The following is a 47244-nucleotide window of genomic DNA, read 5'->3' as shown; positions in this document are numbered from 1 at the left end:
GAAGAAGGAATAAAGCTGTACTGAGTTTTTTTCAAAAATCAAATATGAGTCCTATTTTATTTTTTATTAATTTCGCTATCAATAAAAAACTTTTTAAAATACAGTGATATAAAATATACTAAGAATAAATACAGAGAACGACCAAGTAATTCTCTGGAAGTACTCATTTTTTCATATTAAGGAGTGCATTATGGAATATCTTGCTTATTCTCAGATGTTTATTGCTCAAGAAGAGGCATCTGGAAACACTAAGTATCATCTTCCTCAACCTCAATTCAATTGGAAAAAACTGCTTAAATCTTCGGCTTGGTTAACTTTTGCTGGTGTCGGTGTATTATTTGCTGTTGTAACTCAAATTCAAGTAAGTTCGGCTGCCTATGTAAAGACTAACGGCAGTTGTTTACGTGTCCGTACCGGCCCAAGCAGCAACTACTCGTATGTGGACTGTGTACCAAATGGTGCAACACTTCCAGCAATTGAACGATATGAAAATGGTTTTGCCAGACTTTCTACAGGTAGATACGTTTTTGCGCGATGGATTGGTAATAGACCTAACAATCCTCCTGTGACTAGACCTGGCGGTGTTGGCGGTTCGGTGATTCTTACTCCTGGTTCAAAAGGTCAGCTCGTCAGAGACGTGCAAACAGCTTTAGGTAATCTTAGAATTGATGGAATTTACGGTCAAGAAACTGTTAGCCGAGTCCGAAGCTTTCAGCAAAGCAAAGGTCTACTTGTAGATGGTGTTGTAGGCCCCGAAACTCGATCGGCTCTGGGTATTTAACCAGAAGCTACCCTTGGAATATCTCGTGGTTCGGTAAATATTGTCAAACTAGTTTTCAGGGTTTGTAGTAAGCACTTTAGTGCTTAGAAAATAAGGACTAAAGTCCTTACTACGAACTTGCTTACCCATGAATGTAATTTTGGACAATCTGCAAAATGCGCTCTGCTGCATGACCATCCCCAAAGGGATTGATTGCGTTTGCCATCGCTTCATAAGCATCTGAGTCACTGAGTAATTCAGCAGCGGCTGCAACAATGTTCTCAGTCGTAGTGCCAACAAGTTTGGCTGTACCGGCTACCACAGCCTCTGGTCTTTCGGTAGTGTCTCTCAAAACTAGTACTGGTTTTCCCAAGCTGGGAGCTTCTTCTTGCAAGCCTCCAGAGTCAGTGAGTAAAAGATGCGATCGCCCAATTGCTCCTACCAATTCCCCATAATCTAGAGGATCTGTCAAGAAAATTCGAGGATGATTCCCTAAAAGTTCCTGCAACGGGACTCGCACTGTCGGATTTCGGTGTAATGGTAAGAGCAAAGCTGTATCAGGAAACTTGTCTAAAATTTGTAAAAAGCTTTGAGCGATCGCTAACAGAGGTTCTCCCCAATTCTCTCGACGATGAACTGTTGCTAATAAAACCCGATGTGATTCCCAGTTTAAGCCTGGGACATCGCAAACTACTTGGGTTGCAGCGACATTTAACAATGCATCAATTACAGTGTTACCTGTCATGTGAATTTCACCCAAAACACCAGAACGGTGCAAATTTTCCACAGCCCAAGGAGTCGGCGCAAAGTGCAACTGAGTAATTTGAGAAATCAATCGGCGATTAGCTTCTTCTGGGTAAGGATTGAAGATATCATCAGTTCTTAACCCTGCTTCTACATGACCAATAGGAATTTTTTGATAAAAAGCTGCCAAAGCTGCGGCAAAAGCAGTGGTAGTATCTCCTTGCACGATTACTAAATCTGGTTTTTCCGCCTTAAATAATGCTTCTAATCCTTGTAAACTACGGCAGGTAATATCATTTAGAGATTGCTGAACCTGCATAATTTCCAAGTTATAATCCGACTTGATATTAAACAGTTGCATAACCTGCTCAACCATCTCCCGATGTTGTCCAGTTAAAATTACTTGCAACTGAAATTCTGAAGACTTCTGGAAAACCTGAATCACTGGAGCGAGTTTAATTGCTTCCGGGCGAGTACCTAAGATAATGCAAACGCGTTTTTGATTAGTCATTAGTTATCTGTAATTTACCATCTATAGTCAATGGTCTATAGTCAATGCTCTATGGTCAATAGTCGGCGGTCAATCCTCACATAAACCATAAATATTAATGGATAAATCACACAAGATATAAAAAAATCGGCTTAACTTGACAAATGCATTATTTGTTTAATTAAGCTGTAATAACTATTTAAAAGTTCACATTATAAAAACCATGAAAAAACCCGGCTTAACCGGGCAGACGCACTGTTTGTCTAATTAACCTGTAATAACTATTTAATTTCACAAGTTAGAGGGCAAGCAGCGTAAACAGTAGCCTGCATTTGGTCTGCCTCTCCATGCAGCCAGCTTAACCATTTAATTTCACTAGGATGAACTCCCTTAACGGTTAGCACACCCGCAGCCAATACAACTGCCATGACATTAAACATTATTAGAGCGCCTGCTACAAGCAAAACCGCACTAACAGGCATCACAGATTGCAAGATAATCGACAACAGACATCCGACCGTAGCCATTAAGACAACTAGTGGAAAACCCACAACCAACAAACATACTGCTAATGTAAAAGTCCATATTAAAAAGCTTTTAATCATCAACAAGGAGTAGGTCTTTCCTTGATTAGAGCTTTGAGCAGAAACCATGACTTTTCCTCCCAAAATACACAACAGATTTTAATTTCAGTAATATCTCACTTTTTTGCGAGTAAACTGAATTGTCTCAGTGAAATTCAGTATATAAAAACTAATTGGGAAAATGAGCATTTATTTACTAAAGTTTACAGTTAATTTTTTGTAATTATGGATATAAAGTCAATTTTATATCTATGAGAAAAAGTTGTTTACTGCATCTACCTTCAGGTATAGAACCTAAAAGGTATGAGCTTTAAACCTCGATCCCCAAGCGATCGCTCCGATTCAACTTAACATTTCTTATAAAAACTAGTAGTCTTTCTCATAATTCCTAGACGGGCTGAATAAATGAACTGCTAGTATTTGTACTGTTAATTGCTAGCAATTCGTGCCCATGCCTGGGATAAATTTCTCATCTAAGTCATGAGAATATTTACTTTAAAAATAAAAGCATTAAATCTTACTTTCTAACCTATGTGTATTTTCTGAGGTCTTTTAAGTACTTGCGTGTGTTAAACCAGTTTAGATAGGTTAAATAATCTATCTAAATATTCTGAGTATTGAAATCTTAGGAAATAAAAGATACCAATTGAGGTGGATGAAATAGATTGACCGTGGTTCTAGAGTTTCAATCACCTTTTATCACCGCTAAGGCTTGCAGACAAGCATTCTCCAAAAGTCATCAAAGCAAGTGACTTTACTTCTCGTGAATTCAACTTTTTAACTGCCAAATGTGAAGATATATGACAGAATCACAGTCTCCATTAAATTCTAACTCTGCTGCCGGACGTAATTTACCACCAATGCCGCCGCCTCCACCGCCAGCCCCAACCTTTAGTACGCAGCGACAGATGACACAAACACTCGATATGTCAATGGATAGGGGCACTAATGCGCCTGTTGCAGGTCATCGTCCAGCTAGTCCACCGCCAATACCTAGTTCAGTTCGCCCTCAAAACAGCAGTCCAGAACTAACTTTAGAAAAGTTAATCAGAGAAGCTTACGATCAGGGATATTCTGACTTGCACTTGGGTGTGGGTGAACCACCCCGCTTCCGCAGCCGAGGAGAAATTCAATCAGGAGATTATCCAGAAACAGATAAAGAAACTTTTATGAGTTGGTTGCGGGAGGTGATGACTGAGGGAGAAATTCAGCGCTTTGAAGAATCCTTAGAATTTGACGGAGCAACTCAATACGAATTTGCTCGCGTGCGGATTAATGTTTTTGGCTCCCTCAAAGGGCCTGCAATGGTGTTGCGGTTGATTCCGCTAAAAATCTTAACTATGGAACAGTTGAGATTACCTCCGATTTTTCGGGATATTTGCCATCACCATAAAGGTTTAATTTTGGTAACAGGGCCCACTGGTTCTGGTAAGTCCACTACAATGGCAGCGATGATTGACTACATCAATAAGGAGATGGCCAAGCATATCATTACCATTGAAGACCCGATAGAATTTGTCCATCAAAGCCGCAAGTCCTTAGTCAAACAGCGGGAAGTGGGAATGCATACCCGGAAATTTGACAACGCTTTGAAAGCAGCTTTGCGGGAAGACCCAGATTTGATTCTGGTAGGGGAAATGCGGGACAAGGAAACCGTTAACACCGCCCTAAAAGCCGCTCAGACTGGTCACTTAGTCATGGGAACTTTGCACACCAATAGCGCGGTCAAAACCATTGAACGGATTCTCAACCTCTATTCTGGTGATGAGCAAGATGCAATGCGGGTGGCGATTTCTGAGTCTTTAGTGGCAGTAATTGCTCAAGGTTTATGTCGCACAACTGACGGTAAGCGGGCTGCTTTCCACGACGTGCTGATCAATACTGAGGCAATTAAAGAATGGATCAAAGACGGTAAGTATGATGAAATTGGCGAGCTGATGAAACAAGCTGGCTTTGACGGCATGATTACGATGAATCAGTCATTGCTGAATCTCTATCAAGATGGTCGCATTACTGAAGAAACTGCTTTGGAAATGTCACCAACTCCTAACGAAATGGCGCAGTTTCTCCGAGGTCGAGTTTAGGATTGGGAATTGGGCATGGGGCATGGGGCATTGGGCATGGAGAAAAGACTTGTTCAATATTCTCCCTCATCTCCCTCATCCCCACTCCCCACTTTCCACTCCCAAATATCTTTGTTATCCTGGTTGCGGTTATAGCTAAGGTAAAAGGTAAAGAGAGAATTTTTTACTTTTAGCTTCCTAACCTCTGTGAATAACTTGACGACAAATAAACTATCTACACCCCAATTGTTTAAAGGCATTGCCCTATTTACACCTGGAGGAGATTTAATTTACTGCATCGACCCTAGCAAGCAAGGTCGATGGCATTTGCATTTATGCTCGGCTTTGCAAGAAATTCTAGATTTACCAGAGCCACCACACTTTTTAGTGCCTTGTTATACTGCAACTATTGACAATTGGTTAGATCCGCGCACTCAACAAGTGCGAACTTTTGCTGAAGCTTATCCGGCTGTAATTAGACATCAAGCTTTGCTTAATGCTGTTTTTGGCACAGGGGAATTAGTATGGCAAGCAGCTCCTTGGCAAGAGGGATTGTGCGATCGCATGGTGTTAACAACCTATCGTTCGTCATTTAGACAGCTTTGGGAGGATCACGATTTAATTGTCCGTCTAGACCTTTCTGAACCTGTGCCAAAATATCACCAACCAGTAATAGTACAAAAAAAAGAAGCCATTACCCAAGGCTATGTTCTCCGCTTATTTGTTGCCGGACATAGCAGTTCTACTGAACGCATTCTGCAAAATTTACACGAATTGTTAGAGCGATCGCTCAAACACCCTTATACTTTGAAGGTGATTGATGTTTTAAGCCATCCAGAACAAGCAGAACTAAATCAGGTTTCTGCAACTCCTACCCTTGTCAAGGTTTGGCCTCATCCAATTCGGCGCATCGTTGGAGAGTTGGATCGTGTAGAAAAGATTTTACAGATGTTAGCTGTTAAGGAAAACTTTTAAGTAATTTAGACTAGTTTTTTTGATAAGTGCGCGAATGGGTAGGTGTTGGTGAAAGGGTTAGTACAAAAATGGCTAGATTGCTTTATCTGCAAGAATTTGAGAGCTTTAGCATCTTAAAACCATCCGCGCACCTCGTATAAACTGACTTTCAGCTATTTACAGTTAGCACAATTCCCAATCCTTATGTTATGATTTTCGCATTCGCGCTGTTGAACCTTGAAAACAAAATAACACAGGGCTTTCAGACGCCTGCATCGCAATCAACTAAAATCCCTATTAGGGATTGAAACAAAATAATTTGGGGTGATTGGAACAAAGGCGATCGAGCGAATCGCAATCAACTAAAATCCCTATTAGGGATTGAAACTAACCCAGAATTTATTCGTGCAATTACCCCTATAATCGCAATCAACTAAAATCCCTATTAGGGATTGAAACATTAGAAGATAAACCATTAATTATTGCATCTCTTATCGCAATCAACTAAAATCCCTATTAGGGATTGAAACCAGTTGTACTACTTTTAGAGTCTATTAATGATAGATCGCAATCAACTAAAATCCCTATTAGGGATTGAAACAGATTTTTTATGCTTAAGATTCTGCTAACAGAAGCATCGCAATCAACTAAAATCCCTATTAGGGATTGAAACTACTGCATCATGTAGAATCATTACAGTTTGAGGATCGCAATCAACTAAAATCCCTATTAGGGATTGAAACAACCTAATAAACCTCAAATACGCTAAAAGTGAGCATCGCAATCAACTAAAATCCCTATTAGGGATTGAAACTAAACAACAACGATTATCCAACAAAAGCAACAAAAATCGCAATCAACTAAAATCCCTATTAGGGATTGAAACGCATAGGCAATGCAGGCGATCGCGCTGACATTGTGAATCGCAATCAACTAAAATCCCTATTAGGGATTGAAACCCTTCTGAAAGTGCTTTGTAATAAATCGTGCCAATCGCAATCAACTAAAATCCCTATTAGGGATTGAAACTTCTTGTGGAACTTGCTAAATCGTCGCAGTGCAATATCGCAATCAACTAAAATCCCTATTAGGGATTGAAACTTTTATGCTGGCTTTGGAAACGAGAAAAGACTAATCGCAATCAACTAAAATCCCTATTAGGGATTGAAACAAACACTAGGAATCAACGCAGCTAGATTAGGAAAATCGCAATCAACTAAAATCCCTATTAGGGATTGAAACTAAACTTCATGTGACTGTATGGCATTCCTGGGAAAATCGCAATCAACTAAAATCCCTATTAGGGATTGAAACATAGGAGAGTGCATACTGGTTTTTTACCATTAGGTAATATCGCAATCAACTAAAATCCCTATTAGGAATTGAAACCTTTAAGTACACGACTTCGGGCGGTATTTTTTAGACTCAAAGAAAGTCAGCTATATTTAAGTTAATAGAGGAGCATTCGACAAATAATTTGTCGCTCTACATCAAAAAATCGGGATGACTGGATTCGAACCAGCGGCCCCTTCGTCCCGAACGAAGTGCGCTACCAAGCTGCGCCACATCCCGCCATAAAAATGGCATTGTAAATTAAGAATATCATAACCTGCACTAAATAGCAGAATTACATCTATATACGATCGCTTCATCAAAGACTTTGCTTGCTAGGATTAAGTTTGTATAACTCTAGTGGTAAAAGCGGATTGTGACTGTAAAACCAGACTGGTTGCGGGTGAAAGCACCTCAGCGTGAACGCATCGGTAACGTTAAAGAAATTTTGCGGGATTTAGCCCTCAATACAGTTTGCGAGGAAGCGTCCTGTCCGAATATTGGTGAATGCTTCAATGCTGGGACTGCCACGTTTTTGATTATGGGCCCCGCTTGTACACGCGCTTGTCCCTACTGCGATATTGATTTTGAGAAAAAACCCAAACCACTAGACCCCACAGAACCTAAACGACTAGCGGAAGCTGTTCGCCGCCTGAACCTTAATCATGTAGTCATCACTTCTGTCAACCGAGATGACTTGCTTGATGGTGGTGCATCTCAGTTTATGGCGTGTATTGATGCAGTTAACTCTGTTTCACCCAACACCACAATTGAGGTGCTAATTCCTGACTTATGCGGTAATTGGAATGCTCTGGAGTTAATTCTACAGGCTGCACCAGAGGTATTAAACCACAATACTGAAACTGTTCCACGCCTATATCGCCGGGTGCGTCCCCAAGGAAACTACGATCGCACATTAGAATTATTGCAACGCACTCGCCAACTTTCTCCTAGCACATACACTAAATCCGGGATCATGGTTGGACTCGGTGAAACTGACACAGAAATTCGCCAAGTTATGCAAGACTTGCGAACTGTCGATTGCGACATTTTGACCATTGGGCAATATCTCCAACCCAGTCAAAAACACTTGCAAGTAAACGAATTTGTCAATCCAGAACAATTTGCTGATTGGAAGGCATTCGGAGAAAAAATCGGATTTTTACAAGTTGTTTCTTCGCCATTGACAAGAAGCTCTTATCATGCAGAACAAGTCAGGGAGTTGATGGAACGCTACCCACGCTCAAAAGTTAGGAGTTAGGAATTAGGAGTTATGAGTGAGCAGATGTACTCCAACACAAAACTTTCCGTTGCAATTCTGGGTGCGGGTGCTTGGGGTGCATCTCTGGCAAATCTTGCTGCTGCAAATGGTCATCAGGTGCGCGTGTGGTCGCGTCAAGGTTCCCAAACTCTTCAAGCAGTTTTAAAAGATGCTCAAATAATCCTGTCCGCTATCTCAATGATTGGTGTGAGAGGTGTTGCTTCTGAAGTTGAGTCTTTCCCCCTTTCTCCAGAGACAATTTTTGTGACGGCGACGAAAGGCTTAGATCCCCAAACCACCTGTACACCTTCACAAATTTGGCAAACAATATTCCCTAACCATCCAGTGGTTGTTTTATCTGGGCCTAATTTATCAAAAGAAATTCAAATGGAATTACCAGCAGCCACGGTGGTAGCCAGTAACATCCCCACGGCTGCGGAAGTAGTGCAGTTAGTATTTTCTTCTCATCGTTTCCGGGTATATACGAATCCCGATCCCTTGGGGGTAGAACTGGGAGGAACACTGAAAAATGTGATTGCGATCGCAGCTGGTGTATGCGATGGTTTACATCTGGGAACCAATGCCAAAGCTGCTTTAGTTACCCGTGGACTTACAGAAATGGTTCGCATCGGCAACAACTGGGGCGCTAAGACGGAAACATTTTATGGTTTATCGGGTCTAGGAGATTTGTTAGCAACGTGCAACAGTCCCTTAAGTCGCAATTACCAAGTCGGCTATCAGCTAGCTGGCGGTAAGTCACTTACAGAAACTCTCGCCAATTTACAAGGAACTGCTGAAGGAGTAAATACTTGCCGAGTTTTGATGCAACGAGCCAACCAACAAAACATCGCAGTCCCAATTACCGAGCAAGTTTATCGATTACTTCAAGGCGAAATCACACCCCGACAAGCACTTGATGAACTGATGTTGCGAGATATCAAGCCAGAGTACAACTACTAGTTAGTGGTCTGTCAAATCAACTTATAGCTAAATAAGTTAGTAGTAAGGACTTTAGTCCTTATATTAAGCACTGAAGTGCTTACTACATAACAAGCTTTCCTTAGCTTGATGGACTACTAGTTAGTAGTCTGTCAATTTGAAATTGGCACTTTCAGACTGACATACAAAACGACGTAGGTACACAAAGAGGGTGTTTGATAATTTATCCGCATCTTCTATCTCCGTGTCGAGAGAATTTTCGCCGTTAATGCTAATCACTTTCCCGATATCTATTAGTTCTACTTATACCTGAATAATCCTGAGAAAAAATTGCTAAATCGTCAGGATATTACTTTTGCACCCATGTAAATGTGACTATGCCAATTATAAAGATGACATTCACTGAAGGATGTTTATACTGTGTTACAAAAGTTACTATCAAAAAACCATCAAGGTTGAAATATTAACTAAGTAGTTCAAATATTGCAAACCTAGCTGTGGATTTAAATAGCTATTGGTTTAATCAAAAGTTTAGCAGCCGATTAAGTTCAGTAATTCTGTATCCAATAAAACCCTTACAGTTAATTTCTAAAAAAAATTGTAAGGGAACGTTCAACCATGTTAGTTCATCGTTAATCGCGGGAACAATAGCAACAGTTGAATAGCTGACCGTAATCTAAGCTGACCGAAATCTATTGTTACCTGGAGCCATTGAGACGATCTTTATGCCAGCAACATCTTTTTATGCAGACGCCCCCTACAACACCAAAAAGTCTAGCCAGGCTTTGGACTCGGATCTCACGGTTGATGACAGTGAGTTATCGGTAGATGACCTACAGGAGCTAGAACTGGCAACTGTAGACAATGCTAACTTTGCTGCTAGCACCAACCGTCGGAGTACAGACCTAGTACGTCTATATCTTCAAGAAATTGGTCGGGTTCGCTTGTTGGGGCGTGATGAAGAGGTTTCAGAAGCTCAAAAAGTCCAACGCTACTTGCGGATGCGGATAGTACTTGCTAACGCCGCAAAGCAAGGGGATGAAGTGATTACACCCTATCTAAGGTTAGTTGAAGTTCAAGAACGTCTAACCTCGGAACTAGGACATCGCCCGTCTTTGGAAAGATGGGCTGCCACTGCTGACATAATTTTATCCGATCTCAGACCGATTTTGGCAAATGGGAAACGTCGCTGGGCTGAAATCGCTAAGTTGACTGTAGAAGAGTTGGAGCAAGTCCAATCCCAAGGACTCCAAGCAAAAGAACACATGATTAAAGCGAATCTTCGCTTAGTTGTGTCTGTTGCTAAGAAGTATCAAAATCGTGGTTTGGAATTGTTAGATTTAGTCCAAGAAGGTACATTAGGTTTGGAGCGGGCTGTAGAAAAATTTGACCCAACTAAGGGTTATCGCTTCAGTACCTATGCTTACTGGTGGATTCGTCAGGGTATTACACGGGCGATCGCTACTTCTAGTCGCACGATCCGCCTTCCTGTCCATATTACCGAAAAGTTAAACAAAATCAAAAAAGCCCAACGCAAAATAGCTCAAGAAAAAGGTCGCACCCCAACTCTAGAAGATTTAGCAACAGAGTTAGAGATGACACCGACCCAAGTCCGAGAAGTTTTGTTGCGGGTTCCTCGCTCCGTTTCTTTGGAAACCAAAGTAGGAAAAGATAAAGACACTGAGTTAGGCGAATTACTCGAAACTGACAGTGTAACTCCAGAAGAGATGTTAATGCGAGAATCTTTACAAAGAGATTTGCATCATCTTCTATCAGATTTGACTAGTCGGGAGCGCGATGTAATTCTGATGCGGTTTGGTTTGGCAGATGGTCATCCTTATTCTTTGGCAGAAATTGGCCGCGCTCTTGACTTATCGCGCGAACGAGTCCGCCAAATTGAATCTAAGGCTTTGCAAAAGCTACGTCAACCCAAGCGCCGCAACCTCATCCGCGACTATTTGGAGTCTCTGAGTTAGTCATTTGTCATTAGTCATTTGTCATTAGAAAATTACACTTGACAAATGACTAGGGACAAAAGGGTGATTTTATTCCCAGGTCAAAAGCCTTTTATTGGCTTACAGCAAATAATTAGCATTAAACTGTATAAAAGTTGTCCCCAATCTTTGCTCAGATATCTTGAAGGTGGGGAGCAACTAAGAATTCAAATTTAACTTATGCAAAATCCAAAGTCAAGGGATGCAATCGTTACAAGTATCCTAACTATTAGCTGTATGCAAATTAAATGCACTACAGCTAATTACTTGAATTTTGCTCAAGATTTGATGAATTGTTCTTAAATATTTAGTAAGAGTTCTCAATAAGCAATGATTGTTGCAAATTGCTCCCAAGATTTGTTATATTCTCAACTAACAAGCTTTGTTGAGAACTATTAGTATGACTGTCTACACAACTACTTCACTCAAGGCAGAACTGAACGAACGAGGCTGGCGTTTAACTCCCCAGCGCGAAACAATTTTACACATTTTTCAAGAACTTCCGCAAGGAGAACATCTGAGTGCGGAGGATCTTTATCATCGGCTCGAAACTGATGGTGAAGGGATCAGTCTGTCAACTATTTATCGGACTTTGAAGTTGATGGCAAGGATGGGAATTTTACGAGAATTAGAATTGGGTGAGGGACATAAGCATTATGAGATCAACCAGCCCTATCCCCACCATCACCATCACTTAATTTGTGTTCGATGCAACTCAACTATTGAGTTTAAAAATGATTCAATTTTAAAAATTGGGTCAAAAACCGCTCAAAAAGAAGGTTTTCACCTCTTAGATTGTCAAATGACCATCCATGCAGTGTGTCCCAAGTGCCAACGGGCGCTGATGCCGCTTTAGCACTTGGGTGGATAAATAAGACGAAACTACTCAAATTAACCAAATAAATGGAATCTGAGCAGTTCGTAATTTGCTGTTACTGGAGGCAAGCAACCAGTTGGGAACTGATACTAAAGACACCAAAGCGGATGTTAAAAGCGTCCGCTCTTAAGATCCTTAAGACTAATCCCGTAGAATTCTTGGGCTTGTTTAATCGCTTTTTTGGTGTCATCTGCCATCACACCATTGAGCTTGCCTTTATAAAAACCCCGTTCCCGGAGTCGGGTTTGAATTTCTAAGGTATTAAATTCGCTTTTGCTAGTAGTATTAACTGAGCTATATAACTTAGCTCGCGTAGTTGGGCCAGCAACACCACTTGCTGCTAAGAAATTAGCCGCCTGAAATCTCTTTACAGCATCAGCAGTGTAAGGGCCATAGTAGCCATTTGGCTCTCCCTCTAAATATCCTGCTTGGATCAATTGTTCTTGAACAATTCTAACTGGCTCACCGCGATCGCCTACACGAAGTTTGTCTCGATTGACTACCTTTTTGGGAGCCTCTTCTCCATCACCAATGCCAGTTTCTGGCAATTTAGCTAATGTTGCTGGGCCAACAACACCGTCAACGCTTAATTTGTAAGAATCTTGGAACCGCTTGACAGATTCTTCGGTAATTGGGCCAAATATGCCTGTGGCGTTTCCGTAATAAAAGCCTGCGATTCTTAACCGTTCCTGTAAAGCTCTGACATCTTCACCTTCATCCCCCTTAGCAAGGTAGTTAGGATTGCGGCGTTTGCTGGTGGCTGAACTAGTAGTGCTGGACTTTTTCGCTTGTGCGCTTACAGCAGTAGTTCTTTGAGCTTGTGTAGCCCTAGTTGTAGGCTTTTTCGCTTGCCAACTTTCTAATTTTTGCAGAGTGCTTGTTCCAACAATGCCGTCAACTGGTAAACCAGCGGCCTTTTGAAAGCGCCGTACAGCTTCTTGGGTGGGTGCGTCATATACTTGGGTAACAGAAGATTGGTAAAAACCTGCTGTTCGCAATTTTTGTTGTAGATTTCTGACAGAAGGGCCTCGATCGCCTTTTTCTAGTGCCATGACGCTGCTGACAGCGCCAAGAATAGATAAAGACAGAGCAAGGGGCAACATATACTTCCAAGCCCTACCTGAAAGCCTTTTCCAGTCTGGTGCAGCTGCGTCCTTAAACAAGGAACTGAGGGAGACCAATTCACTGGGTGTGCTGTCTTCGTAGGCGAAAGCTAGGTGCAAATACGCAAGATTCTCCATATTTGTTTCCTACACCATTGATTTTTCTTCGATAACTGCTTCAGCTTGATGTACTAGGTTCCTCAAAGCTTCTAATGTTCCTATATTTACATCCTCCCATAAATTGCGCTTGTGTGCTTCTAATAATTTTTCAGCAATATCACGCAGTGCGTAAGGGTTATTTTGCTGAATAAATTCTACAACAACTGGATCGAGTAAATAAGCATCTACTATGCCTTGATACATGTAATCTTCAGCACATTTTGCGGTTGCATCGTAGGCGAATAGATAATCTACCGTGGCCGCCATTTCAAAAGCACCTTTGTATCCGTGGCGCATTACTCCTGCAATCCACTTGGGATTAACTACGCGAGAACGATACACTCGTGCAATTTCTGCTTTCAGTTGACGAACGCGTGGTTGGGCGGGTATAGAATTATCTCCAAAGTAAGTTTGGGGATTTTTTCCCTGTAGAGAACGCACAGCTGCTGTTAAGCCACCCTGAAATTGGTAATAATCATCAGAATCGAGTAGATCGTGTTCGCGGTTGTCTTGATTGTGCAGGACTATTTGCATTTGGGACAAGCGTTGTTTGAAGGCTTCGGTATTGGGGACTGGGGACTGGGCATTGGGCATGGGGCATGGGGCATTGGGCATTGGGGACTGGGGATTAGGAATAATTTCTGCTCCTCTGCTCCCCTGCTCCCCTGCTCCTCTGCTCCCCTGCTCCCCTGCTCCCCTGCTCCCTTGCTCCCCTGCTCCCCTGCTCCCCTGCTCCTCTGCCAAGTTTTCCGAAGAGTAGGCGTAAGAACTCCAGTTAATGTAGGCGCGGGCTAAATCTTCGTCATCTGTCCAGTTTTGCGATTCGATTAAACCTTGGAGTCCAGCGCCGTAAGCACCTGGGCGAGAACCAAAAATGCGATAGCGCGATCGCACCACTGCTTCTTCTACAGTTAATCCTTGGTTTGTCCACAATTCAGTTTCTTGGCGAACTGCATCCGCTAGAGGATTTTGTTCTGGCGGTTCATCTAAATCTGCTACTGCTGATACTGCTTGATCGAATAAGTCAATTAAGTTGGGAAAAGCATCGCGGAAGAATCCCGAAATTCGCAAGGTAACATCTACACGGGGACGCCCTAAAATCGCTAGGGGCAAAATTTCAAAATCCACTACTCGCCGCGCTGCACCATCCCATACAGGTTGAACTCCGAGTAAAGCCAAGGCTTCAGCAATATCATCACCGCCTGTTCTCATGGTGGCTGTTCCCCACATTGATAAACCTAGTGTTTTGGGATACTCGCCATGCTCTTGAGTGTAATATTCAACGAGGGTTTCAGCAGCTTTTCTCCCGATATCCCAAGCTGTTTCGGTGGGAATGGCGCGAATATCGACAGAATAAAAGTTTTTCCCTGTTGGTAGAACTTCTGGGCGGCCGCGCGTGGGTGCGCCAGATGAAGCGCTGGGGACATATCCGCCATCGAGTCCGTGTAATAAATGGGTGATTTCTTCGTGGGTTTGTTGTAAAGCTGGGAGGAGGCGATCGCGTATCCAGTTAAGGGTAGTGTTAAGTGGGGAGTTAGGAGTTAGGAGTGAGGAGTTAGGAGTTATGAGTTGTTCTACTAAAAGGGCGGCGTGTTCTTCTAGGACTTCGACGATATCACCGAGGGTACGGCATTCTGTGCCATTGACTATTGAGTATTCACCGCTAGGCATTGACAAATCGGCTGTGAGGGGATCGAAGTCTAGTCCCCAATCTTGAGCGATCGCACGGGTAATACCTGAAGAATGGCGATTGGGGATGCGAGCGATCGCTACTATTAAATCCCTTAATTGCCGTCCTTGGGGACATTGCCCAAAAATATGCAAGCCATCGCGGATTTGGGCTTCTTTCAATTCACAAAGATAGCCACCGATGGAATTCAAAACTAGAGATTCCGAATTAAAAATTTCTGTTTCATTTTGGATTCCTAAATCTAGATGGAGATTTTCTTTGACTACCAGTTCGCGGATGCGATCGCGAATTACTGGCAAACGCGAAGGATCTAAACTGTCGGCTTCATAATACTCATCAATTAAATTTTCTAACTGTTGCAAAGAACCGTAGAGTTCCGCGCGAGTCATTGGCGGCGTGAGGTGATCTATAATCACCGCTTGAGCGCGACGTTTGGCTTGGGAACCTTCACCAGGATCGTTGACAATAAATGGGTACAGGTGGGGAAGTGCGCCGAAAGCTACTTCTGGATAACAATTACTCGATAAAGCCACACTTTTACCCGGTAGCCATTCTAGATTTCCGTGTTTTCCTACATGAACTACAGCATCAGCACCAAAAGTTTCTCTAACCCAATAGTAGAAAGCTAAATAAGCATGGGTTGGTTCTAAATCCGGCGCATGATAATTCAAACTGGGGTCATTATCATAACCCCTTGCAGGCTGAATTCCCACGAAGATGTTGCCGAGTTTAATTCCAGAAATGGGGATTGGGGATTGGTTATTATCTTCATCTCCCTTCTTCCCATGCCCCATGCCCCATGCCCCATGCCCTATTCCCCACCTTTCACTAATACCTTGCTGAACTGCTGGCGGTAATGAAGCGAAATATTCTTGATATTCTTCCCAAGAAACACTTTGGTGTACGGGAAGCCATTCTTTACCTTCTGGATCGTTGGTTACACCATCTGTCAGCCGTTGAATCAACTCGTCTCCTTGAGCAGGTGGATTTTCTACTTCATACCCAGCTTGACGTAAAGCTTGCAAGATTTCTACACAACTAGCTGGGGTGTCGAGTCCCACACCATTGGCGAGGCGGCCATTGCGGTTGGGGTAGTTTGCCAGAATTAGGGCAATTCGACGTTCTTGGGGTGGTTTGGAACGTAGACGCGCCCAATTTGCTGCTAGGTTAGCAACGAACTCGATGCGATCGCTCACTGGTTCATAAATTACCACATCTGTTTCTAAATGGGGATTACGAGTTTGCAATGCTTTAAAAGACACAGCACGAGTAATAATCCGCCCATCTACTTCTGGTAGCGCCACATTCATCCCAATATCGCGGGGAGAAAGCCCTTGAAACTGTGACTCCCACTGCTCAATCGCTCCGCCACTAAGGATCACCTGCAACACAGGCACATCTAATTTTTGCCAAAGTTCGGTTTGGGGTGTTTCGCTTTCCAAGCGTGCTAGAGAAAAACTAGTGGTATTTAGCAGCACAGCAATTGATTCAGCTTCTTTAGGTTGGAAAAATTCACTCAACTCAACTTGCACATCTGGTTCACGCAATGAAGAAACAAATACTGGCACTGGTTGTAAATTTTTCTGTACCAAAGCTTCGCATAAAGCATCAATTACTTTAGTATTCCCCGCTAAATAATGAGCACGGTAGAAAAGGATGCCGACTTTGGGCATGGGGCATGGGGCATCCCTTCGGCTTCGCTCAGGGCAAGTGGGCATTGGGCATTGGAAGCCTTGAGCTTCTGAGGTGGATGAACGAGTATCTGAGGTGGATTCATCCAGTTCAAAGGTGGATGAACGAAGTTCTAACTCTCCCCTGCTCCCCTGCTCCCCTGCCCCCCTGCTCCCCTGCCCCTCCACTCCCCACTCATACAATCCCACGCGCGGAATCGGTTGAGGTGATGGGGGATTATATGCAGTTAATAAGCAACTATCGGAGATAAATTGCAGAGCATTAACGAAATTTTCCACGCCGCCTTCGCTAAAATACTGCCATACCTGGTTAACAATACCCAAAGGCACGGTAGACTGGGAAATTAAATCGGGATCGAAAGCGTCATCCCCTGGCATTACAATGAGGGTTCTACCATTTCGTTGCACAATTTCTTGCACTACTTCTAAGCCATAACCCCAGTAAGAACGTCCTCCTAATAGGCGCAAAATAATTACTTGGGCAAGTTCCAAAACTTGCTCGCCATAAGTATCTATGCTTAATTGTTGCTGCAACTGCAACAGGTTGGCGACTCTTAATGCAGGAAAGCTTGCAGGTAATTTTGTCACCGCAGCTGCCAAGGTTTGAATGTCAGTATCAGCAGCCGTAATCAAGACGAAAGGCGCGGGAGTTTGTTCTAAAAAAGTTATACCTTCTGACTGATTCCATCCACCTGATGTGCTACTTATACGATGCATAATCCTGTGTTACCGTTTTAAGTTATTGGTTAGTACATAATCAAAACAAACTTTTTTCCCTGGATTGTGCCCTCTCTTACCAAAATGATTGAAAATGCTTAGTTCTCCTGATTTGAGCTTTTCTCGAACCTTGCCTATTGTTGTATTTAATCAGCTTGGGGAGTTGTTAGAACAAATGGCTCAAACGGTGGGAAGTGCCGTTTTGATACTGACAGAAGCTACGTTGGCGCGGATTTACATACCTGTGGAGTGGCAAAGGCAAAGGTTTACATTAGTGGTTTCTGAGCAGTTTAGCGCCCTTTTGGTAGGAACATTTGAGCAAGGAAGCAGGGAAATAGAGGGGCAAGGAATTTACTCAGAAATCAATGCTCAGTTGACGTTTAATTTGGAGGCGATCGCTTCTTTTGTCTACGAATTGAAAGACTTGTTTGAGTGCGATTCTTATACTCACCAAAATCTCGAACGCTATCAGCAAATTATTAAACCCAATGACGCCACACTCCAAAGTCAATTCACGCTGTTGTTATTAGAATATCTCCTAACTCAGCCAAACCAAGAAATAATAGCATCTCCAAGCCCAATTGGGCCAGCAGTTTATATCTGTCAGCCAGTGGAAGATGCTTTAAAAAAACAAATTTCCCAAGAGCGGTTGTTAAACCAGGTAACAACGCAGATCCGCAAAAGCCTAGATTTGCCGGTCATTATGGCAACGGCGATTACACAGGTGCGTGAGTTTTTGGAATTAGACAGATTAGTAATTTATAAATTTGCAGCTTCTCAAGTAAATACTCAACCATACCAGTCTGATACTATTCCCTTCAATGAAACGGCACTGACAACAGACATGGAACTATCGGTTAGGGAATCTACCGAAATCTATTTTTCTATACACGAAAACAACGATCGATACTCGCCTTTTATATCAACAAATAATCAACCTCTACTAGGAGACTGCCAAAAGTATGGAGGTTATATTGTCTATGAAGCTCGTGCTACAAATGCTATTACATCGGTGTTGAATTACACGGAAAAAAATTGCTTTATCCGAACCTCTCAGTGTTGGGAGAAGTATCAGCAAGGTTTTACCTTGGCTGTGGATGATGTCGAAAAAACTTATGCTCTAGAAGAATGTTTGTTGAATTTTTTAAGGGAATGCCAAGTTAGGGCTAAGTTAGCTGCACCGATAATGTTTGAGGACAAACTGTGGGGATTGCTGATTGCTCATCAGTGCGATCGCCCATACCAATGGAATGATAGCGAAAAAAGCTTGCTGGTTGCGATCGCAGAACAATTAGCGATCGCTATTCACCAAGCTGAGTTAATGCAAACTCTCACCCAAGAAAAACAAAATCTCGAACAACGAGTTATTGAGCGGACAATGGCTCTACGCGATGCTCTACTCGCCGCCGAAGCTGCTAGCCGAATTAGAAGTGAGTTTCTCGCTACTATCAGTCATGAATTGCTCACACCTTTAACTTATGTGATTGGGATGTCTTCAACGTTATTACGCTGGCCTTTGGGTGAATTGAGCCAACGACAACGGGGTTATCTGCAAACCATCCACGACAGTGGAGAACATTTATTAGCAATGATTAATGACATCCTCGATTTATCGCAAATCGAGGCTGGTAAAACAGCTTTAAATATTTCGGAATTTTCTTTGGTGAATGTTGCCGAGAATGCTGTGAAGTCGCTGCAAAAAAAAGCAACGAGCGAGCAAATTAATCTTATACTTGATTTGCAAATCGATCCCAGGTGCGATCGCTTTACCGCCGATGCCAAACGAGTAGAACAAATTCTTTGGAATCTGTTAACTAACGCGATTAAATTTACCCCTAAAAGTGGCAGCGTTACCTTACGTCTTTGGGTGGAAGATAATACTGCTATTTTTCAAGTGGAAGACACCGGAATTGGCATTCCTGAAGAACAATTACCATTACTGTTTGAGAAATTTCAGCAACTCGATACACCTTATCGCCGCCGCTACGAAGGCACTGGACTTGGACTAGCTTTAACTAAACAACTCGTGGAACTCCATCGAGGTCGAATTGAAGTAGAATCAGCTGTAAGTATTGGCTCGATTTTTACTGTATGGATACCAACTCAGGCAATGAGAGTGGGGAGTTAGAAATTAGGAGTTAGGAGTTAGGAGTTAGGAGTTTGGAGTTTGGAGTTTGGAGTTTTACTCTCCAACGCTACAAGGGTTAGGATTAAAGATTAGGTCTGTATTGGACTCAATTGCAAACCGATATATTAGCTAATCAAATTAGTGAATTTTGGCGTTTATGAAAATATTAGTGTTTTGAATATGTCTTCCTAGAACGCCTATTCTGATTTTAAGACTGCTAGGAGAATTCGCATTAGTTCTTCTAAATCTTCTGGAACTCTATAACTATTAATTGCTAATTCAAAATGTTTGTTTGCTCTATCTAATCTAGCAAACTGCCATATCTTACCTGTAGTTACAGAACCGATCAAAATAGGTTGCTTTGTAATTGCAGGAGATTCTTCCCACTGATCTAACGCTATCATTTCGGCAACTAATTGAGTGAATCCTCTAGTTAAATCTTCATATTTAGCTTCAACTACTAACAATTGATTTGTTTGATAAGTTCTAATTAGATAATCTAAATTTCCCTGAAGTAGATTAGAAACTTTGATGCAAAATTCAATTCTAATCTGAACATTTGTATAATGAATTAACTCTAAGACTACCTTAGATATTATTACTTCTCTTCTTGCCAACTCCGTAGTTAAAGGTACATAAGGCAGTACTTCAGTAATTCTATCTCTTAGTTCAGCTAACCTATCTAACTCTCCTTGATATAGTGGTAACATTAAATTAACTAAAACTAACTTATACCCGAAATAATCAGCTAAGTCTTCTGAATAATAACCATTTTCAAAATACTTACTAAAGGTATAATTTTGATTAGGATCTAACTTCACTTGATACACCTCTACTTTCTAAAAACTCTATCTGCTTGCAGTCACACAAGAGGGTTAAGCTTGCGTGGCTGACGTGGATATGAGTTGATGCAGACCTTGGACATTGCTCCTGCGATGTCTACGACGGGCGGTTCCTGAGCGCAGCCGTACCCCTTTGGGGAAGTAAGCTACGCGCAGCGTCTCCGACAGGAGAAGGGCTACGCCTACGCTTAAATTCATACTTTAATTATGCAATGCCAATTTTTTATTTTGAGGCTAGGCTAACGAGCATTTTTTCAAAAATTTTCAACACATGCTCCTCTCCATTGTCTCTAATAAAGATGCCAAAATTGGGGTGAGAGTTGATTTCAATTAACCAATATTGATTATCTCGATCTAATACGATATCAAAACCACCATAATCAAGGTCTAATTCTTCAAAAACTGGTTGAGCAAAATTAGCAATCTCTGATAGTATTTGTGGATCGTTAATATACTTGGCTTTCGCACCATCCCAGTGTAGAGGACTGAGATTACCGATAAATTTCGCATCAGTTATATCTTTTTCATAGAGCAAAACTAACTCTTTATTTAAGAAAACCGCTCTATATTCAGATTTGATATGAATAAATTCTTGAGCAAGAGCGACGTAATCATATTTATGATTAATAGTAAAAATTTCTTTTAAAGCAGTTTCAATTTCATCTAGATTCTTAGACAAAAAGACATTATGTCCGCTTGCACCAGAGTTTCTTTTAATAATTACTGGTGTTTCAAAGTTTTCTTTTATTTCTAATACGATATCTTGAATAGTTGGAAATTTTAAGTAAATCTGATATTTGGTGTCGCAAAAAGGGGAAAGAAAACCCACTGTCCGAGGAAGTTTAACTTTTTTATTTAAAACATGATAAGTATATTCTTTGTCTTTGAGCAGGTGTGCTACTGCTTGATTAAGTAAGGGAGTGCTATAGTTACAAAAATAATGCTGTTTACTATTCAATTTTATTTTGACTAAATTTTCCGAAGGATGAAGAATTTCATAGCTGATATTTAAATTTTCACAAGCTTTCAGCAATAGCAAAACATTTTCTAACATAAATACTGAAAATTCACTCAAAATTACGAATTACGAATTACGAATTACGAATTACGAATTATTTTAACTTGCTGTTTGCCGTTTAAAAATTACTATCTCAGTCCCAACAACTGGGTTACGAGCTATTAGCTGATTTTGGGAGTCGAGAATTTCTAAATGGGTAAAATCAAGTTCTTGAGAGCGTTGTAATATTTCCGCAGCTAGTTTGTCTTGCTGAGATTCATTGAGAGTGTACCAATCGTTACTAATTTTGACAGTCAAGTTACTTGTACGGAAGTTGGCTTGAATTGACTTTATCAGACCAGAGGCAACGCGATCGCTAATTTCAGCTACCTGATTTTCAATAGCTGCAATCAAAGCTTGTTCAGGTGTCAATTCTATGATGGGTGTCGGCGTTGGCGTTGGTGTTGGGATTGGCGTTGGCGTAGGAATTGGTTCTGGTTCTGGTTCTGGTTCTGGTGTTGGTGGGGTAATTTGTGCTTCTGGCGGTGTAATTTCCTCTGTTGGCTGTGGTTCTGGTACAACTGACTCCGGTGGAGTAGTTATCGTTGGTGTTGGTATCGGAACCTCTTCAACTGGGGGAACAGTTGCTATTTCCGTAGGTTTCCCAGTAAAGATAGTCGTAGTTGTCCAAACGAGAATTACAGCAATTCCAGTTACAATTCCCGTCAAAGCTGTATCTGATAACTTTGTTGACAAATTTGATGGTAAAAACAAGCGGATTGTCCTTAACAATCCACCCCACCGCAACTGAAGCTGCTGAAAAAAACCTGGTTTTTCCTCAGTACCAGGTGGGGGTGCTGTCTCCAGTTTTTCCACCGTTACTTCTAAAACCCCAATCGTTCCTTGGAGAAGTTGGATAATTTTAGCCTTCCAAAATGGCTGAACTCTCTGGTAAGGTTTTTGGGGAGGTTGAGTTACTTGCTTATCCGTCGGTTTTGACTGATTGTCTTGTGACATGGAACTTTCACCAAAAGCAGCGAATCAAAGACAAACAACGTACATTATTACTGGTGCTGCCTTCTTTTGCCTTAATGTATCACTACATTGCACATTGCTTCAGCTAAACTGACTATTTATTAAATTTGGTGAGTTATGAACCTGAAACGCCGTCAATTTTTATTTTTAAGTAGCTTCAGCGCCATTGGTACAGGATTTTTAGCCTGGATGTTTACTCATCAAAATCATCAAAGTGCTGATATTAGCGACTCAACAACAGCTATAGCCGCTAACCCAGCCAAAAAAGACTTGTTATTACGTTTTGTGTCTGTTGCAGATACGGGGACTGGCGCTAAAGGACAGTATGCTGTGGCTAGAGCGATGAATGCGTATCATCAGAAAAATCCTTATGATTTAGTCGTTTTAGCTGGAGACAACATTTACAATAACGGCGAGATTGAGAAAATTAATGCAGTTTTTGAACGTCCCTATCAAGGTTTACTAAAGCTTGGTGTGAAATTTCAGGCTTGTTTAGGTAATCACGATATTCGTACTGAAAATGGCGATCCACAAGTCAAGTATGCTGGCTTTAATATGAAGGGGCGTTACTATACATTTAAACGTAATCAAGTACAATTTTTCGCTTTAGATACTAACGGAAATGCTGATTGGAAAAATCAGCTAAGTTGGTTAGAAAAAGAATTAAGTCTTAGTAATGCTCCTTGGAAAGTAGTGTTTGGTCATCATCCGATTTATTCATCGGGTCAGTATGGGAATAATCCAGATTTTATTAAAACTTTTACTCCCCTATTTAAAAAATACGGCGTTCAACTTTACATCAATGGTCACGAGCATAATTATGAACGCACTCGTGCTATTGATGGGACAACTTATTTAATTTGTGGTGCGGGTGCTGGTAATCGTCCTGTAGGGCGTTCTGAGTGGACAGGATATTCTACCAGTGACTTAAGTTTTGCTTCTTATGAAGTGTATAAAGATAGAATAGAAATAAGTGCGATCGCTACTAATAATCGCGTTTTTGATAAAGGGATTATTCAATTAAAATCAGCTTAGTTATATGACTCAGCAAGAACTTCCTTCTGCACTCAAAAATATTGTAGAATCATCTCAAACACCAGATGCTATATTTTCTGCACTGTTACCAGCTATAGGCGATTTTTTACAGTCTGATAGATGTTTTCTATATCTGCACAATCCACAGAATAACCTTGGTAGAGTTGCCTTTTGTTGGATTCGTACTCCAGATGTACCTACTGTTTATAATGAAGAATGGGCAACACAACCCCCATCTGTAACAGATGAAGATCCGATGTTTGCTGCTGCGCTACGTGCTAAACCTTCAATCTTTGTAGAAGATGTAGAAACAGCTGATTCTCAGGTTTTAAATCGGGAATTTGAACAGAAGTATTTTGGACATCGTGCCCTTATTCATGCCCATATCCGCCAGGATGGGCAACTCTGGGGAATTTTACAACCATGTATTTTTGGTCATCCCAGAATTTGGACTGAATATGAACGAGTAGTGATTAATAATCTTGTCGAAAAAATTACGCCTATTGCAGTTTCTTATGTAAAGTCTGCTTTTGATTAGTGTTAGCACTTAAATTTCTCGATTGAAGTGGTAGTTTTTGTTTTTCCCACTCATGCAAATTTATGATTCATACTCTTGACAAAATCTCCAAGAGATCGAATGAAACAGCCCTGCCTTATTTTCAAGGCAGGTTTATGAATGAGCAGAACAATCAAAATTATCGTTCACAAAGTTGTTACTGACCGTCCTGCACGCAGGGAACCACGAGTGAGTTCAAAAACGCCGCCCCAAAGCCTACCCCTTCATGACAAAACCTCGACAAGAATTACGGAAACAACTGCAAACTTCTTAATTGGCAACTGTTTCCGCTTTTCTTAGTACGATTTGTCTTTAGGCTACAGTGACTCCTAGCGTATAGGAACCAGCATTAAAATAGCCAGAACTGAAAGTCCCGCCATTTTGAGGGAAGTAATCATAATCACTTACTGAAATGGAGTAAGTACCTGCCCCTAGTGAAGCGGTGATTGATTGAGAACTACTGGAACTCTGTAAGTTACCGGCACTATTAAATAGGCCGAGAACTGGATAGTTATTGTTATAAGTCGGCGTGTTGATAGTCACAGTTCCTGGGTTGGCTAAAGAAAATGTGAAAAAGTCGAAATCAGGCTTGTTCCCTGGAAGCGTTGCCAGTTGAGCAGAGGTATTAACTTCTGAACCTAATGTTAAAGTACCTAGCTTCTCAGCAGTAGCTAGTGTGTTATTTGTCCCTTGTCCAGCATCTTCTTTCTCGTAGAACAGGAAGTCGTCACTATCAAGCTTCAGAGGCGATGCTTGCACAACACCAATGAGTTCATCTAGCTCTCCTGAGTTGTCCAAAAATACCCTTGTATCGGCTCCCACAGTCTGCAAGCGATAGTCTCCCACTGTTCCTTTGAGCTGGATTGCATCTTCGTTGGAGTTGAAGCCACTGATGGTAGCGTAGTCTGCTAAACCACTACTTCCACTGTTGTTATCGTCATAGAAGACATTAGTAGCATCTCCAAGTAAGAACTTATCTTCCCCAGGCCCTCCAGTTAGGATATCAACCTCCCCTAATCCAGGAGAATCAGAACCATTAGTATCAACGCCTATGAAGACATCATTTCCAGGCCCCCCAAGGAGAATGTCATTGCCGACCCCGCCACCGAGGGTGTCATTGCCTTCTCCTCCTTCGACTTGGTCATTGCCAGCCCCGCCAAACAGGCTGTCATTCCCATCCTCGCCCAACACGAGGTCATTACCTTCCTGACCATCAAGAAAGTCATCGCTATCCCCACCAAGCAAGGTGTCATTGCCGCCTCTGCCAAAAAGGGTATCACTGCTGCCTGCTCCAATCAGGGAGTCGCTAAAACTAGAACCAAAGACTTGCTCGATATTGAACAGGACATCATTGCCATCTCCCCCACTGGCAGTTCCAGCGCTAAGGTCAACGGTGACTCCAGCAGTGGCATTTGAATAGTCAGCAGTATTAATGCCAGTCCCACCAAAGAGTTGGTCATCCCCGCCTCCACCTTGGAGTTGGTCATCGCCATCCCCACCAAGCAAGGCGTCATTGCCGTTGCCGCCTAGCAGGGTATCATTGCCTTCTCTACTAATGAGGTTGTCATTCCCGTCCTCACCATTGAGAAAGTCATTGCCAGCCCCACCAAGCAGGATGTCAATGCCGCTACCGCCAAGCAGGGAGTCATTGCCGTACCCGCCATTGATAAAGTCGTCGTTAGCCCCGCCAAGGAGGGTGTCATTGCCGTTATCGCCAAAGAGGCGGTCATTACCAGCCTCACCATTGACAAAGTCATTCCCGTCCCCACCACTGATGAAGAAGTCATTGGCAGCTCCGCCAAGGATGGTGTCATTGAACCTAGAACCAACGACTCTTTCAATCTCCAACAGGACATCACTCCTGCCCTGCCCTGTAGCGGTTCCAGTGGCAAGGTTAATCGTGACTCCGGAAGTGGCACTGAAATAATCAACAGTATCAACACCAATTCCACCCAAGAGTTGGTTATTGCCAGTCCCACCACGCAAGGTGTCATCGCCAGCCCCACCACGGACAGTATCGTCGCCTTCTTCGCCATCAAGCAGGTCATTGCCAACTCCACCATCAAGCAGGTCATTGCCACCTCTACCAAAGAGGGAATCATTACCGCGCCCACCAATTAGAAAGTCTTTGAAACCAGAACCAAAGACTTGTTCGATATTAAACAGGACATCATTCCCAGCCCCTCCCTCGGCGGTTCCAGTCGCCAGGTTGACGGTGACACCGGCAGTGCTATTTGAATAGTCAGCAGTATCATTGCCAGTCCCACCAAAGATTTTGTCATCCCCGTCCCCTCCTTCTAGTCGGTCATGGCCAGCCCCGCCAAGGAGGGTGTCATCGCCAGCCTGACCAATCAAGTTGTCATCGCCATTCTCGCCATCAATCTGGTCATCGCCAGCCCCGCCATTGAGGGTGTCAACCCCTTCCCCACCAAAGAGTTGGTCTTTACCGTCTTCTCCAGTGAGTCGGTCATTTCCGTCCCCGCCTTCGATAAGGTCATTGCCAGATCCAGCAAGGAAAGCATCATTACCGAACCCACCAAGCAGGGTGTCGTCACCGCCTTTGCCAAGGAGTTGATCGTCCCCATCCTCGCCATCGAGAAGGTCATTGCTAGATCCACCAAGGAGGACATCATCGCCCAACCCACCAAGTAGGGTGTTCTCGCCGTCCTCACCATTGAGAAGGTCATTGCCGTCCTCGCCATTAAGCGAGTCATTGCCAGCCCCACCCAAGAGGTCATCATTGCCCCCCCGACCAAAGAGGTTATCATCACCGCCCTGACCAAGGATAGCGTCATTCTCAAACGTGCCAATTAGAGTGTTATTGCTGTTGTCTCCAATAATGTCTGCCATATTAATCCCCTCGGTTATAAGTTTGATTCAGAGATATTCGCTGGCAGAGGTGTCATCTATGAGTAACCCTGCCAGCGGGGAAAACCCTAGATAGGTAGTTCAAAGAAATGCAACATCTACTTAGACTGGTTTCGTAACCGCTTAATAATCCGGGGTAAATCGCTCAGTGACAAGGCTCAAATGGCGTAAACTCGTTCCTGAACTGGTAGTTCGCCCCGATTTATTGAGCGGTTACTTTCATCTTTTGTATTTAAAGTAAAACAAAAGCCTGTATATCTCAAATTCTTCATTAAAAATTAAGCCAATCTAAAAAAAAATCAACCTAACTAAGCCAATTGTCTTGAGAATCTGTTTCTTGAAATAAGATTTCAATTGTTACAGTTTAAAGTTTGTGCTACTTTTTGCACTACTTTGCACTACATTGAAATAGTATATAACACAATGTAGTTCAAATACGAGTTAAGACTAGGTTAAGGCTAGATTTTTTGGTAAAATTTAATTGCGATAAAATATTGAGAAGACATATTTCACCGCACAGCAAAGCTTAAAAACTTTGCTATGAAAGAGTTACAGGAAAATCCTTTTGTCACAAAAAAACGGCATTGAGCCAAGATAGCAATAGCGTTGGCGAAATATTACTTAACATAGAAATTTTATGATTCTTGAGGCAGTTATTGTTCATGTCAAACCTGGTCTAGAATTTGATTTTGAAACTACTTTCAAAAAAGCTTCTAAAATTATTTCCTCAATGGACGGATATTTATCCCATGAATTGCATAAATGTATAGAAGTCAACGGGAAATACTTATTACTTGTCAGATGGGAAACTTTAGAATCTCATACTGTTGGATTTAGAAGTTCTGCTGAGTATCAAGAGTGGAAAAAACTTCTGCATCATTTTTATGAGCCATTTCCCACTGTTGAACACTTTGAAGAAATTGAAATATGAAAAACAATAAGTTATAAAAACTCATCCTTTGATAAGTTTAGAAGAAGCTGGAGTTAATACAACTTAAACTCAACTTATAAATGTTGGTGTTTTAGTTACAAATAACTCGTTTTTAGATAAGTAAAACTAAAGTTGGATTTAATCAACTTAATGATTAATTATAAGAAGTTCAAAAATGATAAGTCAAATAGAAGTTTTAGTTAAGAAAACTTCTATTTGACTTATTAATGAACAAGTTTTAGTTAGTCCAGCACGTTCTGGAGTTACAAATAAACAAGTTTTAGTTAGTCCAGCATGTTCTGGAGCTATAAATGCTTGTTCTGTGATTGACACAGCTTGTTCTGTAGCAACGCACCATCAAAATATAGTCTATCTGGTCGTTTATATACCCCTTGTACCAATTCAATTAATGATTGCAACACATCCTTGGGTAAAGACAGACGCGATGAATCGCGTCTCTACAAATCGTCTATTTGTCGCATTCTTTTTTCAAATTGGTATTACTCTACTCGTTGCAGCTGTGCTACTCTGGGGTCAACAATTTTTTGTCCTAAGCCAGAAAATTTAATTGCTACAGACATCTTATTACCCGTTCCGAAAACATGGGTGATTTCACCAAGACCAAAAGTTTTGTGTAATACTCGATCGCCTACTTGCCAATTCTGCTTCGTGTCTTGCTTTCCATTCGGAGTAGAGGCACTTTTGGTATAACTTTGGCGACTCAGGCGTTGAGTAGTTAATAATTCTTCTGGCAATTCGTCGAGAAATTGCGATCGCACAGCAGGTTCGCGAGAACCATATAAACGACGTTCCCGCGCGTGTGATAAATATAACCTTTCTTGGGCGCGAGTAATCCCTACATAACACAGGCGGCGTTCTTCTTCCAAAGATGCGGGGTCACTTAGCGAACGAAAGCCAGGAAATAGTCCTTGTTCTAATCCCACCAGAAACACTACAGGAAATTCCAAACCTTTGGAAGCGTGTAAAGTCATTAAAGAAACGGCTGTTTGCCCTTCTTTTAAGTTATCTAAATCGGAACTGAGGGCAGCACTATTGAGAAAGTCTCGCAAGGAAATTTCTTCGTTTTCTTCTTGAAATTGCAGCGCAGCGTTGTAAAGTTCCTGAACGTTTTGTACCCGATCTGTGGCTTCATCTGTGCCTTGATTCATCAAGTCTTGAACGTAACCAGAGTCTTCTAATATTCCTTGCAAAACCTCAGTTACCGGAAGCGTAGCGACTTGTCCTTGCCAACGGCTAATCATTTCGGCAAAGTTATTTACAGCTTTTGTCGCCCGTCCAGCTAATGTATTAACTGATGTTTCATCGCTGAGTATTTCCCACAAAGTTGTCCCTAGTTGCCCAGATGCATTTACCAAAGCGTCAATAGTGGTTTTGCCAATTCCCCGCCGGGGAGTATTGATGACTCGTAATAAACTGACTGTATCAGCTGGGTTAGCGATCGCTCTTAAATAAGCTACTACATCTTTAATTTCTTTGCGATCGTAAAATCTCATTCCTCCTACAACTGTGTAAGGAATTTGATATTTCACCAACAATTCTTCAAAGGGGCGAGATTGGGCATTTGTCCGATAAAGTATGGCAAAACTACCCCAGTCTAACTCTGGATTTTGGTTTTTTAAAGTGCTAATTTGATTAATTACAAATGCTGCTTCTGCAAGTTCTTCATCGGCTTTGTGACAAGTAATCTGCTCACCCGTTCCCCGCGTCGCTTTCAGAACTTTATCAATCCGTTGGGTGTTATTTTCAATTAATTCATTAGCCGCTTGCAAAATGTTTTCACAAGAACGATAGTTTTCTTCTAGCTTAACCATCGTTCGGGTGTCATCATCTACCAAACCATCGCCAAAGTCTTCCTGAAATCCTAGCAAGATGGTGAAATCTGCCATCCGAAAGCTGTAAATTGATTGGTCTGCATCACCGACAACAAAAACTGAGCGATTTTCCCATTCCCATTCGCTCTTTTTGGTTTCGCCATTAGTAACTAATAAATTAATCAGTTGATACTGAGTGCGGTTAGTATCTTGGTATTCATCTACGAGGATATGACGAAATTTGCGATGCCAATAACCCAATACCTGCTCGTTTTGTTGAAATAATCTCGTAGGTACAAGAATCAGATCGTCAAAGTCAAGAGCGTTGTTTTGTGCTAACTTATCTTGATATAAATTGTAAACTTGGGCTATTACTCGCCCGCGATAATTGGGTTGATCTCGTTCAAATTCTTGGGGCGATAAACCTTGGTTTTTAGCATTACTAATAGCGTAGCGAACAGAGCGAGCGTCAAACTTCTTATCGTCTAAATTTAGCTCTTTATTAACGATTTCTTTGATCAGACTGATAACATCTGATTCATCAAAGATAGAGAAATTGCGATTCCACTTGCGTCCTTTTTCGTCTACATATTTTTCAATATCAAAGCGGAGAATGCGAGAAAATAGACTGTGGAAAGTGCCACACCATAAGTCTTTGATCGTGTTTTTGTAAACTTGCGATCGCAGTAGTGTTTGTTGGTATTCTGTCAACAAATCCAATCGCTGACCGTGTTGTTTCATCGCCAGTTGTTCGGCAAACAGCCGTTGAATCCGTTCTTTCATCTCCCGCGCGGCTTTATTCGTAAAAGTAACCGCCAGGATATTTTCTGGATCGACACGGTGTTTCAGAATCAGATTTGCAATGCGATAAGTCAGCGCTCGTGTTTTACCGGAACCTGCGCCAGCAACAACTAGCAACGGGCCGCAGTAGTGTTCGACAGCTTGACGTTGGCTGGGGTTAAGGTGACTGAGAAAGTCGATGGTTGTTGTCATAGATGTGAAAAAGCGATGTCTCCGACGGTCACTGAGCGCAGCCGAAGTGCGGGCTACACCTACGCCTGGGGTCACATCAATAGAAAGTCGCTATTGCCCAGATTACAACATCCTAACGAAACTTGGTCAATCGATTTTGGATTTTAGATTTACAATTTTGGATTAACCCCGCTTGACTACAGTCGGGGCTTAGGGATTGAAGAAAAGACGATTTTAGATTTGTTCCGCCCACAAGGGGCGGGGCTATAAAGATTGGGGGCTAACTGACTGTGTTAGCTTTGCAGTGATGATACAGGAGGGGATTACTCAAGCTTTTACATCCGATCGGCATTTTGAGCAAGCAGGATTTACAAAACTGTTGTAAATCAAAAAATACTGGGATTTTGACAACGTTTGTGTCGTAGCAATTTATGAATTGTCCCTACAATACGTTAACTTTTCTACGTAGATAAGTTAGCGACCAATTATTCCTGCGCGTTCTGTCGTAAAATCAGCGACGGGGAATCAAACATCAAAATATGATGAGCAAGCTCTAACTTGTTCTGTTGTCAACAGTAGGGGCAATTAAATTAATAAATTGCCCGAATACGTTTTTCTGGGGACATGACAATGTTTCCTAGACCGTGGTTTATTTGCTTGAAAAACGCTGTAATACCTAACTGAAAGTATAGTCACCAATAAGACTATTCACTCTTTGAGTACCCAATTGACATTAGGTAACAATACAGGATACATCATCATTGAACCGTTAAATTTTTAAAGATGAAAAATTTCTTTAATTGCAAGTTTTACCAGTATAAAGAGGGGTGGATATGGATTTTAGCTTAATTGTATCCAACATTTTGAATCCGCCAATCTTGTTTTTCTTTTTAGGCATGACTGCTGTTTTTGTCAAGTCTGATTTGGAAATTCCCCCACCAGTACCCAAACTCCTTTCGTTGTATTTGCTGTTTGCAATTGGTTTTAAGGGAGGGGTAGAACTAATCAAAAGTGGACTGAATCAGGAAGTAATTCTAACACTCGTGGCAGCAATGATGATGGCTTGCCTTGTTCCAATTTACACCTTTTTTATCCTAAAGGTGAAACTGGATACTTACGATGCTGCGGCGATCGCAGCAACCTACGGTTCTATCAGTGCCGTCACTTTCATCACTGCCGGTGCTTTTCTCACAGAGCTTGGTATTCATTATGATGGTTACATGGTAGCAGCTCTTGCCCTGATGGAATCTCCGGCAATCATTGTTGGTCTGATCTTGGTGAGTATATTCACCGCCGATGAAAAGCGAGAGTTTGCTTGGTCGGAAGTTTTGCAAGAAGCATTTCTTAATAGTTCAGTTTTTCTCCTAGTCGGTAGCCTCTTAATCGGTGTCTTGACAGGAGAACGTGGTTGGCACGTATTAGAACCCTTTGCTCAAGGGTTGTTTTATGGCATTCTCACCTTCTTTTTATTGGATATGGGACTGGTGGCTGCCAGAAGAATTAAAGACTTGCAAAAAACCGGAGTTTTCCTGATTTTATTTGCCATACTAATTCCAATACTCAATGCAGCCATTGGGTTAGCGATCGCCAAATTCATCGGTATGCCTCAGGGAAATTCGCTGCTATTCGCTGTATTGTGTGCCAGCGCTTCTTACATTGCTGTGCCTGCGGCGATGCGGATGACTGTTCCCGAAGCAAATCCCAGCCTATATGTTTCTACCGCTCTAGCAGTCACATTTCCGTTCAATATTATTGTGGGAATTCCGCTATATCTCTACGGAATCAACCTATTCTGGAGGTAATAATATGCACGTAGTTAAAAAGATAGAAATTATCGCCAACTCCTTTGAGCTTGCCAAAATTTTAGATAATTTAGACAAGTCAGGTGTACATAACCATGCCGTCATTAGAAATGTTGTTGGTAAAGGATTACGAGGAACAACAGAAGATTTAGACATGACCATGCTTGATAATGTTTACATTCTCGCGTTTTGTATGCCAGAAGAACTCAAGCGTGTTGTCGAAAATATCAGACCACTCCTAAATAAATTCGGAGGTACTTGTTACGTTTCCGATGTGATGGAAATTCGCTCTGTCAGATGTATCGCGTCTCTGTAAGAGAGTTATAAATTCAATGAAACATTTCATGGAACGTCGTGACTTTTTGAAGTTAGGAATGACCGGGGCCTTTGGGATGATGCTAACTGCCAGCGATTTACTCTGGCGGGTAGAACAGGCTAAAGCTGCCGAAATCCCCTCAACTTCCCCTGAATCTCTCAGTCCCGATGCAGCATTGCAAAAGCTGATTGACGGAAATCAGCGCTTTGTCGCTCATCATCCCCAATACCCCGATCAATCTGAGCTGCGGTTGCACGAAGTTGCTCAAGCTCAACATCCATTTGCAACTATTCTTAGTTGTGCGGATTCACGAGTACCCGCAGAAATTGTTTTCGATCAAGGCATTGGGGACATTTTTGATGTTCGGATTGCCGGCAATATTGCCACACATGAAGCGATCGGCAGTATTGAATATGCAGTTGTCTTATTAAATTCTCCACTGCTGATGGTGATGGGCCATGAGCGTTGTGGCGCAGTAACCGCAGCTGTCCAAAACGAATCGTTACTCGGTGATATTAGTACTTTTGTGAAGGCAATTAAGCCAGCAGTAGAAAAAGTCAAAAGTCAGTCTGGTGATGCAGTTGAAAACGCTGTGGTGGCAAATGTGCAATATCAAATTGAACGATTGAAGCGCTCAAAGCTTTTAACTGAGCAGGTGGAGTCAGGCAAATTAAAAATTGTCGGAGGACGTTACGACTTGGATACAGGGAGGGTGAGTATCATTACTTAATTCACTGGATGAGGGAGCAGGGGAGCAGGGGAGCAGGGAAGCAGGGGAGCAGGGGAGCGGGGAGATGAGGGAGATGAGGGGACAAGGGGACAAGGGGACAAGGAGATAAACAAAACTCCTAACTCCTAACTTTTAACTCCTAACTCCTAACTCAGCACTCCTAATGCCCAATGCCCCATTCAATCCTGCACAGTCATTGGCAGACGAATAGTGAAAGTAGAGCCAATTCCTGGCTGACTTTTGACAATAATTTCACCACCCATCATCTGGCAAAAGTGGCGGCTAATTGCCAACCCCAATCCCGTACCTCCATACTTTTTGGTAGTTGAAGTATCACCTTGTGTAAAAGGTTGAAATAACTGCTGCTGTTGACGGTTAGACATACCGATACCTGTGTCGGTAACGGTGAAAATAATGCTGCCTAAAGGAGCATCCAGCCGGACTTCATCTTTTTCTCTTTTGACTGTCAGCATTATCTTACCGTTTGTAGTGAACTTACTAGCGTTACTTAGTAAGTTTAATAACACCTGCCGCATCCTGGTTTGATCGGCATACATGGTGCCAAGTTGCTCATCAAAATCCACTTCTAAAACATTGGCATTTTTTTCTATAGCTGGCTTGACTGTGAGAACAACGTTATGAATTAGCGTTGCAATCTCGAATGTCTCAGGATACAGGGTCATTTTCCCTGCTTCGATTTTTGACAAGTCGAGGATTTCGTTAATCAAGTGCAGTAGATGCTTACCAGCAGCATTAATTGTTTCTAAGTCGGTGATAAAGTCTGGCGATAAACCAAGATCCGTAGCGTCGTCTTCTAGTAGTTGGCTTAAGCCAATGACAGCATTTAATGGTGTGCGTAATTCGTGGCTGACATTGGCCAAAAATATGCTTTTTGCTTTGCTAGCAGCTTCGGCTAATTCTTTAGCTTGTTGTAGTTCTTTTGTTCGCTCAGATACGCGCTCAATCAGACGATTTAGAGATTTGGCGAGTAGGCCAATTTCATCTTCAGTGGTAACAGGCGCTCGCAAATCAAAATTATGTTTCCTGGCAACTTGTTCAGCTACTTGGGTTACAGTGATCACTGGTTCAGCGATCGCTCGACTAGTACGCCAAGCTACAATAGCTGCGATCGCTACCGAAACCAGCATACTCACGATCACGATGAATCGCTCAACTATTCTCGCCTGCTCAACGGCTTTTTGCCTTTCTTGCTCTTGTTCTTGGGCAGTTTGCAGGATGTTAGTCAAGCTTTGAGAAAGCTGGTCTAACTGCATGGCTGTTTCACCACGCATTATTGTTAATAACTGCGATCGGGCCGAAGAAATCTTCTGAGGCTGCACTTTTGGGGAGTCAATTTTCTGTAAGACAACCTCGATTTGGTCAACGTAGGCTTTTAAATTAGTCTTATAATCCAGCAATAAGGTCTGTAAAGTCGAACTTGTTGCTGCTAGTCTTTTAGGTTTAGTATCGAGAAATCCGCCAATTTTTGACTCTAGTTGCTTGGCTTTTTCAACATTCTTCAGAAAATCAGCTTTTTTGTTTTGCAGTTGTTGTGAATTTTCTAATACAGCAACTAGGTTATAACTATGTAATTGCGCTCCTACTACGGCATCTTTATAATTACTCAGTAGTTGTCCTTGTTCATAAGCTTGATTGAATTGTCTAACTTCCCTTCCTCGGTAGTAATTAGCAATCACTAACCCAGTCAGTGAGCCAAAAAAGCCAATTCCAATAGCTACAAAGTACCCATAACCAATTTTTTGATGGATACGCCAAGAACTAGCTTTGAGTTTCCCTCGTGAAGGAAATTCTATAGTTGGGAGTTCGTCTGTCGATGGCTCTTCGGCTGACACTTTTTTGCTTTTTGAACTGCTGTATATAGGGGTTGGCTTTTGAGGAAAGCATTTCTCAAACCTCCTTGCCTTCCTGCAAAAATAATCAAATTAGTTTAGATTGTCAAAATATCTTAATTAGTCATTAACATCTACATTATCTTCTTTTATCGCAAGAGCAAATCATTGCTTGCTAGATAATTAGTACCACCTTAAATTATATAAGTAAATTTTCCAACTGTTTATCTAAGTATAATTACTATAAAAATAACTTACTTTTTTTAGGATCGATGATATAGTTTCCTCCACCAAAGACCCACCTGAGAGCGTCTTCTCCTGACTACACTACTTTCCACAATATGCGGTTGATAGCAAGCAATGAGTTATTGCGATCGCCTAAGCCACTACTCTACCTTACTGCTTCCTTATAAAATTAATACAATCAGGAAAAAAAACAAAAGGTTTGATACTTATTGGAAATTGGGGATGGGAAGAAGCAGAGGTGCAAAGGGGCATTAGGAGTGCTGAGTAATGAGTAATGAGTTAGGAGTTAAGAGTTAGGAGTTAGGAGTTTTGTTTATCTCCTTGTCCCCTTGTCCCCTTGTCCCCTCATCTCCCCGCTCCCCTGCTCCCCTGCTCCCATATTCAGGCACACCTATCATAAAACAGGTCAAAAGTCTAGTCTATATGGACGGGCAAAAATTTTTATTACGTATTAATATCAATACGAATGCGTGAATTGATGAACGCGGCTTAAGATAGCTTTAATATCGGATAAAATCGGCTTCTAGGCTTATATAAATGAGAAGTAGAGTGATTTTTGCATAATCTGTACTTAGATTTAGTACGATTATGAGCAAATGACACGGAATGGGATAATCACAACCTGAGGATTCCGGTTGATTCCAAAAATAGAACTCAGGAAGTTGATTATAATACATCCTGCTGCTTTCTGAGTTCTATCCTCCTACTGACTGTCTATCTTGTAGTTGATGCAGTAGATAGTATGGGGCAACTATGGTTATAGGACACTAAAACTTTTTGTGCCTTTCACCAAATTGTACTGATTCCCAAGTACATTACCTAATCAACAACCCTTTGGTTGTAATTATCCAGATTAGAAAAACTCAACTGTCAAATTAATAGGAGTGAAAATGCCAGAACAAGAATTTACCGAAACCCAATCTAAAGAGACTACAGTGGCAGAGATCAACAGCCAAACGGGAACCATCACCAAACTCCAGCCTCCGGCACAGCCTCAAGACGAATGGGTAAAATACGGGGAGCAAATTTCTACCTTTTTAGCAACATTACCAGATTATCTAGGAAGCTTCTTTAATCAATATAAGCAACCCCTGGTAACAGTTGGTTTGATTGTAGGATCGATTGTTGCCGTTAAAGTACTCTTGGCAATATTAGATGCTTTGAATGATATCCCTTTGGTAGCACCTACTTTTGAACTGATCGGTATTGGTTACTCTGCCTGGTTTGTTTACCGTTATTTACTCAAAGCCTCAACCAGGAAAGAGTTAACGAGTGAAATCACCACTCTTAAATCACAAGTTGTCGGCAAACAAATTCCAGAAGCTTAATATCTAATTATCGCTTCTCTATGAGACGCTACGCGTAGTATACTCCTGTGTAGAAGTACACCTAATTCCAAATGACTGAAGTCTGAACGCCGATTTTCAGCGTTCAGACTTCTCTCGAAGTTTCTTACGAAGTTTATTAACACTACGACCTGTAAAGGTCGCTTTCTCAAACCTTGGTTTAATTACGAATTACTAATTAGTAATTATTATTGAGGCGAACCTGCGGTGGGCAATTTACCCTTTGGGTTCGGTTTTGGAGTCTGTGGAAGTTCTGGAGATATTTTGGGCGATGCCTGGGTTGGGCTATCCCTACGCACTATATTCGGAGATGTAATTGCCGCCAGTTTGCCCCGTTTGACTAAAGCTTGATGAATCATCGCCGCCACTTCCGCCCGACTAGCTACTTTGTTGGGATCGAGGACTTGGGGATTTGGGTAGTTAACTACCAGACCATTGGTTGTAGCGGCAGCGATTTTACCGGCAGCATAAGGCGGAATATCTTTAGCATCTTTATAGAAACTGATAATCTGATTTGGGGAAGTGGGTGCTTTCAAATTCAACCCACTGACAAGGGCAACTAAAACTTGCACTCGCGAAATATTTTGTTGTGGTTTGAAGGTTTTTTTCGGGTAGCCCTTGAGAAAACCCGCACTGATGGCTTGGTCAATTGCTGAAGTTGCCCAGAATTTTGTTGGTACATCTTGAAATGCGATCGCAGTCTTAGATGGTTCTTGGTCAAAAGCTTTTTCTAGTATGGCAGCAAATTCAGCGCGGTTTACAGGCTGATTTGGTCTAAAAGAATAATCAGGAAATCCTTTGAGAATCCCACGGGCAGAAAGAACGTCTATAAAACGCCTACCCCAAAAGTCATTAGGCACATCGTTAAATGCAATTGGCGGCGGAATGATTGATTTTGGTTTTGCCGGAGTTACTAAAGGCAATGCTGATGATTTGAGTGATGACTCAAGTTCTGTTGCAGGAGATATAGGTCTTTGTGGTTGTGGGGATTGAGTTGGGATTACCAGAATAGATGGTAACATTGCGCGGTAAGGAGTTGCGCTGTTAGTTGGGAATGAAGGTGTCTTGGGTTCAACAACAGCCTCAGGTGGAGAATAGGGTAAAACGCTGTTGGGGACTGTATAAGGTTCTACCTTGGCAGTAGGAGAGGGCAATACTTGATTTGGTTGAACGCTAGGAGATGGAGTAGAGGAAGGCAACAGCAGTCCGTTTAAGTTCCAGCTAGAATCTCTGCGGGACAATGACCAAAAAAGAATCGCTCCGATAGTGGTGAAGGCAACCAGAATGGCTATAAATTCATCAAAGCCAAGGGCAGTTTTTTGAGATGACTCCGGTTCGGAAGGAGGTCTATTTGTCATCGTGATTACCCTGGTAGCAGTAAAATTTGTGTCTAAACAAATTAAGCCACAGATGACTCTTTTACACCAGCCCTTTTTTAATTCGTAATTCGTAATTCGTAATTCGTAATTTGTAGTACGGTATTAGATTTCTGGTTCAACGCCAAGCGATCGCAATTGGGCAGCTAGGCGATCGGCTCTTTGGGATTCTTGTTCGGCTCTTTGGGATTCTTGTTCGGCTCTTTCATCGCCACTCAACAACAAATTCCCTTGTAAATCCCACCAACGCAGCCAGGGTAATTCCACATTCTGATATTTTCCCTGCCATAAGCCTAATTCAACACCCAAAGCAACTATAGGATAATGTCCTCGTTCATTTGCTGGTAAAATCTGATACTGTCCTTCAATCAGATGATAAACTTCTAGGCTGGCTTTACTCGCTTCATAAATGCCGTAGAAGGCAGGACGAATCACCTGCTCATAAATCCAAAATTTACCCTTCAAAGGAGTTTTATCTCGTTCTTCACTACCGTCCCCAGAGACAAATTCTAAGACAATCAACGGGGCAATAAATTCTCGCCACATCACATAAGAACGTCGGGTTTGCCCATTGAGCAAAAACGGTACATTCGGGACATAAAACCAATCTGGTGCTTCCGCGCCTTTTTCAAGGGGATCGGTCAAGCGCCAGTAAATGCCTAAGTCCTGCCCTATACAGTATTCACCTTCAGGATTTAATTGCTTGAGGATGGGTGTAATTGAGTCAGTTAGTAGAAGGCTTTGGGGATGCTCTTGCCAATTTTTCACAAAAGTACCATTGGACTCAGGAAGCTGGGTATGATCGGGGAAGGGGAAAGGAGCCAGAGCGTTGGGTGGATCGGTTACAGAAGTCATAACGCTACCTTTGCACTTTTGGTAAAGGTTATTTTTAAGTTTAGCTTGCGTAGGCGTAGCCCGCACTTCGGCTGCGCTCAGTGACCGTCGTAGACATCGCTTTCTCAATATTCTCCACCCGGATTATAAATTGCCCGCCAATTACTTCCAGTCGCCTGAGAAAGATTTTCAGCTTGATAGACCATTAGTTTTATTAGATACCTAAACTAAAACCGGATTTTGAGGGTGGCAGAATGTAAAATATTAACTTATTCTTTACCTGTCTTTGAAAAAATCAGGGTGTCTAGTGCCAGAAGAATTTAGTTGCCAAATCTCACCGCCATTTTTGTCTGAGGGTAGCGATCGCGATCTTGGTTTAGATTCAACTCTCCAAGAACTACCAATGTATAACTTCTCGGTGGAAATCAGCCACACCGGGATGGAAGTGGCTAGTTTTTTGGACAAATACCCCTTGTTACCAGGAGTAATTTTGGTAGAACAGGGACAGTTTATTGGGATGATTTCGCGGCGGCGACTACTAGAATTTTTGATTCGTCCATTCGGACAAGAGTTATTTGTTCAGCAACCATTAGCTGTTCTCTACAGCTATGTGCGGACACCGATGTTGCTTGTTACTGATACAACATCGATTTTAACAACAATGCAACTTAGCTTAAAGCGATCGCCAGAATTATTAGCAGAACCAATTGTCGTAGAAACGGAATCTGGCGCTTATAGATTGTTAGATGTCCAAGAATTGAATATTATTTCTTGGCAAATTCGGGGAATCGACAATCTGATTCGTTATGAACGCAGTCAAGCCCAAATGATTCAAAATGATAAAATGGCAAACTTGGGGCGTTTAGTAGACGGCGTAGCCCACGAAATTTTAGATCCAGTGGGTTTTATTTGGGGGAACATAATTTATGTTTCAAACTACAGTCAAGATTTACTCAAACTCATAGCAGCTTACGACCGAGAGTTACCATCAGCTTCTCAGGCAATTAATCAGATTAAAGAAGAAATTGAATTTGATTTTTTAGAACAAGATTTGTCGCGATCGCTCGCTAGTATTCGCACAGGAGCGGAAAGATTAAAAAAACTCGTTACTAGCTTGCAAAACTTCTGTCACATTGATGAGCTTTTTCCCAAACCAGTAGATTTACACGCCTGTATAGATAGCATCATTTTATTAATTAATAGCCGTCTTCAAGGAGAAATTGAAATCGTCAAATACTACGGTCAATTACCTCCAGTATATTGCTTTATGGGGCAATTAAACCAGGTTTTGATGAATATTTTAAGTGAAGTTGTGGATACTTTACTCAATGAAGCAGTGCGACAGCAGTTACATTTAGAAGAGACAAAGACTGTTCAAAAACCCCGAATTGAGATTACCACAGAAGTTATATCACAAGAAGCAAGCAACCCAGATGCACCCGATTCTCGCTGGGTTTTAATTCGCATTGCTGACAATGGCTCTGGAATGTCTGAAGAATTACAACAGCAAATTACGGAGTCTTTTTCTCTGGAAACAAAGAATGGTAAAAATACTGGTTTAGCAGTAAGTTATCGAATTATCACTGTGAGACATGGCGGTAAATTGAATTTTCATTCACAGATTGGTATAGGTACAAAATTTGAAATATTGTTACCTTTGGTGTAGCAATATGCTTTTAGGAAAATAACCTAAATGTAAATATTTTATTTTATAAATATAGCGGTTATCGAATAGAAGCAATACACTTTGACCTTTCTCCAAACCTCTCTCCTAAAAGGCTACGGTATACACACAAGTCTGAAATAGCTGATTAACCAAGTTTTTACCCCACCCTAACCCTCCCCTTGGAAAGGGGAGGGAACTAGATTTCCGGTTTCCCCCCTTTCCAAGGGGGGATTAAGGGGGGTAGCCCTTTCAAGGTGACGAACAAAGATACATTGTTTCAGTGTTTCAGTCCTACCATTTTGAATCCTCCGCCGAGATTTTGGGATTTTTGAATATTGAAATTACCAATTTTCGTTTTAAATTTCACCACCTTGAAAGGGCTGGATTAAGGGGGGTTAGGTCTGTATTGGACTCAACCGAGAAGCGCTATAGGTTCTAAGCTCCTTGTTTGTCTATTTATTTGTAGGTTGTGTTCAAGGATAAAACTCAATATTTACTTTGGCATCGAAATTATAAAGAATACTTTCAGTAACTTCACCTTAACTTCATTTGTTGACAAAATTCATTAAGGAAAATGCTTAAATGCTTTCTCAAAATGCTTGATTACTTTCTCATTTCGGTAAATTTAGCAAGCAAAAAGGTATATTGCTTTCTCAAAATGCTTAAATGCTTTCTCATTTTAGTAGATTCAGCAAACAAAAAGGCATATTGCTTTCTCAAAATGCTTGATTACTTTCTCATTTCGGTATATCGCGTATTTATTTTGGTAGATTCAGCAAGCATTAAATTGGAGGGTGCGTTAAAACAGGCGTAACGCACTAATAAATGCAGTGCGTTACGGCTAGAACACCAATTAATTAAAATGTCTTTTGCAGCAAGCTTTCGCCACGTTGATAAATTTCCCGCGCGTGATCAGTCCAAGCGCCTTGCCCCCAATAACGAAAGCAACTAGTTTGCAGCAAAAGGTTATGTAGAAGAACGTTACGGTATTGAGATTGTCTAGCAATCGGTTCTGCTGAGTCAGTTTGCAGTAATGGATCGATCTTTTGATGAAATAAACTGCTTAATTGATACATGGGAGATAACACATTTTCATATCCTTTTACCCAACTGATATGATTTGTCCACGAGGCTCCATCCAGATGAAAATTAGAGTTTGTTTGCTTTAATTCTTGAATTGCATTCTCTACAGCTTCCGGTTGAATATTATCTGGTGAAATTCGCTCCCAAATCTGATATTGTCCCACTGGCTGACAAGTTGGATAATCTTCAGGTTTGCATCCTGCTGCTTCGATTAATTCTAAATATTCTGTACCACACACACCAACAATACCTGATTTTCCTCCGCCGTTATTGACCATATCCCACCAAGCTTGTTTAAAAGCGCTAGGAAATTCATTCATCATCACGCCGCCATTTTCACCATCGCCGATTTGGCTAACTATTGGTGGTACAGACACATTACCAAGTTGTTGTTTGGATAATGTTTTTGCTTCATAATAAGGCTGCATCTGAGCAACTAATTTAGTATCAGAACCTTGGGTTTTAATTAAAGCTGTGATGCTAATTGTTTCGCCTTGAGAATTCCGGGCAATTAGACGATGTGGTAAATGTTTATAAGTGAGAGATTGACCAGTAAGGGTTTCTACAGAATGTTCTTGAACAAGTAACCAGCGATATCCACATTCTTTCAGCGCTTTCACAAATTCATAGAGAGCATCAGGGTGATTGGGTAGGTGCATTTCTGGGGGCGAAAATCCTTTGACTCGCGCTAGTGCTTCCCAGCCAAAAATTGCTGCAAAGTGATGTTGCCATGCAACGATATGTAATTTAATATCTGCTATGGGTGTGGAAGGAATAACTGCATGACCCCACATTGTACCCAGCCATTCTACATAAGGTTGGTAGGTGCGATCGCAAGTAATACGTTTAAGATTATCGAGAACATCACCGCGTCCCATTTGCCGCAGTCCCCACAGAAGATTACCAGAGTAATCCAACATTACACGCGGATTGCAACCTTGATTTACCAGTTCGGGGATCAAGTCACCCATGCGCCTGTAACAATAGGCAAAAGGATCTGCATTGTGGTTATCCCCTTCATGGGGATGCTCAAACATATATTGCAGATTGCTGATCAGTGTACCGCCATTTCCAGCAGGTATAGTTGGCTGGTGCATGTGCAAAGCGATCGCAAACACAGCATTTACATCTTCTAAACGAATATTCGTTGTTGGTAAAAATACTGGTCGATCTTGGTTAACCACAGAGAGAACCTCTGTTTCCCAACCAGAAATATTCGGCAAGCCATCAATGATTTCGGGCAAAGGAGTCAGGGTTGTGGGGAAGGAAAGCATTTCTGATTGCTCCGAAACAAGGTATGTCTCATTATGCGATCGCCCAGCAATTTCTGAACTGCAACTTTATTTATTGATGCAAACTGCGATCGTCTCAATAGTCCCGCAATATCTGTGTTGTTCAACAGTTTTGATATCGCACTTGTATAAAAAACACTAAAAAATATACAGTAATTCTATTTAATGTTGTTGCTATAAGCGTACATTTGTACCTCCCTATAGCTGATTCATTATGTTGCAAATATTTTTGAAAATGGTATGATACAACTCAAAATTCAGAAATTCAGATTTCATCTGGCTTTCTGGGCTTGAATCTGTTTCCCTCTTTTAAATAAGCTCTAAAATCCACAGAAACTATAAACATTAAATATTATTTTTTATCAATATAAAATTTTCTATTCTATGCTTTACGCAAATTTAATTTTAGGAGGAGTCTAATGAAACTAAAACAATTTGGAATTACATTTTTGAGCGTTTGTATTGCTGCTTTTTCAGGAATAAAAGCAGCAGAAGCGGCATCATTTTCAGTAATTGCCGACGATCTTAATAGTCCACGGGGTCTAAGTTTTGGCCCTGACGGCAGTCTCTATGTCACAGAGGCAGGAACAGGTGGAAGTGGAGCTTGTGTTCCTTCACCGAGTGCCGCAGGTCAATCTTTATGTTATGGCACAACTGGTGCAGTCACCAAAATTAGAAATGGTACACAAGAGCGTATACTTACAGGACTTCCTTCTTTAGCATTACCAAATGGTACTGATAGTAGTGGGCCTCAAGATATCAAATTTGATGCTACTGGCAAGCCTTATATTGCAGTTGGGTATGCTTCCGATCCTACATTTCGCGCCACATTAGGTAACACTGACTTAGGAAAAATCATTACTGCTAATTTCAATACAAATTCTTGGACTAGTGTGGCTGATTTAGCTAATTATGAACTTGCAAATAATCCCGATGGTGGCGATCTAATTAGCAATCCCTTCTCTCTTCTTTTAGATGGAAATAAGATTGTTGCAGTTGATACTGGTGCTAATGAGTTACTCAGTGTCGGGACTGATGGAAGTAATTTGAAAGCGATCGCCACAATTCCCCGCCAGACATTAACTAATCCAGTTTTTCCCACTGGTGCATCGTCATCGCCATTTGAAATTCAAGCAGTACCCACAAATATCGCCAAAGGCCCAGATGGCGCTTATTATATTAGCCAATTAACTGGTTTTCCTTTTCCCGAAGGTGAAGCAAAAATCTACCGAGTTGGTGCTGATGATAAACCAACAGTTTATACTGATGGCTTTACCCAACTTACTGACTTAGATTTTGATAGTCAAGGTAATTTATATGCTTTGCAGTACGCCAATCAGTCACTCTGGAAAGGTAATCTAGATGGTTCTGTAATTAAAATAGCTCCTGATGGGACTCGCACAACTATTCTTAGTGGCAATGGATTAGAGTCTCCTACTGCTTTGACTATTGGTGCTGATGATGCTATCTACGTGACAAACCGAGGCGATGGCCCTGGACTTGGACAAGTTATCAAAATTGAGAATTCCAAGTCTGTTCCTGAATCTACTTCTACTTTCAGCTTATTAGCATTTCTTGGCACTGCGAGCCTTACTTTTTTGCACAAGGGTAAAGCCAAAAAACTGAAGATTTCGGAGAAGTTTATTCAGGAGTGTTGAGTCAATACGGTTCGGATAAGATCCCCCCGCCTACGGCGACCCCCTTAAAAAGCTACGGTGTACACACAAGTCAAATTACCCCCCTTAATCCCCCCTTGTAAAGGGGGAAATAAGCAATCTAGTTCCCTCCCCTTTAGGACTTACGCATTGACAGAAAAGCGAAAATAACAGGTATCGTTTTCAAGGCTTCTAGCTAGGTTTTTCAATCATATTTTGGCGATCGCCAGCAATCAAAAGCGCCCTTCAAAAGCCTAAAACGACCTATTTACGTTAATACACAAGATGCTTCTTTTGTACAGTGCGTAAGTCCTACCCTTTACAAGGGGAGGGTTAGGGTGGGGTAAAACCTTGAGTTAATCAGCTATTTCAGACTTGTGTGTACACCGTAGCCTTAAAAAGGGGGTAAAGAGGAGAAAAAGCCCTGCTTTTTAAGGGGGGTTGGGGGGATCTTCGAGAGAGAAATATGTTAATCGAACTGTATTGAGTATTGAGTCTGCGATCGCCCTCGGCGTCTCCCCTTCTCTACGAGACGCTACGGGAAGGGGTAAGTTTTTCAATCAGTCGTTGTCTGCTTGGTGCTGGCGGTGTTGCTATGCATAAAATTAGCTCTAACAACCAAGGGGCAAGGCGTTGACACAACACAGCTAAATGACTTTGCCATCCGACTAAAATTTCTGATGAATCATTCTGCATTCCGGTGACGAGTGCTTTAGCCACTTGCTGGGGAGTCATGGGGATTACCCAGCGGAATAATTTTAAGTCGCGCACCATGTCTGTGTCTGTCAAGGAAGGCAGTAATGCAATCACGCGGATATTGTGTTCGGCTAATTCTTGGCGCAAGGCTTGGGTAAATCCTAAGATGGCAAACTTGGTTGCTGAGTATGTCGCCATCGTTGGTGCTGCAACTTTCCCCATCAAGCTCGATACATTGACAATTGTCCCTTGTCTTTGACTGGCCATGCGTCGAGCAATCAAACTAGTGAGGTTGTACATCCCTAACAAGTTCACCGAAATTTCTTCTTGAACTTGGGGCATTTTAGATTGCAAAAACGAACTTTGATATGCGACTCCCGCACAATTAACCAGCAGATGAATCTGTCCGTAATTGCGCCAGAGTTGGGCAACAGCGATATTTACTTCAATTGTCTGCGTCAAATCTAAAGCCACGATCGCAGCTTCTGTACCCATCGCCTCGATTTCGTTGGCTACCTCCACTAACTTGCGGCGATCGCGTGCTATCAATATCATCCGCTTGATGCCTTGTTGCGCTAATTCGATGGCGATCGCTCGTCCAATTCCACGCGAAGCCCCTGTAATTAGGGCAACTTTACCTTGAATCTCCATTAGTTTTATTCTCCAAAATTTAAGTCTTACCAAACTCCTCGTTATTGCCGATACACACAAGCAAGAGCTACTTGCTTGTCGGCACAAAGTAAGACAAATAATCAATCGCAATTGAAATCAAACTGAAACTAAGCCTTTAGCAACGAGACATTTCTTGGTTAATCTGCAATCCCTCATAGTTGTCTATATGAGGCAGAAATTTCTCGTTTTGAACCCGTCAAAGCCTAACACACTTGGCTGAATGGGTATAGCTCATAGATTTTATTTCTCCTAGATCCGAGCGTTCATCAGCATTGCTGTCATACACACGTTAGCAATTAAATCAAGCTATTGCAATATTCTTTAATAAGAATTTCTTAATACTTTTTAACGACAAGTATATATATACAAAAGATTTTATTAAATAAGTTTTTATGAATCCCTCAGCATAAATATCTCATTTTCCTGACAAATAGCCCTGTTTTAGGAAATTGCTATATCTAATTCATGGTTTAGAAACAAAAAAGACATATAGGATTTTGGCTGATGGTTGCAATAGTTAGAGTTTTTAACTCACAAAATTACATCAGTATATTTACTGCATATTTACTATTTTATTGAAAATAAAGATTGATGACCTTTATTGATTGAAAATAATCAAAAATGGCTAGATTGTTGTCTAAAATTATCTGCCAAAATTTTAGGATAAATAGTAATTTATTTAGGTTTAGCTTTGAGTTCATCAAAGTAATGCTTGAGACTTGCTTTGTCTATAACCAACTTCAATCATTCATGAATAATAAGATCCTCGACTTTTTAGAGAAGTCGGGGATCTAACTGTAAGTCAACATGATTCCTAATTGATGATTCTGCCTAAAGTCGTATTCCGTAAATTTACGTAATTAGAAATTATTACCCCACGCTTAAATCGGCTTACTCGCAGCAAGGATGGATATCAATACTGCTCGGTTAAGAATATTTGTAAAACAGATACCTCGAAGTCATGTTGAGGTACTCCAAAGTCGTGTTGAGGTACTCCAAAGTCGTGTTGAGGTACTTCAAAGTCGTTTTGAGGTACTCCAAAGTCGTGTTGAGGTACTTCAAAGTCGTTTTGAGGTACTCCAAAGTCGTTTTGAGGTACTCCAAAGTCGTTTTGAGGTACTCCAAA

At 41.6% G+C, this 47244-nt stretch carries 32 protein-coding genes, 1 tRNA gene and 1 CRISPR repeat array; of the genes, 17 read left to right on the top strand and 16 right to left on the bottom strand.

Annotated elements, in window-relative coordinates; translation table 11 throughout:
* The first annotated feature begins 190 nt into the window (after window positions 1-190).
* A complete protein-coding gene (locus RM049_RS32330) occupies window positions 191-781 on the top strand; it encodes a peptidoglycan-binding domain-containing protein (protein ID WP_322674157.1) in 591 nt (196 codons plus the stop codon).
* 121 nt (window positions 782-902) lie between these two features.
* Here RM049_RS32330 and wecB read toward each other — a convergent pair whose 3' ends face one another.
* Window positions 903-2015 (bottom strand): non-hydrolyzing UDP-N-acetylglucosamine 2-epimerase, encoded by a 1113-nt coding sequence (gene wecB / locus RM049_RS32325; RefSeq protein ID WP_322707091.1) that lies wholly within the window; start codon window positions 2013-2015, stop codon window positions 903-905.
* A 260-nt stretch (window positions 2016-2275) separates the two neighbouring features.
* On the bottom strand, window positions 2276-2647 hold the full coding sequence (locus RM049_RS32320) for a hypothetical protein (protein WP_322674155.1): 372 nt from the start codon (window positions 2645-2647) through the stop codon (window positions 2276-2278).
* Between the two features lie 731 nt (window positions 2648-3378).
* On the opposite strand from RM049_RS32320, the gene RM049_RS32315 reads away from it, so the two are divergent.
* Both RM049_RS32315 and RM049_RS32310 read left to right on the top strand, forming a co-directional pair.
* On the top strand, window positions 3379-4662 hold the full coding sequence (locus tag RM049_RS32315) for a type IV pilus twitching motility protein PilT (RefSeq protein ID WP_322674154.1): 1284 nt from the start codon (window positions 3379-3381) through the stop codon (window positions 4660-4662).
* 186 nt (window positions 4663-4848) lie between these two features.
* A complete protein-coding gene (locus tag RM049_RS32310) occupies window positions 4849-5616 on the top strand; it encodes a circadian clock KaiB family protein (RefSeq protein WP_322691433.1) in 768 nt (255 codons plus the stop codon).
* 253 nt (window positions 5617-5869) lie between these two features.
* Window positions 5870-6984: direct repeats of the CRISPR family, unit length 37 nt; unit sequence ATCGCAATCAACTAAAATCCCTATTAGGGATTGAAAC.
* Window positions 6985-7093: 109 nt separating this feature from the next.
* Here RM049_RS32310 and RM049_RS32305 read toward each other — a convergent pair.
* Window positions 7094-7167, bottom strand: a tRNA-Pro gene (locus tag RM049_RS32305).
* Window positions 7168-7303: 136 nt separating this feature from the next.
* Between RM049_RS32305 and lipA the strand changes: the two genes are divergently transcribed.
* The 4 genes from lipA (at window position 7304) to RM049_RS32285 (ending at window position 11977) form a co-directional block, all read left to right on the top strand.
* Window positions 7304-8188: a lipoyl synthase gene (gene lipA, locus RM049_RS32300; protein WP_322707090.1), complete on the top strand. Its 885-nt coding sequence runs from the start codon at window positions 7304-7306 to the stop codon at window positions 8186-8188.
* Between the two features lie 24 nt (window positions 8189-8212).
* A complete protein-coding gene (locus tag RM049_RS32295) occupies window positions 8213-9148 on the top strand; it encodes an NAD(P)H-dependent glycerol-3-phosphate dehydrogenase (protein WP_322707092.1) in 936 nt (311 codons plus the stop codon).
* Between the two features lie 704 nt (window positions 9149-9852).
* The gene (gene sigC / locus RM049_RS32290) at window positions 9853-11103 is read left to right on the top strand and encodes an RNA polymerase sigma factor SigC (protein WP_322674151.1); all 1251 of its coding nucleotides are present in this window, start codon (window positions 9853-9855) and stop codon (window positions 11101-11103) included.
* Window positions 11104-11521: 418 nt separating this feature from the next.
* The gene (locus tag RM049_RS32285) at window positions 11522-11977 is read left to right on the top strand and encodes a Fur family transcriptional regulator (RefSeq protein WP_012407750.1); all 456 of its coding nucleotides are present in this window, start codon (window positions 11522-11524) and stop codon (window positions 11975-11977) included.
* A 131-nt stretch (window positions 11978-12108) separates the two neighbouring features.
* Here the strand turns inward: RM049_RS32285 and RM049_RS32280 are convergent, their stop codons facing one another.
* Window positions 12109-13239: a peptidoglycan-binding protein gene (locus RM049_RS32280; protein ID WP_322707089.1), complete on the bottom strand. Its 1131-nt coding sequence runs from the start codon at window positions 13237-13239 to the stop codon at window positions 12109-12111.
* 9 nt (window positions 13240-13248) lie between these two features.
* On the bottom strand, window positions 13249-17358 hold the full coding sequence (gene cobN, locus RM049_RS32275; protein ID WP_322707088.1) for a cobaltochelatase subunit CobN: 4110 nt from the start codon (window positions 17356-17358) through the stop codon (window positions 13249-13251).
* 94 nt (window positions 17359-17452) lie between these two features.
* On the opposite strand from cobN, the gene RM049_RS32270 reads away from it, so the two are divergent.
* A complete protein-coding gene (locus tag RM049_RS32270; RefSeq protein ID WP_322707087.1) occupies window positions 17453-19486 on the top strand; it encodes a GAF domain-containing sensor histidine kinase in 2034 nt (677 codons plus the stop codon).
* A gap of 197 nt (window positions 19487-19683) precedes the next feature.
* On the opposite strand, the gene RM049_RS32265 is transcribed toward RM049_RS32270, so the two are convergent.
* The 3 genes from RM049_RS32265 to RM049_RS32255 form a co-directional block, all read right to left on the bottom strand.
* On the bottom strand, window positions 19684-20307 hold the full coding sequence (locus tag RM049_RS32265; RefSeq protein WP_322707086.1) for a hypothetical protein: 624 nt from the start codon (window positions 20305-20307) through the stop codon (window positions 19684-19686).
* A gap of 244 nt (window positions 20308-20551) precedes the next feature.
* Window positions 20552-21382 (bottom strand): ATP-grasp domain-containing protein, encoded by an 831-nt coding sequence (locus RM049_RS32260; RefSeq protein WP_322707085.1) that lies wholly within the window; start codon window positions 21380-21382, stop codon window positions 20552-20554.
* A 63-nt stretch (window positions 21383-21445) separates the two neighbouring features.
* Entirely contained in the window at window positions 21446-22342 is an 897-nt protein-coding gene (locus RM049_RS32255) for a hypothetical protein (RefSeq protein ID WP_322707084.1), read from the bottom strand.
* 135 nt (window positions 22343-22477) lie between these two features.
* On the opposite strand from RM049_RS32255, the gene RM049_RS32250 reads away from it, so the two are divergent.
* Both RM049_RS32250 and RM049_RS32245 read left to right on the top strand, forming a co-directional pair.
* Window positions 22478-23395 (top strand): metallophosphoesterase family protein, encoded by a 918-nt coding sequence (locus tag RM049_RS32250; RefSeq protein WP_322675208.1) that lies wholly within the window; start codon window positions 22478-22480, stop codon window positions 23393-23395.
* 4 nt (window positions 23396-23399) lie between these two features.
* Window positions 23400-23933, top strand: a complete 534-nt coding sequence (locus RM049_RS32245; protein WP_322707083.1) for a GAF domain-containing protein — start codon at window positions 23400-23402, stop codon at window positions 23931-23933.
* A 330-nt stretch (window positions 23934-24263) separates the two neighbouring features.
* Here RM049_RS32245 and RM049_RS32240 read toward each other — a convergent pair whose 3' ends face one another.
* On the bottom strand, window positions 24264-26801 hold the full coding sequence (locus tag RM049_RS32240) for a calcium-binding protein (protein WP_322707082.1): 2538 nt from the start codon (window positions 26799-26801) through the stop codon (window positions 24264-24266).
* A gap of 655 nt (window positions 26802-27456) precedes the next feature.
* On the opposite strand from RM049_RS32240, the gene RM049_RS32235 reads away from it, so the two are divergent.
* Window positions 27457-27750 carry an antibiotic biosynthesis monooxygenase gene (locus RM049_RS32235; RefSeq protein WP_322684829.1) on the top strand — a complete coding sequence of 98 codons (294 nt, stop codon included), beginning with the start codon at window positions 27457-27459 and terminating at the stop codon, window positions 27748-27750.
* Window positions 27751-28250: 500 nt separating this feature from the next.
* Here RM049_RS32235 and pcrA read toward each other — a convergent pair whose 3' ends face one another.
* Window positions 28251-30575, bottom strand: a complete 2325-nt coding sequence (gene pcrA, locus RM049_RS32230) for a DNA helicase PcrA (RefSeq protein ID WP_322691424.1) — start codon at window positions 30573-30575, stop codon at window positions 28251-28253.
* An 812-nt stretch (window positions 30576-31387) separates the two neighbouring features.
* On the opposite strand from pcrA, the gene RM049_RS32225 reads away from it, so the two are divergent.
* From RM049_RS32225 to RM049_RS32215, 3 genes are read left to right on the top strand one after another with little or no spacing between them, the layout of a single operon-like run.
* A complete protein-coding gene (locus RM049_RS32225) occupies window positions 31388-32356 on the top strand; it encodes a sodium-dependent bicarbonate transport family permease (protein WP_322675212.1) in 969 nt (322 codons plus the stop codon).
* Between the two features lie 4 nt (window positions 32357-32360).
* The gene (locus tag RM049_RS32220; RefSeq protein ID WP_289799207.1) at window positions 32361-32672 is read left to right on the top strand and encodes a P-II family nitrogen regulator; all 312 of its coding nucleotides are present in this window, start codon (window positions 32361-32363) and stop codon (window positions 32670-32672) included.
* A gap of 28 nt (window positions 32673-32700) precedes the next feature.
* Window positions 32701-33402 (top strand): carbonic anhydrase, encoded by a 702-nt coding sequence (locus RM049_RS32215; protein ID WP_322675222.1) that lies wholly within the window; start codon window positions 32701-32703, stop codon window positions 33400-33402.
* Window positions 33403-33581: 179 nt separating this feature from the next.
* On the opposite strand, the gene RM049_RS32210 is transcribed toward RM049_RS32215, so the two are convergent.
* Window positions 33582-35255, bottom strand: a complete 1674-nt coding sequence (locus tag RM049_RS32210; RefSeq protein WP_322685060.1) for a sensor histidine kinase — start codon at window positions 35253-35255, stop codon at window positions 33582-33584.
* Window positions 35256-36388: 1133 nt separating this feature from the next.
* Between RM049_RS32210 and RM049_RS32205 the strand changes: the two genes are divergently transcribed.
* Window positions 36389-36826 carry a CAAD domain-containing protein gene (locus RM049_RS32205; protein WP_322675214.1) on the top strand — a complete coding sequence of 146 codons (438 nt, stop codon included), beginning with the start codon at window positions 36389-36391 and terminating at the stop codon, window positions 36824-36826.
* Between the two features lie 206 nt (window positions 36827-37032).
* Here the strand turns inward: RM049_RS32205 and RM049_RS32200 are convergent, their stop codons facing one another.
* Both RM049_RS32200 and RM049_RS32195 read right to left on the bottom strand, forming a co-directional pair.
* Window positions 37033-38202 carry an S-layer homology domain-containing protein gene (locus tag RM049_RS32200; RefSeq protein WP_322707081.1) on the bottom strand — a complete coding sequence of 390 codons (1170 nt, stop codon included), beginning with the start codon at window positions 38200-38202 and terminating at the stop codon, window positions 37033-37035.
* Between the two features lie 123 nt (window positions 38203-38325).
* Entirely contained in the window at window positions 38326-39075 is a 750-nt protein-coding gene (locus tag RM049_RS32195) for a Uma2 family endonuclease (protein WP_322675216.1), read from the bottom strand.
* A 286-nt stretch (window positions 39076-39361) separates the two neighbouring features.
* Here RM049_RS32195 and RM049_RS32190 point away from each other — a divergent pair, with 286 nt between their 5' ends.
* Window positions 39362-40720 carry a sensor histidine kinase gene (locus RM049_RS32190; RefSeq protein WP_322707080.1) on the top strand — a complete coding sequence of 453 codons (1359 nt, stop codon included), beginning with the start codon at window positions 39362-39364 and terminating at the stop codon, window positions 40718-40720.
* Between the two features lie 857 nt (window positions 40721-41577).
* On the opposite strand, the gene RM049_RS32185 is transcribed toward RM049_RS32190, so the two are convergent.
* Window positions 41578-43077 (bottom strand): glycosyl hydrolase family 57, encoded by a 1500-nt coding sequence (locus RM049_RS32185; RefSeq protein WP_322707079.1) that lies wholly within the window; start codon window positions 43075-43077, stop codon window positions 41578-41580.
* A 437-nt stretch (window positions 43078-43514) separates the two neighbouring features.
* On the opposite strand from RM049_RS32185, the gene RM049_RS32180 reads away from it, so the two are divergent.
* Window positions 43515-44753, top strand: a complete 1239-nt coding sequence (locus RM049_RS32180) for a ScyD/ScyE family protein (protein ID WP_322707078.1) — start codon at window positions 43515-43517, stop codon at window positions 44751-44753.
* A gap of 522 nt (window positions 44754-45275) precedes the next feature.
* Here RM049_RS32180 and RM049_RS32175 read toward each other — a convergent pair.
* Both RM049_RS32175 and RM049_RS32170 read right to left on the bottom strand, forming a co-directional pair.
* A complete protein-coding gene (locus RM049_RS32175; RefSeq protein ID WP_322707077.1) occupies window positions 45276-46097 on the bottom strand; it encodes an SDR family NAD(P)-dependent oxidoreductase in 822 nt (273 codons plus the stop codon).
* A gap of 934 nt (window positions 46098-47031) precedes the next feature.
* A partial coding sequence (locus tag RM049_RS32170) for a hypothetical protein (RefSeq protein WP_322707076.1) occupies window positions 47032-47244 on the bottom strand: 213 nt, incomplete at its 5' end.

It is taken from the genome of Nostoc sp. DedQUE04 (assembly GCF_034530995.1).
Taxonomy (GTDB): Bacteria; Cyanobacteriota; Cyanobacteriia; order Cyanobacteriales; family Nostocaceae; genus Nostoc.
This window is presented reverse-complemented; position numbering and strand designations above follow the sequence as displayed.

What these genes read in the sequence shown, in the direction of transcription:
- RM049_RS32245 (WP_322707083.1), top strand. Translation starts at nt 23,400, where the DNA reads ATGACTCAGCAAGAACTTCCTTCTGCACTCAAAAATATTGTAGAATCA.
- RM049_RS32280 (WP_322707089.1), bottom strand. Translation starts at nt 13,239, where the DNA reads ATGGAGAATCTTGCGTATTTGCACCTAGCTTTCGCCTACGAAGACAGC.
- cobN (WP_322707088.1), bottom strand. Translation starts at nt 17,358, where the DNA reads ATGCATCGTATAAGTAGCACATCAGGTGGATGGAATCAGTCAGAAGGT.
- RM049_RS32285 (WP_012407750.1), top strand. Translation starts at nt 11,522, where the DNA reads ATGACTGTCTACACAACTACTTCACTCAAGGCAGAACTGAACGAACGA.
- RM049_RS32220 (WP_289799207.1), top strand. Translation starts at nt 32,361, where the DNA reads ATGCACGTAGTTAAAAAGATAGAAATTATCGCCAACTCCTTTGAGCTT.
- RM049_RS32205 (WP_322675214.1), top strand. Translation starts at nt 36,389, where the DNA reads ATGCCAGAACAAGAATTTACCGAAACCCAATCTAAAGAGACTACAGTG.
- RM049_RS32175 (WP_322707077.1), bottom strand. Translation starts at nt 46,097, where the DNA reads ATGGAGATTCAAGGTAAAGTTGCCCTAATTACAGGGGCTTCGCGTGGA.
- RM049_RS32215 (WP_322675222.1), top strand. Translation starts at nt 32,701, where the DNA reads ATGGAACGTCGTGACTTTTTGAAGTTAGGAATGACCGGGGCCTTTGGG.
- RM049_RS32235 (WP_322684829.1), top strand. Translation starts at nt 27,457, where the DNA reads ATGATTCTTGAGGCAGTTATTGTTCATGTCAAACCTGGTCTAGAATTT.
- wecB (WP_322707091.1), bottom strand. Translation starts at nt 2,015, where the DNA reads ATGACTAATCAAAAACGCGTTTGCATTATCTTAGGTACTCGCCCGGAA.
- RM049_RS32200 (WP_322707081.1), bottom strand. Translation starts at nt 38,202, where the DNA reads ATGACAAATAGACCTCCTTCCGAACCGGAGTCATCTCAAAAAACTGCC.
- RM049_RS32240 (WP_322707082.1), bottom strand. Translation starts at nt 26,801, where the DNA reads ATGGCAGACATTATTGGAGACAACAGCAATAACACTCTAATTGGCACG.
- RM049_RS32315 (WP_322674154.1), top strand. Translation starts at nt 3,379, where the DNA reads ATGACAGAATCACAGTCTCCATTAAATTCTAACTCTGCTGCCGGACGT.
- RM049_RS32225 (WP_322675212.1), top strand. Translation starts at nt 31,388, where the DNA reads ATGGATTTTAGCTTAATTGTATCCAACATTTTGAATCCGCCAATCTTG.
- RM049_RS32270 (WP_322707087.1), top strand. Translation starts at nt 17,453, where the DNA reads ATGCTTAGTTCTCCTGATTTGAGCTTTTCTCGAACCTTGCCTATTGTT.
- RM049_RS32330 (WP_322674157.1), top strand. Translation starts at nt 191, where the DNA reads ATGGAATATCTTGCTTATTCTCAGATGTTTATTGCTCAAGAAGAGGCA.
- RM049_RS32255 (WP_322707084.1), bottom strand. Translation starts at nt 22,342, where the DNA reads ATGTCACAAGACAATCAGTCAAAACCGACGGATAAGCAAGTAACTCAA.
- RM049_RS32195 (WP_322675216.1), bottom strand. Translation starts at nt 39,075, where the DNA reads ATGACTTCTGTAACCGATCCACCCAACGCTCTGGCTCCTTTCCCCTTC.
- RM049_RS32260 (WP_322707085.1), bottom strand. Translation starts at nt 21,382, where the DNA reads ATGTTAGAAAATGTTTTGCTATTGCTGAAAGCTTGTGAAAATTTAAAT.
- RM049_RS32180 (WP_322707078.1), top strand. Translation starts at nt 43,515, where the DNA reads ATGAAACTAAAACAATTTGGAATTACATTTTTGAGCGTTTGTATTGCT.
- RM049_RS32320 (WP_322674155.1), bottom strand. Translation starts at nt 2,647, where the DNA reads ATGGTTTCTGCTCAAAGCTCTAATCAAGGAAAGACCTACTCCTTGTTG.
- pcrA (WP_322691424.1), bottom strand. Translation starts at nt 30,575, where the DNA reads ATGACAACAACCATCGACTTTCTCAGTCACCTTAACCCCAGCCAACGT.
- RM049_RS32250 (WP_322675208.1), top strand. Translation starts at nt 22,478, where the DNA reads ATGAACCTGAAACGCCGTCAATTTTTATTTTTAAGTAGCTTCAGCGCC.
- RM049_RS32185 (WP_322707079.1), bottom strand. Translation starts at nt 43,077, where the DNA reads ATGCTTTCCTTCCCCACAACCCTGACTCCTTTGCCCGAAATCATTGAT.
- RM049_RS32295 (WP_322707092.1), top strand. Translation starts at nt 8,213, where the DNA reads ATGTACTCCAACACAAAACTTTCCGTTGCAATTCTGGGTGCGGGTGCT.
- sigC (WP_322674151.1), top strand. Translation starts at nt 9,853, where the DNA reads ATGCCAGCAACATCTTTTTATGCAGACGCCCCCTACAACACCAAAAAG.